The sequence below is a fragment of the Herminiimonas sp. Marseille-P9896 genome (genome assembly GCF_903993245.1).
Classification (GTDB): domain Bacteria; phylum Pseudomonadota; class Gammaproteobacteria; order Burkholderiales; family Burkholderiaceae_D; genus Oxalicibacterium; species Oxalicibacterium contaminans.
On the sequence record NZ_CAJEVT010000002.1, the window covers coordinates 402056 to 459726 of the forward strand.

Annotated in this window: 51 protein-coding genes (2 of these 51 running past the window's edge); 22 read left to right on the plus strand and 29 right to left on the minus strand. The window is 52.7% G+C overall.

All coding sequences use genetic code 11. The annotated features are described in order from the left end of the window. Nucleotides 1-294 carry the 3' portion of a response regulator transcription factor gene (locus H7U06_RS07390; protein WP_175626075.1) on the plus strand. It extends 336 nt beyond the left edge of the window, so the window shows 294 of its 630 coding nt (coding positions 337-630); its start codon lies off the left edge, out of view; its stop codon occupies nucleotides 292-294. A 312-nt stretch (nucleotides 295-606) separates the two neighbouring features. After that, complete coding sequence (locus tag H7U06_RS07395; RefSeq protein ID WP_175625521.1) at nucleotides 607-939, plus strand: helix-turn-helix transcriptional regulator; 333 nt, start codon at nucleotides 607-609, stop codon at nucleotides 937-939. A 73-nt stretch (nucleotides 940-1012) separates the two neighbouring features. Here H7U06_RS07395 and tal read toward each other — a convergent pair whose 3' ends face one another. The 4 genes from tal to pgi form a co-directional block, all read right to left on the minus strand. Further along, nucleotides 1013-1948, minus strand: a complete 936-nt coding sequence (gene tal, locus H7U06_RS07400) for a transaldolase (RefSeq protein ID WP_175625522.1) — start codon at nucleotides 1946-1948, stop codon at nucleotides 1013-1015. A gap of 91 nt (nucleotides 1949-2039) precedes the next feature. Continuing rightward, nucleotides 2040-2897, minus strand: a complete 858-nt coding sequence (locus H7U06_RS07405) for a MurR/RpiR family transcriptional regulator (protein ID WP_175625523.1) — start codon at nucleotides 2895-2897, stop codon at nucleotides 2040-2042. A 15-nt stretch (nucleotides 2898-2912) separates the two neighbouring features. After that, complete coding sequence (gene zwf, locus H7U06_RS07410; RefSeq protein WP_175625524.1) at nucleotides 2913-4382, minus strand: glucose-6-phosphate dehydrogenase; 1470 nt, start codon at nucleotides 4380-4382, stop codon at nucleotides 2913-2915. Nucleotides 4383-4430: 48 nt separating this feature from the next. Then, entirely contained in the window at nucleotides 4431-6071 is a 1641-nt protein-coding gene (gene pgi, locus H7U06_RS07415; RefSeq protein WP_175625525.1) for a glucose-6-phosphate isomerase, read from the minus strand. A gap of 328 nt (nucleotides 6072-6399) precedes the next feature. Between pgi and edd the strand changes: the two genes are divergently transcribed. The 4 genes from edd to rpiA all read left to right on the plus strand — a co-directional run bounded on the left by edd (nucleotide 6400) and on the right by rpiA (nucleotide 12008). Beyond that, nucleotides 6400-8328 (plus strand): phosphogluconate dehydratase, encoded by a 1929-nt coding sequence (gene edd, locus H7U06_RS07420; protein ID WP_175625526.1) that lies wholly within the window; start codon nucleotides 6400-6402, stop codon nucleotides 8326-8328. 2 nt (nucleotides 8329-8330) lie between these two features. Further along, nucleotides 8331-8951, plus strand: a complete 621-nt coding sequence (gene eda, locus H7U06_RS07425; RefSeq protein WP_175625527.1) for a bifunctional 4-hydroxy-2-oxoglutarate aldolase/2-dehydro-3-deoxy-phosphogluconate aldolase — start codon at nucleotides 8331-8333, stop codon at nucleotides 8949-8951. A gap of 492 nt (nucleotides 8952-9443) precedes the next feature. After that, nucleotides 9444-11198: a cation:proton antiporter gene (locus H7U06_RS07430; RefSeq protein WP_175625528.1), complete on the plus strand. Its 1755-nt coding sequence runs from the start codon at nucleotides 9444-9446 to the stop codon at nucleotides 11196-11198. A 138-nt stretch (nucleotides 11199-11336) separates the two neighbouring features. Next, nucleotides 11337-12008: a ribose-5-phosphate isomerase RpiA gene (rpiA, locus tag H7U06_RS07435; protein ID WP_175625529.1), complete on the plus strand. Its 672-nt coding sequence runs from the start codon at nucleotides 11337-11339 to the stop codon at nucleotides 12006-12008. Between the two features lie 38 nt (nucleotides 12009-12046). On the opposite strand, the gene H7U06_RS07440 is transcribed toward rpiA, so the two are convergent. The 4 genes from H7U06_RS07440 to H7U06_RS07455 all read right to left on the minus strand — a co-directional run bounded on the left by H7U06_RS07440 (nucleotide 12047) and on the right by H7U06_RS07455 (nucleotide 15827). Continuing rightward, entirely contained in the window at nucleotides 12047-14128 is a 2082-nt protein-coding gene (locus tag H7U06_RS07440) for a bifunctional diguanylate cyclase/phosphodiesterase (RefSeq protein ID WP_254873167.1), read from the minus strand. Between the two features lie 191 nt (nucleotides 14129-14319). Next, complete coding sequence (locus tag H7U06_RS07445; RefSeq protein WP_175625531.1) at nucleotides 14320-15186, minus strand: MBL fold metallo-hydrolase; 867 nt, start codon at nucleotides 15184-15186, stop codon at nucleotides 14320-14322. Nucleotides 15187-15269: 83 nt separating this feature from the next. Then, nucleotides 15270-15440: a hypothetical protein gene (locus H7U06_RS07450; protein WP_175625532.1), complete on the minus strand. Its 171-nt coding sequence runs from the start codon at nucleotides 15438-15440 to the stop codon at nucleotides 15270-15272. Between the two features lie 57 nt (nucleotides 15441-15497). Then, nucleotides 15498-15827 carry a putative quinol monooxygenase gene (locus H7U06_RS07455; RefSeq protein ID WP_175625533.1) on the minus strand — a complete coding sequence of 110 codons (330 nt, stop codon included), beginning with the start codon at nucleotides 15825-15827 and terminating at the stop codon, nucleotides 15498-15500. Between the two features lie 260 nt (nucleotides 15828-16087). Between H7U06_RS07455 and H7U06_RS07460 the strand changes: the two genes are divergently transcribed. From H7U06_RS07460 to H7U06_RS07470, 3 genes are all read left to right on the plus strand, one after another. Beyond that, the gene (locus H7U06_RS07460) at nucleotides 16088-17338 is read left to right on the plus strand and encodes an Hsp70 family protein (protein ID WP_175625534.1); all 1251 of its coding nucleotides are present in this window, start codon (nucleotides 16088-16090) and stop codon (nucleotides 17336-17338) included. A 299-nt stretch (nucleotides 17339-17637) separates the two neighbouring features. Beyond that, nucleotides 17638-19092, plus strand: coding sequence for a Ppx/GppA phosphatase family protein (locus H7U06_RS07465; RefSeq protein ID WP_175625535.1), 1455 nt, complete (start codon nucleotides 17638-17640; stop codon nucleotides 19090-19092). A gap of 80 nt (nucleotides 19093-19172) precedes the next feature. Further along, nucleotides 19173-19772: a DedA family protein gene (locus H7U06_RS07470; RefSeq protein ID WP_175625536.1), complete on the plus strand. Its 600-nt coding sequence runs from the start codon at nucleotides 19173-19175 to the stop codon at nucleotides 19770-19772. A 43-nt stretch (nucleotides 19773-19815) separates the two neighbouring features. Here H7U06_RS07470 and H7U06_RS07475 read toward each other — a convergent pair whose 3' ends face one another. Next, nucleotides 19816-20934: an ABC transporter substrate-binding protein gene (locus H7U06_RS07475; protein ID WP_175625537.1), complete on the minus strand. Its 1119-nt coding sequence runs from the start codon at nucleotides 20932-20934 to the stop codon at nucleotides 19816-19818. Nucleotides 20935-21126: 192 nt separating this feature from the next. Here H7U06_RS07475 and H7U06_RS16340 point away from each other — a divergent pair, with 192 nt between their 5' ends. From H7U06_RS16340 to H7U06_RS07495, 4 genes are all read left to right on the plus strand, one after another. Beyond that, nucleotides 21127-21804 carry a hypothetical protein gene (locus tag H7U06_RS16340; protein ID WP_303049235.1) on the plus strand — a complete coding sequence of 226 codons (678 nt, stop codon included), beginning with the start codon at nucleotides 21127-21129 and terminating at the stop codon, nucleotides 21802-21804. 212 nt (nucleotides 21805-22016) lie between these two features. Then, complete coding sequence (locus H7U06_RS07485) at nucleotides 22017-22784, plus strand: GNAT family N-acetyltransferase (protein WP_175625538.1); 768 nt, start codon at nucleotides 22017-22019, stop codon at nucleotides 22782-22784. Continuing rightward, nucleotides 22781-23641 (plus strand): UDP-2,3-diacylglucosamine diphosphatase, encoded by an 861-nt coding sequence (locus H7U06_RS07490; RefSeq protein ID WP_175625539.1) that lies wholly within the window; start codon nucleotides 22781-22783, stop codon nucleotides 23639-23641. The genes H7U06_RS07485 and H7U06_RS07490 overlap by 4 nt, the downstream gene beginning before the upstream one ends. Next, the gene (locus tag H7U06_RS07495) at nucleotides 23623-24672 is read left to right on the plus strand and encodes a glycosyltransferase family 1 protein (RefSeq protein ID WP_175625540.1); all 1050 of its coding nucleotides are present in this window, start codon (nucleotides 23623-23625) and stop codon (nucleotides 24670-24672) included. Before H7U06_RS07490 ends, H7U06_RS07495 begins: the two co-directional genes overlap by 19 nt. A 59-nt stretch (nucleotides 24673-24731) precedes the next feature. Here H7U06_RS07495 and H7U06_RS07500 read toward each other — a convergent pair whose 3' ends face one another. Further along, nucleotides 24732-25907 (minus strand): MFS transporter, encoded by a 1176-nt coding sequence (locus H7U06_RS07500; RefSeq protein ID WP_175625541.1) that lies wholly within the window; start codon nucleotides 25905-25907, stop codon nucleotides 24732-24734. A gap of 261 nt (nucleotides 25908-26168) precedes the next feature. Between H7U06_RS07500 and H7U06_RS07505 the strand changes: the two genes are divergently transcribed. Then, nucleotides 26169-26510: a zinc ribbon domain-containing protein YjdM gene (locus H7U06_RS07505; RefSeq protein ID WP_175625542.1), complete on the plus strand. Its 342-nt coding sequence runs from the start codon at nucleotides 26169-26171 to the stop codon at nucleotides 26508-26510. Between the two features lie 54 nt (nucleotides 26511-26564). After that, nucleotides 26565-26969 (plus strand): hypothetical protein, encoded by a 405-nt coding sequence (locus H7U06_RS07510; protein WP_175625543.1) that lies wholly within the window; start codon nucleotides 26565-26567, stop codon nucleotides 26967-26969. 9 nt (nucleotides 26970-26978) lie between these two features. On the opposite strand, the gene sixA is transcribed toward H7U06_RS07510, so the two are convergent. Both sixA and ppk1 read right to left on the minus strand, forming a co-directional pair. Further along, nucleotides 26979-27437, minus strand: a complete 459-nt coding sequence (sixA, locus tag H7U06_RS07515) for a phosphohistidine phosphatase SixA (protein WP_175625544.1) — start codon at nucleotides 27435-27437, stop codon at nucleotides 26979-26981. Between the two features lie 4 nt (nucleotides 27438-27441). Then, nucleotides 27442-29541, minus strand: coding sequence for a polyphosphate kinase 1 (gene ppk1, locus H7U06_RS07520; protein ID WP_175626077.1), 2100 nt, complete (start codon nucleotides 29539-29541; stop codon nucleotides 27442-27444). Nucleotides 29542-29719: 178 nt separating this feature from the next. On the opposite strand from ppk1, the gene pstS reads away from it, so the two are divergent. The 7 genes from pstS (at nucleotide 29720) to phoR (ending at nucleotide 36368) form a co-directional block, all read left to right on the plus strand. Continuing rightward, nucleotides 29720-30763: a phosphate ABC transporter substrate-binding protein PstS gene (pstS, locus tag H7U06_RS07525; protein WP_175625545.1), complete on the plus strand. Its 1044-nt coding sequence runs from the start codon at nucleotides 29720-29722 to the stop codon at nucleotides 30761-30763. A gap of 136 nt (nucleotides 30764-30899) precedes the next feature. Then, on the plus strand, nucleotides 30900-31892 hold the full coding sequence (gene pstC, locus H7U06_RS07530) for a phosphate ABC transporter permease subunit PstC (RefSeq protein ID WP_183082351.1): 993 nt from the start codon (nucleotides 30900-30902) through the stop codon (nucleotides 31890-31892). Beyond that, nucleotides 31889-32749, plus strand: coding sequence for a phosphate ABC transporter permease PstA (pstA, locus tag H7U06_RS07535; protein ID WP_175625547.1), 861 nt, complete (start codon nucleotides 31889-31891; stop codon nucleotides 32747-32749). The genes pstC and pstA overlap by 4 nt, the downstream gene beginning before the upstream one ends. 20 nt (nucleotides 32750-32769) lie before the next feature. Next, a complete protein-coding gene (gene pstB / locus H7U06_RS07540) occupies nucleotides 32770-33555 on the plus strand; it encodes a phosphate ABC transporter ATP-binding protein PstB (protein ID WP_175625548.1) in 786 nt (261 codons plus the stop codon). A gap of 70 nt (nucleotides 33556-33625) precedes the next feature. Beyond that, nucleotides 33626-34336 carry a phosphate signaling complex protein PhoU gene (gene phoU / locus H7U06_RS07545; RefSeq protein ID WP_175625549.1) on the plus strand — a complete coding sequence of 237 codons (711 nt, stop codon included), beginning with the start codon at nucleotides 33626-33628 and terminating at the stop codon, nucleotides 34334-34336. A 6-nt stretch (nucleotides 34337-34342) separates the two neighbouring features. Then, on the plus strand, nucleotides 34343-35032 hold the full coding sequence (gene phoB / locus H7U06_RS07550) for a phosphate regulon transcriptional regulator PhoB (protein ID WP_012080139.1): 690 nt from the start codon (nucleotides 34343-34345) through the stop codon (nucleotides 35030-35032). Nucleotides 35033-35048: 16 nt separating this feature from the next. Beyond that, entirely contained in the window at nucleotides 35049-36368 is a 1320-nt protein-coding gene (phoR, locus tag H7U06_RS07555; protein ID WP_175625550.1) for a phosphate regulon sensor histidine kinase PhoR, read from the plus strand. 189 nt (nucleotides 36369-36557) lie between these two features. Here phoR and H7U06_RS07560 read toward each other — a convergent pair whose 3' ends face one another. The 17 genes in view from H7U06_RS07560 to rfbG are tightly spaced (at most 60 nt apart) and all read right to left on the minus strand, a layout consistent with a single transcriptional unit that may run on beyond the window. Then, the gene (locus H7U06_RS07560) at nucleotides 36558-38498 is read right to left on the minus strand and encodes a nucleoside-diphosphate sugar epimerase/dehydratase (RefSeq protein WP_175625551.1); all 1941 of its coding nucleotides are present in this window, start codon (nucleotides 38496-38498) and stop codon (nucleotides 36558-36560) included. Nucleotides 38499-38558: 60 nt separating this feature from the next. After that, on the minus strand, nucleotides 38559-39734 hold the full coding sequence (locus H7U06_RS07565; RefSeq protein WP_175625552.1) for a DegT/DnrJ/EryC1/StrS aminotransferase family protein: 1176 nt from the start codon (nucleotides 39732-39734) through the stop codon (nucleotides 38559-38561). Between the two features lie 12 nt (nucleotides 39735-39746). Beyond that, on the minus strand, nucleotides 39747-40382 hold the full coding sequence (locus H7U06_RS07570) for an acetyltransferase (protein WP_175625553.1): 636 nt from the start codon (nucleotides 40380-40382) through the stop codon (nucleotides 39747-39749). Next, complete coding sequence (locus tag H7U06_RS07575) at nucleotides 40379-40972, minus strand: sugar transferase (protein ID WP_175625554.1); 594 nt, start codon at nucleotides 40970-40972, stop codon at nucleotides 40379-40381. Before H7U06_RS07575 ends, H7U06_RS07570 begins: the two co-directional genes overlap by 4 nt. Then, nucleotides 40969-42222: a glycosyltransferase family 4 protein gene (locus tag H7U06_RS07580; RefSeq protein ID WP_175625555.1), complete on the minus strand. Its 1254-nt coding sequence runs from the start codon at nucleotides 42220-42222 to the stop codon at nucleotides 40969-40971. The genes H7U06_RS07575 and H7U06_RS07580 overlap by 4 nt, the downstream gene beginning before the upstream one ends. Then, on the minus strand, nucleotides 42222-44033 hold the full coding sequence (locus H7U06_RS07585) for a glucosamine 6-phosphate synthetase (protein ID WP_175625556.1): 1812 nt from the start codon (nucleotides 44031-44033) through the stop codon (nucleotides 42222-42224). Before H7U06_RS07585 ends, H7U06_RS07580 begins: the two co-directional genes overlap by 1 nt. A gap of 25 nt (nucleotides 44034-44058) precedes the next feature. Continuing rightward, nucleotides 44059-45189, minus strand: coding sequence for a glycosyltransferase family 4 protein (locus H7U06_RS07590; RefSeq protein WP_175625557.1), 1131 nt, complete (start codon nucleotides 45187-45189; stop codon nucleotides 44059-44061). Nucleotides 45190-45198: 9 nt separating this feature from the next. Next, a complete protein-coding gene (locus tag H7U06_RS07595) occupies nucleotides 45199-46398 on the minus strand; it encodes a glycosyltransferase (RefSeq protein ID WP_175625558.1) in 1200 nt (399 codons plus the stop codon). After that, nucleotides 46385-48268, minus strand: coding sequence for an asparagine synthase (glutamine-hydrolyzing) (gene asnB / locus H7U06_RS07600; protein WP_175625559.1), 1884 nt, complete (start codon nucleotides 48266-48268; stop codon nucleotides 46385-46387). Before asnB (H7U06_RS07600) ends, H7U06_RS07595 begins: the two co-directional genes overlap by 14 nt. Nucleotides 48269-48283: 15 nt before the next feature. After that, entirely contained in the window at nucleotides 48284-49576 is a 1293-nt protein-coding gene (locus H7U06_RS07605; RefSeq protein ID WP_175625560.1) for a hypothetical protein, read from the minus strand. Between the two features lie 2 nt (nucleotides 49577-49578). Next, nucleotides 49579-51468, minus strand: coding sequence for an asparagine synthase (glutamine-hydrolyzing) (gene asnB / locus H7U06_RS07610; protein WP_175625561.1), 1890 nt, complete (start codon nucleotides 51466-51468; stop codon nucleotides 49579-49581). Nucleotides 51469-51470: 2 nt separating this feature from the next. Further along, nucleotides 51471-52817, minus strand: a complete 1347-nt coding sequence (locus H7U06_RS07615; RefSeq protein ID WP_175625562.1) for a hypothetical protein — start codon at nucleotides 52815-52817, stop codon at nucleotides 51471-51473. 42 nt (nucleotides 52818-52859) lie between these two features. Then, nucleotides 52860-54098: a glycosyltransferase gene (locus tag H7U06_RS07620; protein WP_175625563.1), complete on the minus strand. Its 1239-nt coding sequence runs from the start codon at nucleotides 54096-54098 to the stop codon at nucleotides 52860-52862. A 10-nt stretch (nucleotides 54099-54108) separates the two neighbouring features. Continuing rightward, entirely contained in the window at nucleotides 54109-55152 is a 1044-nt protein-coding gene (locus tag H7U06_RS07625) for a glycosyltransferase family 2 protein (protein ID WP_175625564.1), read from the minus strand. Beyond that, nucleotides 55139-56056 (minus strand): Gfo/Idh/MocA family oxidoreductase, encoded by a 918-nt coding sequence (locus tag H7U06_RS07630; RefSeq protein WP_175625565.1) that lies wholly within the window; start codon nucleotides 56054-56056, stop codon nucleotides 55139-55141. Before H7U06_RS07630 ends, H7U06_RS07625 begins: the two co-directional genes overlap by 14 nt. Before the next feature lie 58 nt (nucleotides 56057-56114). Beyond that, nucleotides 56115-57332, minus strand: a complete 1218-nt coding sequence (locus H7U06_RS07635) for a class I SAM-dependent methyltransferase (RefSeq protein ID WP_175625566.1) — start codon at nucleotides 57330-57332, stop codon at nucleotides 56115-56117. A gap of 5 nt (nucleotides 57333-57337) precedes the next feature. Beyond that, nucleotides 57338-57671, minus strand: the 3' end of a protein-coding gene (gene rfbG, locus H7U06_RS07640; protein WP_368492561.1) for a CDP-glucose 4,6-dehydratase. The gene runs 755 nt beyond the window's last position; 334 of the gene's 1089 nt are visible here — the last part of the coding sequence; the start codon falls outside the window, past its right edge; the stop codon is at nucleotides 57338-57340.

The window sequence follows — 57671 nt, forward strand, 5'->3', positions numbered from 1 at the left end:
CGCAAGGAGTTGTGTGATGCGATACGCGCACTGGCAGCAGGGCAGCGTTATTTTCCGCCGGAAATATCTGCCGAACTGATGGAGTATATGGGGCAGGATTGCCTCAGCCCGCGTGAAATCCAGGTGCTGAAGCTGATCGCACAAGGCTTGAGCAATAAGCAGATTGCGCAGGAACTGGTATTGACGGAGGATACGATCAAAGGCCATCTGCGCAGCATCATGGACAAGCTCGGTGCCAACAACCGTACGCATGCGGTGACCATAGGCATAGAGCGCGGCTTTATAGAGTTGTAGTCAGGCGCGTAAACCACACTTTAGTGTAGTTTTACTTCCCCCAGCCAGGGGCTGTTGCACACGGGCTTACGCACGCATCATTCTTGCTTGTGTATTTGAAGTGATGTTAACAGGAGCCAACTCGTGCATACCCTCCCACTGCGCCGCCCGCCGCATAGCTATCCCGCACGCAAACCTGGGCAGACAGCAGCATCTGCACTCAATATTATCGACATCTCTTTTCAGGAAGAGAGCAGTAAGCCAGAGCAGGCCGGAAAGAACGTCCTTGCTGCCTGGCAAATCCAGCGTCTGAATGCGTATATAGACGAGTGCATGGCGACGCGTATCCGCACCATGGATCTGGCCGCTGCACTGGAATTAAGCGTGAGTCACTTTTCACGCATCTTTAAGCAAAGCTTGGGCGTTTCGCCGCGTATCTATATTTTGCAACGACGTATTACGACGGCTTGCAGCAGCATGTTGCTGTCAGACCTGCATCTCACTGACATCGCTTACATGCATGGATTTTGCGACCAGTCGCATTTCACCCGGGTTTTCAATTCCGTTCATGGTGTTTCGCCGCAAGAGTGGCGCAGACTGAATAAACTCAGTCAGTCCGCAACGGATTACATACCGACGCTCGCATTGAATGCTGTAGCTGCGTAAGCAACGCAAAAGGGCAAGGTTGCCCTTGCCCTTTTGCTTGAAAATCAGCTGGTCCGAACGGAGCAGCGCCGATTTACTTTACTGATTCAATCAACTTGTCGAGTTTGACTGCATCGACGCAGAATGCACGTATGCCTTCTGCCAGTTTCTCGGTTGCCATTGCATTGTCATTCAACAGGCTGCGGAAGGTTTTTTCATCCAGCGTGAGTTTGACGATGTCTGCATTCTTCGCTTCTGCCGGTACCAGCTTGCGTGTCAGTGGGGCGTCGGTTTCAGCCAACTTCTGCAAGAGTTCCGGGCTGATGGTCAGCAAGTCGCAACCAGCCAGCTCGATGATTTGTGAGGTGTTACGGAAGCTGGCACCCATGACTTCGGTCGCGTAATCGAATTTGCGATAGTAGGTGTAGATGCGCTTGACCGATTGCACGCCCGGATCATCTGCGCCGGTGTAGTCGGTACCGGTCGATTTTTTGTACCAGTCGTAGATGCGGCCGACGAAAGGCGAGATCAGTTGCACGCGTGCATCGGCGCAGGCGATGGCTTGCGGCAGCGAGAACAGCAAGGTGAGGTTGCAGTGTATGCCTTCTTTTTCCAGCACCTGCGCAGCACGTATGCCTTCCCAGGTCGATGCGATCTTGATCAGGACGCGGTCACGCGAGATACCCGCTGCTTCGTACAGGCGGATCAGGGTGCGGCCTTTTTCAATCGAGCCTTCAGTGTCGAAAGACAGGCGCGCATCGGTTTCGGTGGAAACACGACCAGGAATGACTTTCAGGATTTCCTGGCCGAAGGCGACCAGCAAGTGATCGACGATTTCATTGGTGCTTTTGCCCGCGTGGTCGCGCGCGACCTTTTCCATGATGGGGCGGTACTCATCCTTCTGTACAGCCTTCAGGATCAGCGAAGGATTGGTCGTTGCATCTTGTGGTGCAAAAGCCTTGATCGACTGGAAGTCGCCTGTGTCGGCAACTATGGTGGTGTATTGCTTCAGTTGTTCGAGTTGGTTCATGGCACGCTTACGTTGGCTGTATGGGAAGGTATAGACAAGCTTATTGTACGCAATGTTTCGCCATTTTTGCTGCCAGCTGAGCAGGCAAATCTTATGGCGCTTGCAGGAAGGAGTCGAATTGCAGGTCGAATTTCTGCAAGGCCTTTTGCGCATGGAGCATTTTTTTACGACGCTCGGGACTGAGGCGCAGCGCCAGGCCGACCGCCAGGATGTCGATGACGACCAGATGCGCGAGGCGGGCCGAGATCGGCGTGTATGGGTCGGTATGGAAGTGCAGGTCGATAGGAATCAGTACTGTCGCCAGTTCGGCCAGCGGTGTGCCGCTGGGTGCCAGCACGACGATAGCCGCGCCTGAGCTGCGCGCCAGTTGCACGCTGCGCAGCAGCGATACGCTGTTGCCGCGCTGCGAGATGGCGACCACGACGTCACCTTTCTTCAGCAGGGATGCAGCGATGCTGTGTATATGCGGATCCGAGTAGGCGACGGTCGGTACGCCGGAGCGGAAGAATTTATGCTGGGCATCGGCAGCGATGATGCCGGACGTACCCTGGCCGTAAAATTCTATCGTGTTGGCACGTCCCAGTACCTGCAAAGCCTGTTCTATCGCATTCGCATCCAGGCTGTTACGCAGGTCGAGCAGGGTGTTGATCGAGCGGTTGCAGACTTTGTCGACCAGGTCGGCCGCCATATCGTCCAGCACTGGCGATGCACCATCACCAGTAGACAACGCCAGGCCTTGTGCCAGTTTGAGTTTGAAGGCTTGCCAGCCATCGAAGCCGATGGCGCGGCAAAAGCGCACCACAGTCGGCTCCGAGACGTCGGCTTTTTTTGCCAGTGCAGTGATGTTTTCTGCGATTGCCAGTTCAGGCTGTTCCAGTACGGCCAGTGCGACTTTCTTTTCCGATTTGGAAAGCGAGTCGTATTGCGTGCGTATGGAATCGAGCAGCATGCCGGTGTATTCCGCTTATTCCGGCAGGGCTTCTTCGCGCCATTGCAGGCCATCGCGCCCGATCAGCGAGCTGGATGCGGCCGGACCCCAGGTACCGGATGCGTACGGCAAAGGTTCATTGCCTTCCTGTTCCCAGTAACGCAGTACCGGTTCTACCCACTCCCATGCCGCTTCGAGTTCATCGCTGCGCATAAACAGTGTCAGCTGGCCGCGCAGGACGTCCAGCAGCAGGCGTTCATAGGCATCCATGCGGGGTGCCTTGAAGGTTTCTGCAAAGTCGAGTTCCAGTTCGACCGGTTTCAGGCGCATGCCATCGCCCGGTGTTTTCGCCATCAGGTTAAGTTGCAGGCCATCGTCCGGTTGCAGGCGGATGACCAGGCAGTTCGGCTGGAAGCTGCTGGTCGATTGCGCAAAGATCGAATGCGGGATCGATTTGAAACGCACCACGATTTCTGCCAATTGGTCAGCCATGCGTTTGCCGGTACGCAGGTAGAAGGGCACGCCAGCCCAGCGCCAGGTATCGATCTCTGCTTTGACGGCGACGAAGGTTTCGGTATTGGACTCCGGGTCGGCAGTTTTTTCCTGGCGATACGCCGGTACCGCGACGCCATTGACGTGACCGGCGCGGTATTGGCCGCGCACGACATTCTTGGCCAGGGTGTTTTGTGTGAAAGGTTTCAGCGAGCGCAATACTTTCAGCTTTTCATCGCGCACAGCATCCGGTGTCACCGACAGTGGTGGCTCCATCGCCACGATACACAGCAGTTGCAGCAAATGGTTTTGCATCATATCGCGCAGCGCACCGGAGGTTTCGTAGTAACCCATGCGGTTGCCGACACCGATTTCTTCTGCAATCGTGATCTGTACGTCGGAAATCCATTCACGACGCCACAACGGTTCAAACAGCACATTGCCAAAACGCAGTGCCAGCAGATTTTGCACCGCCTCTTTGCCGAGGTAGTGATCGATACGGTAGATCTGCGATTCCTTGAATACCTGGCTGACTTCCTGATTGATCTGTTTCGCGCTGGCGAGATCACGACCCAGCGGCTTTTCCAGCACGACGCGGGTTTGTTCTGTTGCGAGGCCGCGTGCCGACAGGTTGTGGCAAATGCTGGCAAACAGGGTAGGCGGCGTCGCCAGATAAAACACGCGGGTCACGCTGCTGCTGTCGCGCAAGGCGTCATTCAGCGGCTGATAGGTGTTGGCATCGCTGGCGTCCAGCGCGACGTATTTGATACGGGCGCAAAACTTGTCCCACACAGCCTGGCTGAAGGTCTTTTCGTTGATGTGTGATTTGGCGTTCTCATTCACGGTCTCGATGAACTCGGCTGTGCTGCGCTCGTTGCGCCCGACGCAGATGATCTGGGCCGTGGCAGGCAAATCCCCGGCGCGGTCACGTGCATACAGCGCAGGAATCAGTTTGCGCATCGACAGGTCGCCGCCGCCGCCAAACAAGACAAGATCAAAATCGGTAAGAGCCATGATGAAGGGTTTTAATGTAAGTAAGTGTTCGTCAGAACGTTATTGTTTTTAGAGTGCAGCCTTGGCACGTGCGATCAGGCCATTGGTCGAGCTGTCATGTTGCTCTGGTTTGGCTTTATCGCTGAGTTCGGCTGCGATGTTTTTTGCTAGTATCTTGCCCAACTCTACGCCCCATTGATCGAAACTGTTAATGCCCCAGATCGCGCCTTGTACAAACACCTTGTGTTCATACAGTGCAATCAATGCGCCCAGTGCGTGCGGATTCAGGGTTTCCATCAGGATGGTATTGCTCGGGCGATTGCCAGGGAAGATGCGATGCGGCAATAGTTTTAGAATTTCAGCTTCCGGCAAACCTTGCGCCTGCATATCGGCACGTACCTCGTCGGCGTTTTTGCCGCGCATGAAGGCTTCGGATTGTGCGAAGCAATTTGCCAGCAACTGCACCTGGTGCTGTTGCATGGAATGGGTAGGCTTCAGCGCAGCAATGAAATCGACTGCCATGACGTCCGTACCCTGATGCAATAACTGGAAGTAGGCGTGCTGGCCGTTGGTGCCGACGTCGCCCCAGATGATAGGGCAGGTCGTGGTGCTGGTTTTGGAGCCATCGACTTGCACGCTCTTGCCGTTGCTTTCCATTTCCAGCTGCTGCAGATAGCCGGGGAACAGGCGCAAGTCCTGATGGTAAGGCGCAATCGAAATCGAGCTGCTGCCGAGGATGTTACGGTTCCAGATACCGATCAGCGCGAGGATGACAGGCAGGTTTTCTTGCAGTGGTGCTTGCTGGAAGTGCTGATCCATCGCATGCGCGCCAGCGAGGAATTCCCTGAAGCATTCCGGTCCGATCGACAGCATCAGTGCCAGACCGATGGCCGACCATACCGAGTAGCGACCGCCAACCCAATCCCAGAACGGGAACATATTCTCCGGCGCTATGCCGAAAGCCTGTACCGCATCGAGATGGGTAGAGACGGCGACGAAGTGTTTGCTTAAATCGCTTTCCTTCGCGTGGCGCAGGAACCATGCGCGTGCCGACTGTGCATTCATCATGGTTTCGGCAGTATTAAAACCTTTGGAAGCAATGATGAACAGGGTCGTGGCAGGGTTGATGCGGGTAAGCAAGGCGTCGAGATCGTGACCATCCACGTTCGAGACAAAGTGTGTGTTCAGGCGTGGATGGGCAAAGGAGCGCAGTGCCTGGCAAGTCATCTTCGGACCGAGGTAGGAGCCGCCTATGCCGATATTGACGACATCTGTAATCTCACGGTCGTCGTAACCGCGCCATGCGCCAGAGCGGACGCGTTCGCTGAAAACGCCCATGCGATCCAGCACGGCGTGTACCTCGGGCACAACGTCTTGCTGTCCCAGTACTAGCTTCTCATTGCGCGGCTTGCGCAGGGCAGTGTGCAGGACGGCGCGGTGTTCGGTACGATTGACTTCCTGGCCGACAAACATGGCATCGCGCTGTGCTTCGACTTGCGTTTCGCGCGCCAATGCGTACAGCAATGTCATGGTTTTGTCATCGACTATATTTTTTGAATAGTCGAGGAACAGGCCAGCGCCTTCGGCGGATAATTTGCTGAAACGGGCAGGATCTTGCGCAAATAAATGACGAACCTGTCGGTCTTTGTTTTCTGTATGGTGCTGTTGCAGCGCCTGGAAGGCGGCAGTAGCGGTAAGGGTCGTGCGCATGGGCGTTATATGCGATCTATGGTTGGTTTTCACTATACATCAATTTATGGTAATTTCACTACAAATAAATTTGCGTGCGGCAATGCAAAGCATTAAATTTGCTACGCTCCTGATTTGTAGTGAGCCTGTAACGGATACCTGCTAGCAAGGAAAGTTCAATCCAATCTCATAATTCCCCGGTTTGCTGCGGGATCACGCAGGAATGAATTTCTGACGCGTAATGTAGTCATAGCGTAGTCATGACTTTTCATGCCCGGGTAAAAAATGACGATAGGTAGCTGTAAATTATTGTAGTAAAATTTCAAAACTGTTTTTCTAGGGATTTAATATGTCGCTCCATCCTGTTGTGACTGCCGTAACCGCACGGATCGTAGAGCGTAGCCGACCGTATCGCGCTGCTTACCTTCAACGTTTGGAAAATACGCGTCAAAAGGGTGTGCAACGCAGTACGTTGTCCTGTACCAATCTGGCGCATGGTTTTGCCGCTTCTCCCGCCAACGACAAGCTGATACTGAAGCAGCAGGTCGCCCCCTCTATCGCCATCGTCTCTGCCTATAACGACATGCTGTCGGCGCATCAGCCTTTCGAGCGTTTCCCGCACATCATCAAGGATGCGGTGCGCAAAGCCGGTGGTGTGGCGCAATTCGCCGGTGGCGTACCTGCCATGTGCGATGGTATTACGCAAGGGCAACCAGGCATGGAGTTGTCGCTGTTCTCGCGCGACACGATCGCCATGTCTACTGCCATCGCCTTGTCCCACAATATGTTCGACGCCGCCGTTTATCTGGGCGTGTGCGACAAAATCGTGCCGGGCTTGGTCATCGGCGCTTTGCATTTCGGTCATTTGCCTGCGGTCTTTGTCCCGGCCGGGCCTATGACCAGCGGCATGTCGAATCCGGAAAAAGCCAAAATACGCCAGCTCTACGCGCAAGGCAAAATCGGTCGCGACGAATTGCTGGAAGCAGAAGGCAAGTCCTACCACGACGCCGGTACCTGTACTTTCTACGGCACCGCGAACAGTAATCAAATGTTGATGGAAGTCATGGGCCTGCACCTGCCGGGCGCCGCTTTTATTACACCCAACACGCCTTTGCGCGACGCATTGACGGCCCACGCCGCCCAGCGTGCAGTCGAAATCAGTGCGCAAGGGCAGACCTATACGCCTATCGGCCGCCTGGTCGATGAAAAAACCATCGTCAACGCAGTCATGGCATTGCTGGCTACCGGTGGTTCAACCAATCACACCTTGCACCTGGTGGCGATGGCGAAAGCGGCCGGTATCGTGATCGACTGGGATGACTTCGATGCCTTGTCGGCAGTTGCGCCATTGGTGGCGCGTATATATCCAAACGGCGACGCCGACGTGAATCACTTCCATGCCGCAGGCGGCACCGGTTTCGTGATCCGTGAATTGCTGGATGCCGGTCTCTTGCATGACGACGTCATGACCATCCTTGGACGCGGCTTGCGCGCGCATGCTACCGAGCCTTTCCTGCAAGGTGAGCAAGTAGTCTGGAAACCGGCGGCAGCTGTCAGCGGCAATACCGATGTATTGCGCACGGCTGCTGAACCTTTCTCTGGCGACGGCGGTATGAAGCTGATGTCCGGTAACCTGGGGCGTGCGGTCATCAAGGTGTCGGCGGTCAAGGTACAGCATCGGATAGTCACTGCGCCAGCCATCGTATTCGAATCGCAGGAAGCCTTCATGCATGCGTATCAGGCAGGTGAATTGAATCGTGACTTCATCGCCGTGCTGCGTCATCAGGGGCCACGTGCGAACGGTATGCCGGAATTACATGCGTTGACACCGGCGCTGGGCAGCTTGCAGGATGCAGGACGTCATGTTGCCTTGGTGACGGATGGCCGCATGTCCGGCGCATCGGGCAAAGTGCCAGCGGCCATCCACGTTTCGCCGGAAGTATTGGCAGGTGGTCCTTTGGGTCGTGTGCGTACCGGTGACATGATAGAACTCAACGCCGAAACCGGTGTGTTGCAAGCGCTGGTGCCGGAAGCTGAATGGGCGGTACGTGGCATCGAGCCTGCAGACCTGTCGCAAAATGAAATCGGCATGGGACGCGAATTGTTTGCGATGTTCCGCCATTCGGTGAGTGCGGCAGAAGAGGGTGCAACCACCTTCGGCCTGCCGCCACCCCTGCTGGAAGCAGACGAAGACAAAACGACCAACACACTGGCAGTGCCGGACGACGAGCCGTTTGTCGATGAAGATAATCTGATAGAGCGACCTATAGGAAACTGAATATGAATATGCTGGAAATCATGCGTACCTCGCCGGTGATCCCGGTGATAGCGATTGACGACCTGGCGCATGCAGTTCCGCTGGCGCGTGCGTTGGTGGCTGGCGGCATACGCGTGCTGGAAGTGACCTTGCGTACGCAGCACGGCTTGAGCGCGATACGTGCGATTGCAGAGCAGGTGCCGGAAGCGATACTCGGTGTCGGTACGCTGACACGCTCGGAAGACTTTGCCGCCGCACGTGATGCCGGGGCGATCTTTGGTGTATCGCCTGGTTTGACGAAGGAATTGATACAGGGTTCGCTGGCGAGTGGTTTGCCTTTGTTGCCAGGTGTGATGACACCGTCGGAAGTGATGGCAGCGCGGGAAGCCGGTTTTCATCAGTTGAAACTATTCCCGGCAGTACCTGCGGGTGGCGTGGGCATGCTGAATGCGATTGCCGGGCCGTTGCCGGATGTGCTGTTCTGTCCTACCGGCGGGATTTCGCAGGAGACTGCGGCGCAGTTCCTGGCATGCAAGAACGTGGCTTGTGTGGGTGGGTCATGGTTGACGCCTAAGGATGCACTGGCGGCTGGTGATTGGGATCGAGTTACTGCTTTGGCCAAGGCTGCTGCTGGGTTGAAGTGATATTCCTGTTTTGATTTAGAAAAGCCGCTTTTAGCGGCTTTTTTTATTTCTGCGTTGTTATAACTGACTCGCGTAATCCATAGAGGCTTTGCTTGTGAGTCCACTGTGACGATGCCGTTTGTGCGGGACAGAAAATGGAAAAAGAAGTGGGTGTGTCTGAGCGCAGCGAGTTTCGCCCACTTCCCATTTTTTGTCCCGCACAAACGGGGACCCCGCAGGGGCAGCGGCGCCGTGGTCGCCTTTCTTTGCTTACTTTCTTTGGCGAAGCAAAGAAAGTGAGTGGCCGCCGGGCCACCCCCGGCAACGTACTCAGCTACGGAGAGCGGCCCACATCAGCAACCTCAGAACGGAACCCTGTTCACCTTAACAACTGTCACCATAAAGTCACTATCCGACATAGACACAGGCCAGATCTGTGTGTACGCTTAAACCAGCCACATCGCGTCACGCATCAGTCCGCACTCCAGTAGAAACAAACCGAAAGTTGAATCTATGCATGGAGCTGAATTTATTCAGGATCTGGCGGTGATTATGTTGATCGCCGGTATCGTCACGATCATTTTCCATTACTTCAGGCAGCCAGTCGTACTCGGCTATATCCTGGCCGGTGTCATTATCGGCCCGCACACCCCACCATTTGAACTGATACAGGATGACCGCACGATTAAGATCGTGGCGGAGTTGGGTGTGGTGTTCCTGATGTTTTCATTGGGGCTGGAGTTCAACCTGAAGAAGCTCAGCCGCGTCGGCGTGACCGCATTCATCGCTGCGTTCGGAGAGATCGTCCTGATGACCTGGATCGGGTATGAGATAGGACGTTACTTCGGTTGGAAAGCGATGGATGCATTGTTTCTCGGTGCGATGCTGGCCATTTCTTCCACCACCATCATCATCAAGGCGCTGGATGAGCTGGGGCTGAAGCATGAGCGATTCGCCCAACTGATTTTCGGCATCCTGATCGTTGAGGATGTACTCGCGATAGGCATGATTGCGCTCTTGTCCGGCATTGCGATGAATGGTTCTGTCGATGCCGGTGATGTGTTCGTGACGGTCGGCAAGCTGTCCCTGTTCATGATCGTGACACTGGTGCTCGGTTTGTTGCTGGTGCCACGCATATTGGCCTATGTCGCCAGGTTCAAAAGCAATGAGGTATTCCTGATTACAGTGCTGGGTCTGTGCTTTGGCTTTTGCCTGCTGGTGTTGCAGATGGAGTACAGCATTGCACTAGGTGCGTTCATGATAGGTGCGATCATGGCCGAGGCGCGGCAGTTGCATTTGATCGAACGATTGATCGCACCGATACGCGATATGTTTAGCGCCTTGTTTTTTGTTGGTGTCGGTTTGTTGTTCAATCCGACGGTGCTGGTGACGTATGCGTGGCCGATCGCAGTGATTACAGTGGCGGTGGGGCTGGGCAAGGTGTTTGCCTGCGGCTTGGGGACGTTTATTGCCGGCAACGATGGGCGAACATCGATGCGGGTCGGTATGGGCTTGTCGCAGATAGGCGAGTTTTCTTTCATCATTGCTTCGCTCGGCCTGACACTGCAGGTCACCAGCGATTTCCTGTACCCGATCGTGGTGGCGGTTTCAGCTGTCACTACCTTGCTGACACCATATCTGATCAAGTGGGCTGATCCGGTTTCCTTGCGTGCGGCAGCGGCCATGCCGGACGGTATCAGCCGTCTCGCCAATCGCTATACGGATTGGTTGCAGCATAAGCAGCCGGAAGGTGATCGCGCCGCTTTGTTCAAGATCATTGTGCGTATCGTGGCGCAGGTGATCGTGAATTGCGCGATGACGGCGGCGGTTTTCCTGGCGGGGATTTATGTGTTTGGCGTGATAGAGAAGCATCTGGCGGGGTCTGCTGCCGATGAACATACGCAAAAGGCCATCGTGTTTGCCGGCGCACTCGCGTTGTCGCTACCGTTCCTGATTGCTACATATCGTAAGCTGAATGCGCTGAGCCAGCTACTGGCCGAAATCTTGATTGGTGACGGCGGACACTTTGTACATGGATTGCGCCGTCTGATTTCCGAGGTGATTCCGTTGTTGTCTATCGTCGGCATTTTGCTGCTGATCGGTTTGTTGAGTGCGCGTATCCTGCCGCCGACGAATATGCTGCTGTTCTTGCTGCTGGCCGCAGCGATAGTCACGGCGTTGTTATGGAAGACTTTCGTGCGCTGGCATACGCGCCTGCAAATCGCTTTGTTCGAGACGCTGGAGCACCCGGACGAAGAGAAAAATTAGCAGGCTGATAAGTGCTTAAGCCTGTCGCTACAGAGCGGCGTCAGGCAATTTTTGCCGCAATTTTCCTGCATTTGGGGCTGATGCAGCGGGGCTTCCGGTAAAATAGCAGCCTTCTTCAGACTTTTTCCTGCATAGCTCATGACTCAAGACGAAATGAAACAAGCGGTGGCGCGTGCTGCCATCGATTACGTAGTGGCGGGTGAAATCATAGGCGTCGGTACCGGTTCCACTGCCAATTTCTTCATTGATGAATTGGGCAAGATCAAGGACCGCATCAAGGGTGCGGTAGCGTCGTCCGAAGCGACCGCTGAGCGCTTGCGCAGCCATGGCATTACCGTATTTGACCTGAATGATATCGATACGATGTCGGTGTATATCGACGGCGCGGATGAAATCACGGCGCAAGGTGCGATGATCAAAGGTGGCGGTGCCGCGTTGACACGTGAAAAGATCGTGGCTTCGGTCGCCAAGCAATTTGTTTGTATCGCGGATGGCTCCAAGCTGGTCGAGAAGCTGGGTGCCTTCCCTCTGCCGGTAGAAGTGATCCCGATGGCTCAGGCCGTAGTGGCACGCAAGCTGGCAGCACTCGGTGGCGAGCCACGGTTGCGCGTGAAAGACGGCAAACCGGTGGTTACCGATAACGGTTGTTACATCGTTGACGTACTCGGTTTGCAGATCGAGGATCCAGCTGCGCTGGAAGCGCAGATCAACGATATCGTTGGTGTTGTGACGGTAGGCTTGTTTGCGCGTCGTGGTGCGAATATCGGTTTGCTCGGTACTGCCGATGGCGTCAAGCGCCTGAATTTCTAAACGTCTTCATCTCTCTGCCAGCAGTAGCCTGCAACAGGCTACTGCGTCAGTAAATCGACAAAGTTTTTATTCGGTATCGGTTTGCTCATCAGGTAACCCTGGCCTTCATCGCAACCGTTTTCCAGCAGAAAGCGGAATTGCTCTGCGCTTTCTATTCCTTCAGCCAGTACCGTCAAATTCAGGTTTCTTCCGAGTGAAATAATCGCCTTCACGATCGCCGCGCTGTCCTGGTCGGTGGCGATATCGCGCACGAAGGATTGGTCTATCTTCAGCGTATCGACCGGAAAGCGTTTCAGGTAGCTCAGGCTGGAGTAACCAGTGCCGAAATCATCCAGCGAAATCTTGACGCCGAGTGCGCGCAAGCGGGTCAGTAGCGCAAATGATTTTTCCACGTCGGTGGTCATTACGCTTTCGGTGATTTCCAGTTCCAGGTATTGCGCCTGCAGGCCTGTTTCATCCAGTATCCGTTCCACGACCTCAACGATATCGCCACGTGCCAGTTGGCGCGGTGACAGGTTGACTGAAATCGGAATAGCCGGGTAACCGGCTTCCTGCCATGCACGGTTCTGTCGGCAGGCGGTGCGAAGGACCCATTCACCGAGCGGAATGATGAGGCCGGTTTCTTCTGCCAGTGGGATGAAGCTGGCGGGTGAAACCATGCCCGAGTGTGCGCTATTCCAGCGTACCAGTGCTTCGGCACCCATGATCTTATGACTGGCGAGGCAGACCTTGGGCTGGTAATGCAGGACAAAGTCCTCGTTGCTAATCGCCTGGCGCAAACGATTCAGCAATTCGAGACGATCGGTGACTGAGGTGTTCATTTCAGCCGAGAAATACTGGAAGTTGTTGCGTCCCAGTTCCTTTGCCTTGTACATCGCGGAGTCGGCGTTTTTCAGCAAGGTTTCGGCATCACGACCGTCATCCGGGCACAGCGTCACGCCTATGCTGCAGGTGATCTGGAATTCCAGGTCATTGGCTTTCCACGGTTGCGAGACTTCATGCAGTACGCGCTGCATGGTGTGGGTGATTGCTTCTTCATTCGGCTGGTCGGTCAGCAGCAGTACGAATTCATCGCCGCCCTGGCGCGCTACGGTGTCGCTTTCGCGCAGGCAGGAGGTGAGGCGCTGCGCGGTGATTTTGAGCAGCTCGTCACCGACCTGATGACCCAGACTGTCATTGATGAACTTGAATTGATCCAGGTCGAGGAAGGCGATTGCGGTCAGGTTGCCGTAGCGTTCCGAATGCAGGACCGCCTGCTGCATACGGTCGTACAGCAGGGTACGGTTGGGCAGTCCTGTCAGCGCATCGTGGGTCGCCTGGAACTGGATTTCCGCTTCGTGCAGTTTGCGCTCGGTGATGGCTTCTACCGTGCCTTCAAAGAACAGCAGCGTGCCGTCGCTGTTGTAGACCGAACGGGCGTTCTCGGAAATCCAGATGATCTCGCCGTTACGACGATGCACACGCGATTCAAAATTGGTGACGACGCCATGCTTGCTCATCAGGCGCTTGAATTCAAGGCGACGCTGCGGATCGACATAGACCTGGTGATCAATGTCGCGCAGCGTGGAGATCAGTTGCTGCGGGCTGTCGTAGCCATACATGCGGGCCAGGGCAGGGTTGACGGCGAGATAACCGTCGTTCGGGGTCGACTGGTATATCCCTTCTATCGCGTTTTCAAAGATGCTGCGATAGCGACGCTCCGCTTCACGCAAGGCTTCATCGGCCTGCTTGCGCTCGGTCACGTCCTGGATAAAGCCTTCGAGTATGTCCCAGGTGTCATGCGAAATATTGGTGCCGCGCTCCCATACGTGGCGGATGCTGCCATCGGCACGCACGATACGGTATTCGATGTCGAAGCGGCGATTGTTTTGCACTGCTTCCTGTATCGTGTCGCGCACATGTTGGCGGTCATCAGGATGGGTGATTTGTTCGTAGGAGATGCGGCTGTTGAAGAGCAGGTCTTCTTCGGTATATCCGGTCAGTGCGAAGCAGCCTTCGCTGACGAATTCCATGGTCCAGTGGGCGTCGAGTCGGCAGCGATAGACCATGCCTTCCAGGTTGGCCAACAAGGTGCTGAGCAAACGGGCCTGCAGTGTCGGGTCGGCGGGATGGGATGGCATGGAGAGCAACATGTTGGTACACAGTATCTAAAATCACAAATGCTTGCGCTTCCGATATCTGGTCGCGGCAGCGTATTGCTCAGGCAAATGCCTACATTTCCATGTAGCAATATCGATGCCATCAAAAGCGACGCATGTCAGCACTGAAATGGTGCAGTATAAATGGTGCGACATGCTACCTCAGAATACGCTTATCCCGGCAGCGTGTTGAGCGGAATTTTGAGGTAGCGAATACCGTTGTTGTCGGCTGGCGGCAGATTGCCAGCACGGATGTTGACCTGGATGGCAGGCAGGATCAGGGTCGGCATACCCAGAGTTTTGTCGCGCACGGTACGCATGGCGACAAATTCATCTGCACTGATGCCGGTGCGGATGTGAATGTTCTTGGTGCGTTGCTGGGCGACCGTCGTTTCCCAGGCCGGTGCACGTCCATTCGGCGGATAGTCGTGACACATAAACAAGCGTGTCTGATCCGGAAAGCCCAGGATCTTTTGCACCGAGCGGTACATGCTATGGGCATCGCCGCCCGGAAAGTCGCAGCGCGCGGTCCCGGCGTCCGGCATGAACAGGGTGTCGCCGACAAAAATCGCGTCACCGATGTGATAAGCCATATCTGCGGGCGTATGGCCGGGCACGTACAAGGCCTGGGCCTGCAGCTTGCCGATATGGAAAACCTCGTCTTCGTCAAACAAATAGTCGAATTGCGAGCCATCGAATTTGAATGAATCTTCAAGATTGAAGATTTCGTCAAACACGCGCTGGACCTTGGTAACCATGCGGCCGATGGCGATGCGCCCACCGAGGTGCTGCTTCAGGTAAGGGGCGGCGGACAGGTGGTCGGCGTGGACGTGGGTTTCCAGTATCCACTCCACATGCAGACCCTGCGCTTGCACGAATTGGATGATTTTGTCAGCCGAGGTGGTGCTGGTATGGCCGGATTTGGGATCGTAATCGAGGACGGAGTCGATGATGGCGCAATCGACTGCACCTGCTTCATGAATGACGTAACTGACGGTACCGGTTTCTGTGTCGAAGAAGGCTTGTACGACAGGCGACATGGGCGGTTCCTCGCAAGGGATGGCTAACGATGAAGACAGGGGGGCAGACAGGAAAACGGGTGCGCGTGGCACCCGTTACTTGATTAGCGTGGCTTGTCGGAAAATTCGCGCGCCATGCGGTCTTGCCGGTCATAGAAGTCCAGCGTCCCGATGTCACCGTGGTTGCGCTGCCTGGATGGCACCAGGTGCTCGATGTCGGCGATGAACTCGTCATCGATTTCCATATCCTCTTCGCTACCCCAACTCGTATTCATAAATCCTCCGTAAGCCGGTATTTTACGACGCAGCGACGCAAACGGCTAGTTCGCTGCTTAGCCTAATGAATCCGGCACTTCGCCGCTGCCCGGGAGCTTGGCTGCCAATACCGTGAGCTTTTCTATAACGGGTGGTTTGGCCAGAAACTGGGAGGCAACTTCACCGAGGGCGGCGGCAATGGCGCCATCGATATGGGCTTTTCGGCCGCTTTCGTTTTCGAAGGCATCGAAGATGAGGAAGGTGTTGTCATTCAGCTTGACGGCGAACCAGGCTATCGTGGCAGGCTCACCAAGCGCGTACGGCAGTTGCGCGCGCAGGAATTCTTCCAGTTCTTTTTCCTTGCCGGGTTTAGCTTCCAGGCGGACTTGCAGGCCGAGGTTAACCATGATGTGTCTCCTTTATCGATAGCGATTGGGTACCCATGTGGTGCTGACAACAGTTGCTGACAACTGGTTCATTGCAGGTAATGAAAGAACGGCAATTAATTGTAATCCTCATTTAGCCAGCGTGAATATGACTGTGCATATAGAAGAATACTGATAAGTGTATGACAACATCGGCAGATGCGGGACGGGCGAGAAAATAAACACTTGCTGCGGTCTATGACTTATCATCGTGACCCATTTCATTTTCACAGGTTTTTTCCATGGCAAACGCATGCGGCGTCGATTTTGGGACGTCGAATTCGACCGTCGGCTGGAGCCGTCCCGGCCAGTCGGCACTATTGCAACTGGAAGATGGCAAGGTCACCTTGCCGTCCGTTGTTTTCTTTAACGCAGACGAAGAGCAGGTCTATTACGGCCGCGCTGCGCTGGCAAATTACCTGCAAGGTTACGAAGGCCGCCTGATGCGCTCGCTCAAGAGCCTGCTCGGTACCAGCCTGATCGACGACCAGACCGAGGTGATGGGCAAGGCTCTGCCTTTCCGCGCCTTGCTGACGCAATTCATCGCCGAACTGAAGGACCGGGCTGAGAAAGCGGCCGGCCGTGAGTTCACCAGCGTGGTCATGGGGCGTCCGGTCTACTTTGTCGACGGCAATGAAGAAGCCGATATCCTGGCGGAAGATACCTTGTATGAAATCGCGCAGTCTGTCGGTTTCAAGGATATCGATTTTCAGTACGAGCCTATCGCTGCCGCGTTCGACTACGAGTCACAGATAGATAAGGAAGAGCTGGTACTAATTGCCGATATTGGTGGTGGTACTTCCGACTTCTCGCTGGTACGGTTGTCACCGGAACGGGCCAAAAAGGATGACCGTCGCGACGATATCCTGGCGACCGGCGGTGTGCATATCGGCGGTACCGATTTCGATAAATACCTGAGCCTGACCAGCATCATGCCTTTGCTCGGTCTGGGTAGTCGCCTGAACAACGATACCGAAGTGCCGTCCAGCTACTACTTCAACCTGGCGACCTGGCACACGATTAACCTGGCCTACTCACAAAAGACCTGGTTGCAGATCAAGGATATCTATCGCGATGCGCGCGACAAGCCCAAGCTCGATAGCCTGCTGCACCTGATAGAAAACCGTTCCGGCCACTGGCTGGCGCTGAAAGCCGAGGAGGGCAAGATAGCCTTGTCGTCGCAGATGGAAACCGAATTGGTGCTGGATCGTATTGCGCCGAGCACGACACTGACTTTGCGCCGCGATGAGTTTGATGAGTCCATCGACAAGATGGTTACGACAGTTGAAAGCACGGTCGCCAATTTGCTGAAAGATGCAGGTATAGCCGCTGCGGATGTCGATACCGTCGTGTTCACTGGTGGCTCCAGCGGTGTCCATCTGTTGCGTGAAAAGATCAGCTCCCTGCTGCCGGATGCACGACGGGTAGAGGGCGATCTGTTTGGTAGTATTGGTGCCGGACTGGCGCTGGATGCGGTGCGAAAATTCGGCTGATGCGACACATGAGCCACACGCGATAAAAAGATTTGCGGGTGCCGCCAAATCTTCATTGGCGATTCGTATTTGAAAATGGTATAAATGATTTGCGCATCTATGATGCGCAATTTTTTTATACGTGCAGCACCGCTACGAAGTAAGGCCAGTCTTACTCTTGAGAATTGTCATCACGCGGTAATAATGCGGGCTTATTGTCACGAACTTTTCGCGCGGCATTGCAAGCATGGTGTAAGTCGTTCGATATATAAAATACAGACGTGGTACAGATAAAGCAGGGGCGTGATTGAGAGGATGGAATGTTTGCAGCGGTAGATCTCGGTTCGAATAGTTTTCGCCTTCATATAGGGCGCCATGATGGCGACACCATGCGCATCATCAAGAGCGCGCGCGATCCGATACGCCTGGGCGCTGGCCTGGACAGCAAGGGCAACCTGACTGCGAAAGCGATGGAAAGTGCAATTGAATCGTTGGCACGCTTCAATTCCATTCTGAGTACTTTTCCGCTGAGCGCAGTGCGCGTGGTGGCGACCAATACGATACGTATCGCCAGGAATTCAGCCGTCTTCCTGCCAGCAGCAGAAGCGGCGATCGGTTACCCGATAGAAATCATCTCCGGTGAAGAGGAGGGGCGTCTGATTTACATGGGTGTGGCCAGCACACTCTCGCAGAATGAGCGTCGCCTGGTACTGGATATCGGTGGCGGTTCGACCGAGGTCATCCTCGGTAAAGGGCCAAAAATCGAGCAGGTGGAATCCTTCAGTGTAGGCACCGTGCCGCAAAGCCTGAATTTCTTCCCGAACGGCGTCATTACCGCCGAGGCGTTTGATGCTGCCGTGCTGTCGGCACGCTCGCGCTTCGAAGATGCGGTGCCGCTATATAAGCCAGAGTTGTGGAGCAATGCCTACGGTTCATCCGGCACCATGCGTGCGATTGCCGATGCGATTAGCAAGAATGGCCTGGGTGATGGCCAGATGTCGCTCAAGAGCCTGGAAGGATTGCGCAAGCGCCTGATTCAGTTCGGTCACGCGGGCAACATCGACCTGGTCGGCATGAAAGCGGATCGCGCCGCCAGCATTACCAGTGGCCTCGCGATCCTGGTCGCCTTGATGCAAGAGTTCAGCATTAAGGTCGTGACGCCGATAGAAGCCGGTTTGCGCATGGGCGTGCTGTGGGACTTGCATTTGCGCGCCACCAAGCGTGACCGGCGTGAGCAGTCGGCACGTGAATTCCTGCAGCGCTTCAAAGTGGATGAGAAGCGCGCCGAGAAGGCTGCACAGATTGCCAGTGCTTTCCTCGGTTTGCTTAAGCCGAGCGACGATACCTATACCAAACTCCTGTTCTGGAGCGGCCTGTTGCATGAGGTCGGCTTGGTCGTGTCACATAGCGGTTATCACAAGCATGCCGCCTATATGGTGGAAAACGCTGACTTGCCGGGCTTTACCACGCGTGAGCAACGCGTGATGAGCAATCTGGTGCTGGCGCAAAAAGGAAATTTGCGCAAAGTGGCGGATCAACTGAGTGACAGTGATTTTGCGAAGGCAGTAGTCGCATTGCGACTGGCGCTGATGTTCATGCATGCCCGCATAGACGTGGCGCCGGACGATATACGCTTGCGCATGAAAAAAGGCATAGAACTGGAAATCCGCAAGCAATGGGTAACCCAGCATCCGACCGTTGCCTACTGGATAGATAAAGAAAAAGAATGCTGGAGTGAAGTCGGCATCGACTTCTACGTCAAGCTGACTAACTAAGGTAATTTGCCGTCAGTGCTTGTCCACGCAAGCCTGACGGTTTAGCATGACCCGTTTTTGATCATCTACAGGAGACGGGTTTGTTCCATAGTATTGTCGATATCGTGTCGCAAGGTGGCTACCTTGGCATTTTCTTGCTGATGCTGGCCGAGAATGTTTTTCCTCCTATCCCGTCTGAACTCATCATGCCGCTGGCAGGTTTTGTCGCTGCACGTGGTGAACTGAATATTTTCCTGGTGATATTGGCCGGTACGGCCGGATCAGTGGTCGGTGCCTTGCCGTGGTACTACGCTGGTGCCTTGTTCGGCAAGGACAGGCTGAAGCGGCTGGCGGCCAGGCATGGACGCTGGCTGACAGTGTCGCCGGGAGATATCGATAAGGCGTCGGACTGGTTTGAGCGGCACGATGCTGCGACGGTCTTCTTTGGTCGCCTGGTTCCGGCGATACGGACGCTGATTTCGGTGCCTGCCGGTGGCGTGAAAATGCCTATGCTGCCGTTTTTAATGTATTCGACTATCGGTTCACTGATCTGGACTTGCTTGCTGGCCCTGACCGGCTATCTGCTGCAATCGCAGTATGAAGTGGTGCAGCACTATGTCGATCCGGTCTCGAAAGCCGTCGTGTACACGGTGATCGCGATCTACGTTTATCGTTTTATCCGCTTCAAGCCGCACAACTGAGTTCGAAAGCTGATTGCAGCTGCTAACTGCAATCAGCCATCCATCAAAACACCAGGCCGTTCTTTTTGAATAGCGCTATATCCAGATAGCCGGACAAGTGTTTGCTGTTCGGCGATCCTGTGACAGACAGGCCGCCCAGGTCGATATTCACATCCTGATTCATCAAATCCTGCAGTGCAGCCTGATTGCTGCGCTTGCTTCTTTGGATCGCCCTGACCAGGGTCTTGGCGACGGTAAATCCTTCCAGCGTCAGCGATGACGGCGGCTCGTCGCGGTACTTCTTCATCATATTCAAATGTTCAAGCTGGATCGAGGATCGGCCTGTGTTGGGGTTCGGCACTACCTGGGAAAAGACCGTCCACTCAACGGCACGTGCGCCAGCCAGTTCGCGCAGGGTTTCCAGGTTGATCAATGAGGTTCCGGCGACAAAGGTTTGTGCTGCGGTGCGGCGGAACTCCTTCAGGAAAAGGGCGGTGCTGATGGTGTCGGCAATCACGATGACGAAGCCCGGTTTGCTGCTGGCCAGTTGCGTAGCCTCTTGCGCGTTGAGTTTTTCATTAGTACCCAGCTTGGCAGAGCCATTCAACTTCACCCTGCGTCCGCGCAATTCCGAGGACAAGTTGCGGAAGGCCTGCTGCGCCCACGGCGTGTCCTGGTAAGCAATACCAACATCTGTCATCCCCAGCTGGCTGAAGTGCGACAGGATGTGGCGGACTTCCTGCAGATAGCTGGGGCGCCAGAACAGCACACGGCTGCTATTGAGTTCCACCGTATCGACCAAGGGGGCAAACAGCACCAGGCTGCTGCGTTTGAAGGCGGGTGCGTTCAGCACCGCTTGCGCCGTGCCGTCGCCCACACCACCCAGCAGGAAGTCGATCTGATCACGTTCTATCAGCTCGGTAACCGCTTTCGCCGCCACTGCCGGTAATGCCTGATCATCGCGCACGATGTAGCGGATGCGCTTGCCATTGACCCCGCCAGCGGCATTCAGCGCATCGAAATAGGTTTTGATCCCGGCCACATAGTCGCGACCTACCGATGCGTTCTGGCTGGACAGGTCGATCGCCTGTCCGACCACGATGGTGTTGGGTTCTTCTGCGGCAGCGGAACTGGCGAGCAGGAGGGAGGTGGAAGCAATTGCGAAAAACCGGAGCAGGTTCATGTGTGAAATGGAGTGAGCGTATTTGACCGCAATTCTGGTTTTGAATTGTGACGGCATGATGAATTTGCGCCTGTTGCAGCGCAAGCTTTACGCGCTCTCGGCCCCGCTGTTACAGTGTTTATACGGTATTTTCTTGCAAAAAAAGAATAAACTATATATATTATTTATACTATTAATTACAAGGAGAAGCGTGTGTCGAACGAAACAGAAGTCAAGGTGGAAGTGAAGCCAGAAGCGTCTGTAGCTGCACCAGCGCCTGCAAAAAAATCAGCACCAGCGAAAAAAGCGCCTGCGGCTAAAAAGGCTCCAGCCGCCAAGAAAGCGCCAGCAAAGAAAGCTGCTGCTAAAAAAGCAGTAGCAAGCAAAGCACCAGCAGCAAAAAAGGCAGTGGCTAAAAAAGCTGCAGCCAAGCCTGCGGCCAAAGCACCGGCGAAGAAAGTGACAGCCAAGCCAGCAGCGACCAAGTCGCCTGCAAAGAAAGCTGTAAGCAAGCCTGCAGCCAAACCAGCGGCTAAGCCAGCAACTAAGCCAGCAGCAAGCAAGCGCGTCACCAAGGCCGTCAAGCCAGCCGTGAAACCTGCGGTCAAGCCAGTAGCTAAACCAGTAAGCAAGCCAGCTTCGAAGCCAGTGGCCGAAGTAAAAGGCAAAAAAGCCAAGCTGGTACGCGATAGCTTCACCATGCCGGAAATCGAATATCAGGTTTTGAGCGAAGTGAAAAAAGCCTTCCTGAAAGCCGGTGTTGCGGTCAAGAAAAGCGAATTGCTGCGTGCTGGCGTTGCGCTGATCAAAGACATGGACATGAAGAAGCTCAACAGTGTGATCGCAGCCTTGTCGCCGCTGAAAGCTGGGCGTCCGAAAAAATCCAAGTAATCATGCAGATTTCCTGCCCTGCGCAGGGAGTTGCAGGCCTGTTGTTTCAGGGCAAACAAAACCGGTGCCATGCGCCGGTTTTTTTATGTCCCGCACTCTCAGGGATTGGAATGTCTGAGAGTGTTGTCGTGTCATGAAACTGACATGCTCCTGTCATTTTGCTGAAGTAATCAACAGTTACGCTTCGTTCGTCACAATACAAAGGACGACACATGCGATTACTGAATGCTTCTGCCGATACCAATCTTGCTTCTCCCAAGCTGACGCTGAGCCTTGCCAGCACGCAAAAGGAAGTACGTGAAGTACAGCGTTTGCGTTACAAAGTTTTTATCGAGTCTATGGGACTGTCTTCACTGAAGAACGAAGAGAGACTCGATAAAGACGAATTTGATGCGTACTGCGATCACCTGATCGTACGCGATTCGGCAACACTGAAAGTGGTCGGCACTTACCGCGTCATGAGCCCGCAAGCTGCGCGCAAGATGGGTCAGTTTTACTCCGAGCAGGAATTCGACCTGAGCCGCCTGAATAATCTGCGCAACCGCATCGCGGAAGCAGGACGTGCCTGCATCCATCCGGACTACCGCAGTGGCGGCGTCATCATGCTGCTGTGGGCTGGTCTGGCTGCCTACATGAAGAAAGAAAAATGTGAATACCTGATCGGTTGCGCCAGTGTCAGCCTGGCTGATGGCGGCCACAATGCTGCTGCGCTGTATCACTCGCTGGCAGAAAACAGCCTGGCACCAGCCGAGTATCGCGTCACACCACATTTGCCTTTCCCTATCGCCGAACGCGAACCTGGTCATGTGGCGGTGGTACCACCGTTGATCAAGGGTTACCTGCGCAGCGGTGCCTGGGTCTGCGGCAACCCGGCCTGGGATCCTGATTTCCACAGTGCAGATCTGTTCATGATGTTGCCGCTGGCCAAGCTCGATGCCCGCTACGCACGTCACTACCTGAAAGAGGCGCAACCAGCATGAAGCCACGCGACCAATTTTTGACGACTGATTTTATCGGTGCGGAAGTTGGCGCGAAGCGCGAGCCTATCCGCTTTCGTACAATCTGGATTTCAGACCTGCACCTGGGAACCACTGGTTGCCAGGCGCAACGCCTGCTGGAATTCCTGCGCAAAACGGAATCGGACACCCTCTACCTGGTTGGTGACATCATCGACGGCTGGCAACTGAAACGCCGCTGGTACTGGGAACAAGCGCATAACGACGTAGTACAGACGGTGCTGAAAAAGGCCAAGAAGGGTACCGAAGTGATCTTCGTGCCCGGTAATCACGACGAAGCGGTACGCCAATTCATAGACCTGGATTTTGGTGGCATACGCATCCGTGATGAACTCATACACACGACAGCGCAGGGTAAACGCATGCTGGTGCTGCATGGTGACCGCTTTGATGGCGTGATCGCCTGTGCAAAATGGCTGGCCTATGTGGGCGACAACCTCTACACCGTCATCCTCAAATTCAATCAATGGTTCAACAGCTGGCGCGCCCGTGCCGGTTTGCCGTACTGGTCGCTGTCGCAATACCTGAAGCTGAAAGTGAAGAATGCCGTCAGCTACATCTCTTCATTTGAAAATGCGCTGGCCGCTGAAGCCAAGCGTCGCGGACTGGACGGCGTGATCTGCGGTCACATCCATAAACCTGAGATCCGCGACATCGACGGTATTACTTATTGTAATGATGGTGACTGGGTCGAAAGCCTGTCCGCTTTGGTGGAAGACGCATCCGGTGCCTTGCGTCTGGTGACCTGGCAGGAAATCGTCAAGTCGCACAAGGCAGCAAAACATGAAAAAGGTGAAGAATTATGCGTATCGCCATCGTAACCGATGCCTGGGAGCCGCAAGTCAATGGTGTGGTCAACACGCTGAAAGCGACGCGCAAGCAATTGCGCGCCAACGGTCATGCCGTGTTGATGGTGACGCCGGAACACATGCGCAGCTATTCCTGCCCGACCTATCCGGAGATACGCCTGGCCTACAAGCCATATGCCAAGGTTGCTGCAGCACTTGAAGACTTCGATCCGGATTGCATACACATCGCTACCGAAGGCCCTATGGGGCTGGCGGCGCGCCGTTTCTGCATCAACCGTGGCCTCGACTTCACTACTGCCTATCACACCCGTTTCCCTGAATACCTGCGCGCACGTTTCCACCTGCCGCTGGCGCTTACCTATCGCTGGTTGAAGTGGTTCCACAAACCAGCCAAGGCCGTCATGGTGCCGACGCCGCGCATGCAGGATGCGCTGGAAAAAAGCGGCTTTAAAAATGTCGTGCAATGGAGCCGTGGTGTGGATACCGATTACTTCCGCCCGGGCCAGCGCGAAGAAGTAACGCAAGAGCGACCGCTGTATCTCTACGTCGGTCGTGTTGCGGTGGAAAAAAATATAGAAGCTTTCCTGCAAATGGATTTGCCGGGCGCGAAGTGGGTGATAGGCGATGGCCCTATGCGCGAAGAGTTGGAGAAGAAGTACCCCGAGGTTCACTTCCTCGGCGCCAAGCCGCATGATGCATTGCCGGCTTACTACAGCTGCGCTGACGTCTTCGTATTCCCCAGCCGTACCGACACTTTCGGCCTGGTGCTGATCGAAGCGATGGCCTGCGGTGTGCCGGTCGCGGCTTATCCGGTGGAAGGTCCGATCGACGTGGTGGCACAGGGTAAATCCGGCGTGCTGCATGAAGACCTGATGCGCGCCTGCTTTGATGCGCTGAACCTGAAGCGTTCAGTGGTGCGCGAGCATGCGCTGTGCTACTCGTGGAGTGCAGCAACCCAGCAATTCCTCACGCATTTGCATCCGGTACGCAAGACCGATCACATCCCTATGGTGCGTCGCGCATCACCCAAGCCTAGCGCATGATGTTGAGGTGCGAGTACTCCGCTGCATAGCGCAGTACTCGTCCTTGTTCATACCTCAGTTCAAGTCTTTTCCCTGCCTGTCAGTATCGCGGTACCTATACCCATGGTTGCGGCGATGCCGCCGACCAGGAACACCGACGCATAACCATAGTGATCGGCAAACAGACCCGCTACTGGCCCGGTCAAGCCATAGGCGATGTCCTGGAAGGCGGCGAAACCACCGACTGCGGTGCCGCGTAATTGCGGTGGGACGCGCTTGACCACTTCCATTCCCATCGACGGGAAGATCATCGAACAGCCGATGCCGGTCAGCAATGCGCCGAGTAAGGCCCAGGCTGGTTCGCTGGCGCTCCACAGCAGGAATTGACCGGTCGCTTCGATCGCCAGTGAAACGATGGCGACACGGCTGCCGCCTATCTTGTCAGGTAGGTGGCCGCAGAATAAACGCATGCCGACAAAGCCGCTGCCAAACAAGGTCAGGCCCAGGCTGCCATAGGCCCAGCCCTGATTGATGAAGTGCAGCGTAATGAAAGCACCGAGTGCGGCAAAGCCGACGCCTTGCAGGCCCACAGTCAGGCCGGGACGCCAGATGCGGCCGAGGATGCGCCAGAACGATTCGCGGACGCCGCTTTGCAATGCGCCTTCCGGCATGTTCTTGATCATGGCGAGGCCGAGCAAAGGCAGGGCGGCGCAGACCAGCATCAGGCCGCTAAAGCCAAAGTGCTGGAAGATAGCCAGACCCAAGGGACTACCGACTGCAAATGCGCCGTAGATGGCCATGCCGGACAAGGCAATGACGCGACCGGCGCGTGCAGGTCCCATCTGCTCTATGCTCCAGCCCAGCATGCCGACCAGCGCCAGGCTTTCACCCCAGCCGAGCAGCAGGCGACCGACGATCAGCAAGCCATAGCTGAATGGAATAGGGAAGAGCGGCCAGGCCGAGACCCAGCACACCAGGCTGGCGATGGTGTAAATCACCAGGCCGCGCCGCATGCTGTGTTTGCCGCCTATGCGGTCGGTCAGGGTGCCGGCCTGGCTGCGGGTCAGGATGGTGGCGAGGAAGGTGATACCGACGGCGAGACCGGCGAGTACGTTGCCGTAGTGCAGCTGCTGCGTGACATAGACCGGTAGTACCGGCAAGGACATGGCAACAGCGAGATAGGAAAGAAAGAGGGCGAGCGTCTTCCAGATCAGATGACGATACGCAGTATCAAAACGCGGGGATGCTTCAGACATGTAACAGACTCCGTATAACACCATGGTCCCGGGAGCCCGCTGCAGCACATACGTCAGCGCACTCCCGCCATGATCCATGGCAGGTTGCGCGTTGATTGACGTAAACGCTTACGGCGTGCGCAGCTACGTGCGACAGCGCAAGCAGAATAACATGAAAAATTAGGCGGATGAAAGTTCGCTGTTGCGGCAAAGTGCAGCTACTGGAAGGGCAGGTTGTATACTGGCGACTTTCCAGTGACGCTTTATCTGTAAGGACACCCTATGAGCAATTTGCCTGCATGCCCGCTATGCCATTCCGAGTTCACCTACGAGGACGGCAGCCTGTATATTTGCCCTGAGTGCGCGCATGAATGGTCGACCCAGGCGGCAGTTGAAGCCACCGAGCAGGCCAAGGTATATCGTGATGCAGTCGGGACGGTGTTGCAGGATGGTGATACCGTGACCATCATCAAGGATTTGAAGTTGAAAGGTTCGGGCGGTGTGCTTAAAGTAGGAACTAAGGTTAAAAACATCCGCCTGGTTGATAGCGACCACGATATCGATTGCAAGATCGATGGCTTTGGCGCGATGAGCCTGAAGTCGGAGTTCGTCAAGAAAGTGTAAGCGGTCGTTAGCCCCCGGTATGTGCTGACACCGATATCGTCATGGAGTGATGCCATGCAGTCGCCGCCGTTTGTAATGCGTGAAGAATGCCCGCAAGGCCTGTGCACTTGCGAGCGTGATGCGTTGCTGGGCAATCCTGCGGGCGACCTGCGTATCTTGCGTTTAACCAAGATGGAAGAAAAAAAGCTGATCGCACGGATAGAGGCGATCAGCAGTTATGCCGACCTCAAGCATATGGAAGAACGCATGTATGCGCAGCTGGGGATCGCGCTGCAAATCAGTCCGGGCCTGAATGAGGTGCGTACTGTACGTGGTTTGAACATCGTGCTGGAAGAACAGCCGGGCTTGTGTCGCAAAACGAAGCAAACGATACCCGCCGCCATCCGCAAGTGTCTGGAACGGAATCCCGAAATTACCTATGCCATCCTTGATAAAGACGGTTTGTTCGGTCTGGAGTGAGGATGGTGCTTATTTGGTCAGCAGGTCCGGCGCCATGACTGCGCGCACGTAATTGCCAGAGATATCACCGCGCTCGCGCTGCACTATCCACCAGACATTACCTTTGCGGATAGTCCAGTCTTGCGGGCTGCCGGTGACCAGCGTGGCGGCCAGTTGACCCAGCGTCGGCTGATGGCCGATGACCAGTACTGGTTCGCGGCTATCCGGCCAGTTGGTGGCGGCCAGGATTTTTTCCACCGTGGATTCGGGGCTTAAATCGTCAACGATCTTGAACTTGCGCCCCAGGGCCTCTGCGGTCTGCACCGTACGGGTGGCGGGGCTGACCAGGATCTTGCAGCTATTGGGCAGGTTATGGTCCAGCCACTCAGCCATCTTCCAAGCCTGCTTGTGACCTTTTGCGGTCAATGCACGGCCTTCATCGGGTTCACCCATTTCCGCTTCTGCATGCCGCCACAAGATCAGTTCCATTTTGTTACTCCACAGGGTTGCCTAATACCTGCATCAGATGTTGTTGTGCGCTGAATGCGCCGGATTTTCCCCGAGGCTTACGTTTTTGATAGACGCCGTTGGAATCTAGTTCCCATGAATTCAAATTGTCTTTGAGGTAGGGGTCCAGACCTTCTGCAATCACACGTTTTTTTAACGCCGGATCGAGTATTGGGAAGGCGACTTCGATACGGCGGAACAGATTGCGGTTCATCCAGTCCGCGCTGGACAGATAGACATCGTGCGCCAGGTCGTTACGGAAGTAATAAATGCGGCTGTGCTCGAGGAAGCGACCGACGATGGAGCGGACGCGGATGTTATCCGACAAGCCCGGCACACCAGGGCGCAGCGCGCAGGCACCACGCACGATGAGATCGATTTTTACGCCATCGGCCGACGCTGCATACAAGGCGCGGATGACGGATTCATCCAGCAAAGCATTCATTTTGGCGATGATGCGGCCAGGGCGTCCTAGGCGCGCGATCTTCGCTTCGTTGCGGATGGCGCGTATGAACTCCTTTTGCAGGGCGAAAGGCGCCAGCCACAGATGATCCAGTTTCTTTGGCTTGGTCAGGCTGGTGAGGTGGATAAAGACTTCATTCACTTCGGTAGCGATGGCCGGATTCGCGGTCAACAGGCCGAAATCGGTATAGAACTTGGTGGTGCTCGGATGGTAGTTACCGGTACCCATGTGTGCGTAGTAGCGTAGTGCGCCAGCTTCGCGGCGGATGACCAGCGCCAGTTTGGCGTGGGTTTTGAGGCCCACCACGCCGTACACGACTTGTGCACCGGCGCGTTCCAGGCGATCGGCCCAGTTGATATTCGCTTCTTCGTCAAAACGCGCCATCAGTTCAACCACGACCGTCACTTCCTTGCCGCGTTGTGCCGCCAGGATCAGCGACTCCATCAGGTCGGAGTTCATGCCGGTACGGTAAATAGTCTGCTTGATGGCGACCACGTCCGGGTCCTGCGCCGCGCTGCGGATGAATTCGAGCACTGGCTGGAAAGACTGGAACGGGTGGTGCAGCAGCACATCGTGCTTGCCTACAACTGCAAACAAGTCGGCATTTGCCAGCTTGGGCGGATACATAGGCGAATAGGGCGGGAAACGCAGTTCCGGCTTGGTGACATGGTCTATCAGCTCGGACAGGCGCACCATGTTCACCGGGCCATCGACCGCATACAGGCGGTTTTTATCGATGGAGAACTGTTCCAGCAGGAATTGTGACAGGTGTGGTGGGCAGTTTTTTGCCACTTCCAGACGCACAGCGACACCAAAATTGCGGCTTTGCAGCTCGCCTTGCAAGGCCTGACGCAGGTTTTTCACCTCTTCTTCATCTACCCACAGGTCGCTGTTGCGTGTGACACGGAACTGCGAGTAGGCCAGTACTTCACGTCCGCTGAACAGGTCGTTGATATGGGCATGGATGATGGAAGACAACAGGCAGAAAGAGACACCGTTCTTGGATAATTCCGGCGGCAGCTGTATGACACGCGGCAAAACACGTGGCGCTTTGAGGATGGCAATCGCGGTACCGCGGCCAAAAGCGTCCTTGCCGGACAGTTCAACGATGAAATTCAGACTCTTATTAACAACTTGTGGGAACGGATGGGCCGGATCGAGGCCGATAGGCGTCAGCAAAGGGCGCACTTCACGGTCGAAATAAGCCTTTACCCAGGCACGTTGTGCGTCATTACGGTCCTGGTCACGTAATAAATGGATGCCTTCCTGCGCCAGTTGCGGCAGCACGCTCTCATTTAAGACACGGTATTGGCGTTCGACGATCTGATGACATTCGGCGCCGGCTACCGCCAGTGCGGCCGACAGGGCAGGTGGTTCGATGAACTCGCCTTCCATGTGATTATTGGCCAGCAGACTGGCGATCCTGACTTCAAACAGCTCATCCAGGTTATTACTGACGATACACAAATATTTCAAGCGTTCCAGCAGCGGGACGTCCGGATTCTCGGCCTGCGCCAGTACCCGGCGGTTAAAGGCCAATTGTGACAATTCACGGTTTAAATAGATGGCGCTTTGCGGTAATACTGGGGCGGAAACGGCTTCTGCTACGGCTTTCTTGTGCATTTTCTTGACTTTGGCCATTGGTGACCTCGCAGAGTGTAGTGACCCATTATGACAACTTAATGACAAGCTTTTTTGTCCAAAATCAAGTTTATGACATGATTTTTCCGAAGTCATAAAGCTGTCATAATTGTTCGCTAGAGTTCGCACTGTCTTATTTAGTTAACCCTAAGGAGCAGTTATGCGATTGAATCAATTTGTTAAAACCGCCATGGTAGCTGCAGTCGCAGCAGTGGCGTTCTCTTCCGCAGTAGCAGCTGATATTACAGGTGCTGGCGCGACCTTCCCTTACCCTATTTATTCCAAATGGGCAGAATCCTATAAAGCAGCAACCGGCACTGGCTTGAACTATCAATCCATCGGCTCCGGCGGCGGCATTAAACAAATCAAGGCAAAAACCGTTGATTTCGGCGCATCCGACATGCCGCTGAAAGAAGAAGAGCTGGAAGCTGAAGGCTTGCTGCAATTCCCGGCGATCATGGGCGGCGTTGTGCCTATCGTCAACCTGGACGGCATCACCCCAGGCCAATTGAAAATGACGCCAGAAGTACTGGCTAACATCTACCTCGGCAAAATCACCAAATGGAACGATGCACGTATCACTGCATTGAACCCAGGTGCCAAACTGACAGATTCCGACATCACCGTTGTGCACCGTTCGGACGGCTCGGGCACCACTTTCCTGTGGACCGACTTCCTGTCGAAAACCAATGCTGACTTCAAAGAAGGCGTGGGCGCAGGTACAGCAGTTAAATGGCCAGCAGGCGTGGGCGGCAAAGGTAACGAAGGCGTTGCAGCTAACGTTCAGCGTATCAAAGGTTCGATCGGCTACGTAGAATACGCGTACGCTAAAAAGAACAAAATGTCGCACACACAGTTGAAAAACCGTGACGGTCAATTCGTACAACCTGACGACGAAACATTCAAAGCAGCTGCAGCTGGTGCTGATTGGGCAAAAACCCCAGGTATGGGCGTGATCCTGACCAACCAGGCTGGTAAAGCTAGCTGGCCTATCACTGGCGCATCTTTCATCCTCTTGCACAAATCGCAAGCATCGGCTGAACGCGCTAAAGAAGTGTTGAAATTCTTTGACTGGTCCTACAAAAACGGCGGCACAATGGCTTCCGACCTGGACTATGTTGCAATGCCTGCACCAGTTGTGAAATTGGTTCAGGACGCATGGAAAGCAAATGTCAAAGATGCTTCCGGCAAGGCTATTTGGTAAGAGCTGATTTAATCGCAGATTCAGTCGCTATTTAACCAAGGGCTGTCTCGGTACACATCGCAAGATGCGCTGAGGCAGCCCTGCTTAAAACCAAATAATTATGAGCGCAAGTCTTAATAGTATTCCTGCCCACGCAATGACTATCGATAAAGAAAATAGTGAAAGCGGCATTTTCAGCAAAGCGCTGATGGCCACCATGCGCAAGCAGCGTCTGCAGGATTTTTTATTTCATAAAGTAACGTTCATCTTCGCGCTGAGCGTTTTGTTCGTTTTGCTGGGCATCATTGCATCCCTGATGATAGGGGCATGGCCAGCGTTAAAAGAATTCGGTCTGCCATTCGTGACCAGCGTTGAGTGGGATCCAGTCAACGATCAATATGGCGCAGCAATTGCCATCGTCGGCACTTTAGCTACATCTCTCATCGCCCTGGCGATCGCTTTCCCGATCAGCTTCGGCATCGCATTGTTCCTCACAGAAATTTGCCCTGCCTGGTTGAAACGACCACTGGGCACCGCAGTTGAGTTGCTGGCAGGTGTGCCAAGTATCATCTACGGTATGTGGGGTTTGTTTGTATTTGCTCCATTGTTCTCGGATTACATCCAGCCGGCACTGGCTGCGACTCTGGGCCAGCTGCCGGTCATCGGCAATCTGTTCAAGGGTCCGATGATGGGTATCGGTATCCTGGCTGCGGGCATCATCCTGGCAGTAATGATCATCCCGTTCATCGCTTCCGTGATGCGCGACGTCTTTGAAATCGTGCCGCCAGTCCTGAAAGAATCAGCCTACGCACTGGGTTGCACCAAGTGGGAGGTGGTACGCAAAGTCGTATTGCCATACACCCGTATCGGTGTAGTCGGTGGTGTGATGCTGGGACTGGGGCGTGCACTGGGTGAAACCATGGCGATTACCTTCGTCATTGGTAATGCGCATAAATTGTCGTGGTCACTGTTTGCGGCTGGCAACAGTATCGCTTCGACATTGGCAAATGAATTCGCTGAAGCGGAATCGGTGTTGCACGTATCGTCACTGTTTGCCCTCGGCCTGATCCTGTTCGTGATTACTTTCCTCGTCCTGTCGGCCGCGAAGCTGATGTTGATGGGCATGTCCCGCAAGGAGGGCGCTAAATGAAAACCGAAACCATGAATCCGGTTTATCGGAAACGCTTGTTTATCCATCGCGTCGGTATTGCGCTGTCCTTCCTGGCGATGTTGCTAGGCTTGTTCTTCCTGATGTGGATCCTGTTCACGCTGGTGATCAAAGGCGTAGGCGCGATCAACCTGGCGATCTTCACGCAAACCACGCCTGCGCCTGGTAGCGAAGGTGGCGGTCTGATGAATGCCATCGTCGGCAGCTTGCTGATGGTCGGTGCGGCTGTCTTTATCAGCACACCTATCGGCATCCTGGCAGGTATCTACCTGGCGGAGTATGGTGAAGTCAGCTGGTTTGCCAAAATCACGCGCTTCGTGACTGACATCATGCTGTCTGCACCTTCGATCGTGATTGGCTTGTTTATCTATGCAGTCTACGTGGCAAACGTGAAGCACTTCTCCGGCTGGGCCGGTAGCTTTGCGATCTCGCTGATTGCAATCCCGGTCGTAGTGCGTACTACCGACAATATGCTGAACCTGGTACCGACCAGCCTGCGTGAAGCAGCTTTCGCACTCGGTGCACCGCGCTGGCGTGTTGCCACCTTTGTGCGTCTGCGAGCAGTCAAGGCGGGTGTCATTACCGGCGTCCTGCTGGCGGTAGCGCGTATCTCGGGCGAAACAGCACCATTGTTATTTACTGCGTTGAACAACCAGTTCTACAGCGCCAACATGAATGCGCCTATGGCTAACTTGCCAGTGGTGATCTATCAGTTTGCGATGAGTCCTTACGATAACTGGCGTTCGCTGGCATGGGGAGGTGCATTGCTGATTACCTTCAGCGTACTGGCACTGAATATCCTGTCGCGTTCTTTGTTCAATCAAAAAATCCATAACTGAATTTAATCCAAGCGAACGCTATGACTACTCAAACGTCTGTGGACATGACCAATAAAAAGACCCTCGAAATTGCCAACCTGAATTTCTACTACGGCTCCTTCCAGGGCCTGAAGAATATCAACCTCGATATTCACGATAAAAAGGTAACGGCATTCATCGGCCCATCGGGCTGCGGTAAATCGACCTTGCTGCGTACTTTCAACCGCATGTATGACCTGTACCCAGGTCAACGTGCGGAAGGCAAGATCATGTACCACGGCAAAAACATCCTGGAACCAGGTCAGGACGTGAACATGCTGCGTGCCAAGGTCGGCATGGTGTTCCAGAAGCCGACCCCGTTCCCGATGTCGGTCTACGACAACATCGCTTTCGGTGTGCGTCTGTATGAAAACCTGCCTAAAGGCGAAATGGACGAGCGCGTTGAATGGGCGCTGAACAAGGCAGCACTGTGGACCGAAGTCAAAGACAAGCTCAACAAGAGCGGCCTGAGCCTGTCGGGTGGTCAGCAACAACGTCTGTGTATCGCCCGCGGTGTCGCGGTGAAACCTGACGTCTTGCTGCTGGATGAGCCTACCTCGGCACTGGATCCTATCTCTACGGCAAAAATCGAAGAGCTGATCAGCGAACTGAAAGGTGACTACACCATCGCCATTGTGACGCACAACATGCAACAAGCGGCACGCTGCTCGGACTACACAGCTTATATGTACCTCGGTGAATTGGTCGAATTCGGTGAAACCGATCAGATCTTCATGAACCCGAACAAGAAAGATACACAGGACTACATCACTGGTCGTTTCGGTTGATTGAACAAGAATAAGAACGTGCAGCGTGCTGCACACAGCCATTTAACTGAATTTATTTAGGAGAAACCTGATGTCAGGCGAACACTCTTCCAAGCAATACGACATGGATCTGGAAACCATCCGTTCCAAAGTATTGTTGATGGGCGGCCTCGTAGAAAGCCAGTTCCACGATGCAGTGGCATGTTTTAGAAGCGGTAACATCGGCCAGGCCGAAACCGTTATCAAGTCGGATGAAAACGTCAATACCCTAGAAGTATCGCTGGACGATGCTTGCAGCCACCTGATCGTCAAACGTCAACCAGCCGCGAACGACCTGCGTACCGTCATGGCAACCATCAAGGTCATCACCGACCTCGAGCGCATCGGCGACGAAGCGACCAAAATCGCACGTGCTGCCAAAAACATTACCGAACGTGGCGTCACCACCATCAATCACTACGAAACCATCCGTGTGATGGCAACCAGCGCCAGCAACATGCTGCACGATGCACTGGACGCATTTGCGCGCCTGGACGGCAAGCAAGCGATCAAACTGATTGCCCAGGATGAAGCGGTGGACCACGAATTCCGCTCCATCATGCGTACTCTCATCACCTTCATGATGGAAGATCCACGCACTATCTCGACCGCACTGGATACCCTGTGGGTAGCGAAGGCGATCGAACGTATCGGTGACCATGCAAAAAATATTGCGGAATACGTGATCTACATTGTCGAAGGCAAGGATATTCGCCATACTGATTACGCTGCTACGCAATTGGACGAGCGCACCACTAACTAAGCGATTATGGCTGCTGAAAAACCTACCATTCTGATTGTTGAAGACGAACCGCCAATTATCGAGCTGGTGACATTCACCCTCAAAGGGGCGGGCTGGAATGTTGCTGCGGTACAGAACGCAGGCGATGCCTGGGACTTTATCCAGCAACGCCTGCCGCAGCTGATCCTGCTCGACTGGATGCTGCCTGATCAGAGCGGTTTGCGCCTGTTATCGCGCATCCGCGCTGATCGCCAGTTCAATGAGCTGCCTATCATCATGCTGACTGCAAAAAGCATGGAAGAAGACAAAATCGCCGGCCTCGACAATGGCGCTGACGATTACGTCACCAAGCCGTTCTCGCCACGTGAACTGACGGCACGTATCAATGCGCTTCTGCGTCGCAAGACGCCTGAGCATTCGCAGACCCTGATGACCGCCGGGAATATTAGCCTGGACCCGGTCAGCTGCAGCGTCAGCATGAACGATGAAAAAATCGACATTGGCCATGCCGAATTCAAACTGTTGAAATTCTTCCTCGCGCATCCGGACCGCGTATTTTCGCGCAGCCAGTTGCTGGACAAGGTATGGGGCGATCACGTCGTGATCGAGGAGCGCACGGTGGACGTACACGTGCTGCGTTTGCGTAAAGCCCTGAAAGACGCGGAACACTTGATCAAAACGGTGCGTAGTGTAGGCTATATGCTTTCTACGAAATAAGCCGACCAACCTGTCTATGAATCCTCAGTTGTTGTTCTGGGTACCCGCAAGCCTGCGACTATCCATCATCTTGATATTTGCAGGTGTTGTCGGATATTTCTTCGGCTGGTCTATAGGCTTGGCTACCGCATTGGTGCTGATGATCGCCCTGATCGTCGTACAACTCAATTATCTATACCTGCTCAGCGCCTGGCTCGATCATCCTGATAGCGAAAAGCTGCCGGATGGCTGGGGTGCATGGACCGACATCTTTTCGCGCTTGTACCGCCTGCGTCGTGATGACGAGCGTAACCGCGCCGAGCTGACTGAATGGCTGGCGCGCTTTCGCCAGGCGATGAGTCTCTTGCCGGATGGCGTCGTCATCATGGATGACGTGCTCTTCCTCGAATGGTGCAATCCGGCCGCGGAAAAACACCTGGGCCTGAACAATGGCCGTGACAAGGGCATGCGCGTCACCAACTTGATCCGTAATCCCGACTTCATCGACTACATCATCCTGGGACGTTACGAGCAGCCATTGACCCTGAGCTTGAAAGACCGCAAGCTCATCGTGCAAATCATCCCGTTTGAAAACCGCCGCCAAATCCTGGTCACGCATGATGCGACCGAATCCGACCGTATCGAAATGATGCGTAGGGACTTCATCGCCAACGCATCACATGAGCTGCGCACGCCGTTGACAGTCATCAACGGCTTCCTGGAAATCGCACAGGGTCAGCCGAATCTGGATCCGGACGTACGGATGTCGCACCTGAACCTGATGATAGAGCAGGGCAAGCGCATGCAAAACCTGGTCGAAGACATGCTGACGCTGACGCGCCTGGAATCTATCGACTACCCATTGCGCCCCGAACACGTCAACATCGGCAACCTGTTGCGCCAAATCCTGCAGGAAGCGGAAGCCTTGTCCGGTGGGCGTCATACCATCTCATTGACGGTCGAAGGTCCAGACATCCAGGGCAGCACCGATGAACTGCGCAGCGCCTTTGGCAACCTGGTATCGAATGCGGTGCGCTACACGCCGGAAGGCGGCCGTATCGACATCAAATGGCAGGATCTTGGCCATGGGCCACAATTCTCGGTCAAGGACAGCGGCATAGGGATACGTGCCGAGCATATCGTCCGCCTGACCGAGCGCTTCTACCGCGTCGACAAGAGCCGCTCCCGTGAAACCCAGGGTACGGGGCTAGGCCTGGCTATTGTTAAGCACGTGCTGCTCAGACATGGGGCGGTGCTGGCGATAGAATCGCAGCCGGAGATGGGGAGTACCTTTATTGTCAAATTTGACAATAGCGTGGTCGACAACGACGCACTGGGTTTGCTTAAAAACCATTGAGATTGCTAGATAGGCAACTTTTGTTGCCTATCCGGTGCTGTTCAGGGATGGGGCGGTGCTGGCGATAGAATCGCAGCCAGAGGATGGGGTAAAGATTGATGCTCAGAATACGGATGGCGTTGATTTCTGAGTAAAGGGGGCTGATGCCCCACTCGCGGAAGAAAGTGGGGGAGCAGCTCTGTATTGCGCTTATTTAGGTAAGCCGAGAGCAGTTGCTTCCGCCTCTTGTTCCATATACACCCAGTCAACGATTTCTTCGTTTGGAATATAGCCAGAGACGAGTTGCTCCATCATTCTTCGGATAATGTTGACGTCGTTGAGGTTAAGGGAAATTGTCAGAGCCTGGAGTTTGCTATCCAATTCAGGCCACGGCAAAAAATCCTCATTGGCTTTCATAATCCTTGGATGTGATGTCGTTTGTGGATTGTTTCCTATTAGGAGCTCTTCATAGAGTTTCTCACCTGGACGCAAGCCAGTGATTTGTATCTCAATATCACCATCCTCGTTCTGCTCATCTTTGACACTCAGGCCGGATAGCTCAATCATCCTTCTAGCCAGGTCTATGATTTTTACTGACTGCCCCATGTCTAATACAAATACGTCACCACCCTTGGCCATTGCGCCAGCCTGTATGACAAGTTGAGCCGCTTCAGGAATTGTCATGAAGTAACGGGTGACATCAACATGGGTGAGGGTAACCGGGCCACCATCGCGAATCTGCTGTCGAAACTTCGGAACGACTGAACCGGAAGAGCCCAGTACATTGCCGAAGCGCACCATGGAGAATTTGGTTTCCGGATGATCTTCTGCCAATGCTTGTAAGACCATCTCTGCAAGGCGTTTACTGGCGCCCATGATGTTGGTCGGACGTACAGCTTTGTCTGTGCTAATCAGTACAAAATCGGTGGCACCGTTCTCCGCAGCAGCAAGTGCTGTGCGCAAAGTGCCCAGCACGTTATTTTTTATTCCCTCCGAAGGATTATGTTCGACCAGTGGAACATGCTTGTATGCCGCGGCGTGATAGACGGTATTAGGGTGCCAAGTGGACATGATCTCACGCATACGCTCTTGATCTTGCACTGAGGCCATCAGCGGGACGAGCACTTTCTGCTGGTCGTCCAGTTTCTTTTCCAATTCCTGATGAATTGCATACAACGCGAATTCACTGTGCTCAATCAATAAAAGCTTTGCTGGTCCAATGGCAAGAATCTGGCGGCACAGCTCACTACCGATCGATCCACCTGCGCCTGTTACCAGGACAACTTTGTTGATGATATTTTTTGTGAGAAGAATATGGTTCGGAGCAACGGGTTCACGCCCAAGAATGTCATCAATACCAAGTTCTCGCAAATCTGAAATACTGATCTTCCCCTGAGCTAACTCGGTAAGACTTGGCAGGGTACGGACGGATACATGTGCATCGCGGATCTGACTGAGTATTTCATTGCGGCGCTTGCGACCAATGCTTGGTATTGCGAGCAGTACCGTAACGATGTTCAACGAAGAAATGAGACTCGACAAATCTACCGGATTGTAGATAGGCAGGCCGTTGAGCACGTGGCCATGCAAGCGATCATCATCATCCATAAAACCGATGACTTGCATCTCCTGAATATTTGCCATCGCAGTGGCTAGCTGCCGTCCCGCTCCGCCTGCACCATAAATAAGTGCTTTGGGACGCGACGCTTGCTTGAGTATGCTTTTGTACTGATCACCGAGCCATAATCGCGCCAATGCGCGGGATGCACCTACGAATAGCAGCAGCAGGATGGGTTGAATAATTCCCAGAGTGCGAGGGACATCGGTGATTCCTATGGCTGTAAAAATAGATGCGTATAGCAAGCCATAGATAGTTACCGCACGTGCCACGGCCAGTAACGCTGGCCAACCGCTATACCTAAAAATGGCACGATATAAACCGGAAACGATAAAAATAGGAAGTGCTATGGCTATCGATGCTATTACCGCAATAAGAGCATTACCGGACAAAGGTACCGGCTCTCCCAATCGCAAATAGTAGGCAAGCCACACCGTGAGCACACACAGACCCAGGTCTACCAATAAGGCCACAACGCGTTTAGCCGAGCGTGGCAGGGCCAGTATGGGAATAGCAAATAGAGGTTTATTCATTGTCTAACCTCGAAACATATTTCGTTTTATAGATTGATCGTCTGTGTTTGGAAATCATGATTAACTACCAGCAGCGCTTAATACATCATGAATGACATCACATGTTTTGCTTATCTCTTCTGCAGTCAGGGTCGGGTGAACAAGAAACATCAGACTGGTTTCACCTAGTTTCTTTGCAGTGGGAAGGCGTGGCTGCGGTATAAACGTACTTCCTTCAAATGCCTTTTCCAGATAGACCTCTGAGCATGAACCTTGATAGCAAGGAACACCTCGCTGATTGATTTCGGCAACTATGCGATCCCGACTCCAGCCCAGAGCTAGCTTTTCTGGTACCACTTGTACATAGCATTTGTAATGCGCGTGTGTATCTGATGATGGATAAGTGGGAACATGTAGTGCTTCGAATTTGCGACATGCCTGCAGAATGGCTGCTGCATGTTCGGTGCGCTGCATGGTCCATGCCTGCATCCGGCGCAATTGAATGCGCCCGATGACCGCTTGCATCTCCAGCATGCGCCAATTGGTACCGAAGCTTTCATGCACCCAGCGGAAGCCCGGAGGATGTTCCTTTTCATAAACCGCGTGGAAGCTTTTTCCGTGATCCTTAAAGGCCCACATCGTACGCCATAGCGCCTCATCGTTAGTCGTCACCATGCCGCCTTCGCCGCCGGTCGTCATGATTTTGTCCTGACAAAAACTCCAGGCACTTACGTGTCCGATACTGCCGACCCGCCGTCCTTTGTAAAGAGCGCCGTGTGCTTGAGCGCAATCTTCAATCACCTTGAAACCATGTTGGTTCGCCAATGCCATGATTGGATCCATGTCACATGGCCAGCCGGCAAGATGAACGCAAATAACCCCTTTGGTACGAGGCGTGATGAAATTCTTGATTGTGTCAGCAGAGAGGTTGCCACTTTCTGCGTCAACATCGGCAAAAACGGGAATCGCTCCTGCATTGACTACGCATGATGCGCTTGCGATAAATGTGCGGGGTGTGACAATAACTTCGTCACCGGCACCGATACCCAGTCCCTTAAGGGCAAGATCTAATGCGACAGTGCCATTCGCAAGTGCAATGGCATATTCTGTCGTACACCAGCTTGCGAACTCTTGCTCAAATTCGCGACATTCATTTCCGGTCCAATAATTGACGCGATTGGAAAGTAGTACGCGCTGAACCGCTTGAGCCTCTTCTTCCGTAAAGGACGGCCAAGGCGAAAAAGGAGTATTGAGCATCGGAGTTTCTTTTTATGAATTGGATTTGCCGTGTATTGGCCGGGCTGGATTGCCAACAACTGTGCAGGAATCAGGGATAGGTGCGATTACCACAGCACCGGCACCTACCATCACATCAGCGCCTATAGTTATCCCTTGCTTTACTGTTGCGCCAACTCCAACCCAGCTTTGATGACCGACAGAGACGTTACCGGATAGATGTGTGCCTGGACATATGTGTACGGCATCTGCAAGTTCGCAGTCATGATCAACTGTCGCGCCGGTATTAATGATCCCGGCTTGCCCAATTACTGCATCGATGTTGATGCATGCGCCTGCGAGTACGACGCTGCCGCTCCCAATCGATGCATACTGACTGACGGTTGCGGACGGATGAATGATTGTTGCAAGGGGAGCATTGAGTGAAGCGAGCTCTAGATACTTTTGCCAACGTATTTTGCAGTTGCCGATTGAGACTATGACGCCATCAAAACTCTTCATCTTTTCAAGCAGGGTAGCGGTGTTTCCTTCAACCGGCCATCTGCCATTTTGTTTGACCGATGGCCACGCATCGTCAAAAAAAATGATCAATTCCCATCCGCTGTCCAGGGCGGCCTCTGCCACAACTTTTCCATGGCCGCTGGCGCCCAGCAAGGCAAGTCGCTTCATTTCTTGTCTCCATCGAATTTGGAAGTGGTTGCTTCTCCTGCTGCATTGATGCCATCTCGCACCAATACCTTTTTCACTGTAAGTATCAAAATACGTATGTCGAGCCAGAACGATTGATGGTCTACATACCAGACATCTAATCGAAACTTGTCACTCCAACTGACCGCGTTACGTCCGTTAATTTGTGCCCATCCCGTAATGCCCGGACGCATTTCGTGGCGCCGCGCTTGTTCTGCTGAATACAGCGGTAAATATTCCATGAGTAATGGACGAGGCCCGACTAGGCTCATTTCACCTTTCAGAACATTCCATAACTCTGGTAGCTCATCCAAACTGCTTGCACGCAGAAAACGTCCGAAACTCGTGAGGCGCTCACTATCTGAAAGTAACTCGCCTTTTTCGTCCCGGGCGTCGGTCATGGTGCGAAATTTCACCATCGTGAAAGGTTCACCATGCAGGCCAGGGCGAATTTGACGAAACAGCGCGGGAGCACCCAGTTTGAAGTGAACCAGGCCATACAATACAAGCAATATGGGACTTAGCGCGAGCAGTAAGCCCGCTGATACCAGGATGTCAAACAGGCGTTTCATTCCTGTGGTCGCTTCGCTGGTTGATCAAACAATATATCCAGATAGTTTTCCGCTAATTTTTCGTAGCTACGATTTGCCAGTATCCATTCGCGGCCGCGGCTTCCTATGGCGACGCGTTGTGCCTGATCCATGTCCGCATATTTAAGGATTTCCCGGCGTAATGCAGCAAGATCACCAGCAGGAACGTAGGTGCCGCATTCTGCTTCATTAATCATCGAAGGATAGCCTGTGTAGGAAGCAACGATGGGTTTGCCTGCCAGCATGTAATCAATGACCTTGTTCAAGGATTGCCCGTATTGCCATACTTTTGATACATGCACCGAAAAATACAATAAATCGCAGCGTGCGAGTACTGACTGAACCAGTTGTTTGGGTACGCGCGGCGCGAAAGTCAGATTTGATAAATGCGCATACTTGTCCTGGTAATACGCGCGCAGATCTCCTTCGCCAACCACGAGAAAATGGATGCGCGGATCGTCTTTCATCGACTCTGCGCAATCAAGCATGGTGTCTAGCGCATTGGTGATGCCGATAGTTCCGGCGTGCGTGACAATGAATTTATCTTTTGGAATGTGCTTTTCGACGTAATCTGCAGGCAGTTCATCACGGGCGGTCAAGGTCGCTTCGTCGACTCCCATTGGAATACAGTAAGTTTTCTTATCCTTGCCCAGAACGCGGGCAACGTGCTCTCCAAGGTTGGGCATGGTGCCGACGATGGCATCTGCATATCGGTAGCCTAGCTTTTCAATAGCGCCCAGACCGATTACCAATGGATTCCAGCGACTAAATCCGCCTTCTTCGGTAATTGTCAGGGGCCAGATGTCTCGGATTTCGAAAATCAGACGACATTTATAGCGTGCTCGTAAAAGGAAGCCGTTAAGAATCGTGAGTAGTGACAAGCTCGAGACGATGATGACATCCGGGCGGGGCAGTGACTCTTTCGGCAGGCACCACAGTCGCCATTCGAAATCCAGCCAACTCAGGATCCGTTTGAGCGATTTGGCGACGGCGTACTTCATGGTCCGTACCCAAAGCAACTGCATACCATCGACGTGCTGTAAAAGATGCGGCTGTTCGAGTTTCGGTACTTCTGCAAGCTGATTGGAGTCAGACGTGATGATCACACTGCGATAGCCCATGCGCGCAAGTTCGCGCATGATGAGGTAGCCGCGTGCGCCTGAACTGCCTTTCGACGGTGGCGATACGTATTTAGATATGTACCAAACACAACGATTGCTTTGTACAGACATCAATACATCCGTGGAATATTATTAACTACGGAAATGACTTCCTTAAAGTCCATGCCCACTGCATCCAGATACCATTTAATGTTGGGATATCTCGTGCGATTCTCATCATCCACCAATGCCAGGGCTTCTTCCCGAGATAAATCACCCTCGCGGATCTGGTTGCTGCGGAAGGTGTCGTGTTCTGTAAAGCCTGCAACGGTGTAGTAGATGTAATTGTAGAATGCGGCAGTTCCATCACCAATGCGCCATGTCGTGTTGGTGTCGGGGGCTCTTTCCCAATCATACTCAGCCAGGGTGTCATCGATCTGACGCTCATCCCAACGCCAATAGTCGAAAATATGGAAGTAGTCGGTTTTCTCTGCAAAACTGCGGTAATACTCTCCAGATAGCGTGTCCCATAAGGATGAATTGAAATACCCGGGACTGGCTAACATGGCCTTGACGCGCAGATACTGATAGCGCAGTTGTTTGAGCGCGCCATGTGAATAAACGCGTTTTTCCTCGAAATCTGGAGGGACCCCTAAAAATCCCGATTTGAAATGGGTGACTTCGAGCGGATTCACGCCCCAGAGGTTCAGGCTAACCCCGGTTTGTTTTTTGACTGTCTCGATATGCCGGAAAAAATGCTTATCTCCGGCAGTAAGAATACTGATCATTCCAAGATGAGGTGATTTGAGCCACGCCGCCAGATTTTTTTTAATATTTCTGCGTTTTTGATCGATATCGTCCGCGACAATAATGTTTTCGACACCAAGTTCGGCACTCATTCTGCTGATATTGCGTCGCCCCAGATCCGTTACCATCCCCCAATCATAGGTATAGGTAATCGGTTTCATTTGCAGTTCTTTGACAATCAGGTGCAAACCATAACAACTGTCGCGTCCACCGGAAAACGGCACGATACAATCGTTGCCATTTTTGCGTCGATATGACTCCACCAACTCGAACAATTCTTCTTTCGGTCTTGGCTTATTCCGCGGTTTGTAATGTTTGCAGTAATTGCATACGCCATCAGCATCAAAGCTGATATAAGGCATGGTTTCTGGGAGTATGCATTTTGTGCAGCGACGTAAATTGTGTCGACGATAGACGAGCAGCTTTTCTTCTTCCCCGGATAAGGAAAGGCCAGGAATCAGGTTGGTCGTGCGCTCTCTGCGATCACTGATTGTGATGTCTGTTGCAGAGGATGGAATGTCTATAAATACGGCTTCACGAACCTGTTCGATATTCTCGCAACCGATCACTGTTAACGGATAGCGCTCAGACGCAAAGTAAATAGCGTGATTCTTGGTGCCCGTATAAAGACTGCCATTGTTCGAAAAGAGACAAAGCTTGCCCAATCTTGGAACTGATAATGCGCATGCGACGACGCCTCGACACAGATCGAGAATACTTGCCGGTAGCGTTTCCAATGATTTGCCCGCATCCAGATGTGCAGATGCAATGGCGGCAATTGCCTCGGTATCAATTTGCAGCTCGCGTTCTTTACCGATCTGAGGCCAGATAGCCTCATCGTTTACGACGATGCCGTTATGAAGTACACAAATTCCTTCGCGGATTACAGGTTGGTTGTCGCCCAAACCATTTGTGATAAGTCTGCTGTGGCCCATCACGACATGATTTGAAAATGGGCGTACTTCATTCAGCAGTCTGGTAATTGGGTAGTCCGCCCGATACGCGCTATATGCATCTTTGCCGTATACAAGCAAGCCACTGGAATCACGGCCGCGTTGTTGAGAATGTCTGACCAGGATATCGAGTTCGCTTTCGAGTACCGGTACCGGTGAGACGATGCCAAAGATTCCGCACATTTGAGTTGCCTGTTAGTTAGGTGATTTAGTGAACATGAGTAGATACCACATATCGATAGAAATCGAGCAGTTGTGTTTCCTCATTGAGCCAGTTATAGCGGGATAAAACGGCACGTCGGCCGTTTTCGCCCATTTGTTTTGCTTCTGCAGGATGCGTCAGTAAATAGTCGATGGCGGAAGCAATTTCCGTGGGATTTTCAGGGTCTACGCATAGCCCACAAGAATTTTCATCGACGATACCTCGCCATAATGCAAAATTTGAAGCGATGACAGGAATCCCTGCCGACATGTATTCAAACATTTTGACAGGTAGCGCGTCCAGATAATTGGGGATGGGCAATAAAGTCACCAGGCCGGCGCGCGACCGTTCATAAATTTGACTGACACCGAGTCTGTTTTGAACTCCGTATTCATTAACTCGTTCCCAGCCAGCGATCGATTGCACCTCATTCCTGAGGTCGGCTTCAGAGAAACCACCCGCGAGATTTAATCGGGCATCGCTTTTTACGGACGACATGGCGGTGACAATTTGTCGAATGCCACGAACGCCGGACAAGCCGCCGACGTAACAGACCTCATCGGGTTTGGCATCCCAATTTTCACTAGGTGAAAATTCTATGAGGATTGGATAGTTGCAGACTTCCACGGTATCCGGATTGATCGCTCTGAACTTTGCTCCAATAAACGGGGTTGCAGCCACAACACCTGTGAGTCTTTTGCAGGCAAAACGCTCTACGGCGGTATAGCACTTGGCAGCGATTTTCAAAACAAGGGGTGTCAGATACGGTTTATTCAAAAGCTGTAGTGATACATCTTCGTGCGCATCGAAGATTACAGCTTTGCCTTTCATCGACAGCACTAGGCCAACCCACAGCAGCTCGGGGTCATGCAAGTGATAAATATCGGCATCCAAAGCCAAAGCCTGCTTAAGAACCCGTCGGGTAGCTCCTGCCACGCGTGCGAGGCGGCCCCCTCGTTTACCGACGTCATGAATGGTGACTCCACCTTGCTGCTCGGCACCAAGATTGTCGGCTACCACGAGATGAACTTCATATCCGGCTACGGCCAGACTCTTGCATTCCTTGTGGAAAATGCGCACATCATCTCTGGGATGTGCTGAGGTGAGATGTGCAATTCTGATAGTGGAGGGCGGCATGGTTCGTTGTTACCCAATCAGAGATAGATAGGCCTGCTGCAACCGTGCGCTTTGGCTTTGCCAGCCTAATGCGTGCAAGTCTTGAGGCAGGGGCACGGATTTTCCTGCTTCGATGCGATCGATTGCGGCGACGATAGAATTGATATCGACTTCACAGCATTCGCCCAATCCATACTGATGCACGGTATGGGCTATATCCGGAAAATCCGATGCCAACACGGGAATGCCCGCAAATGCATACTCAAAGAGCTTGTTCGGCAGGCAATAGTAGTCGCTTAAGGAGACGTTCTCGATAATGCACAAACCGTAATCTGCGCTCCTCGACAAGGCGACGACTTCTTCATGCGGTACCGGCGGATGCAGGTGTATGTTGCCGAAAGTGCGTGCTGCAGACTGAATCTCATTCTCAAGCGAGCCATAGCCCACGAATACGAGATGCGAAGCCACATTCTCTCTCGAGAATGCTGCCAGCATTTTTTCGATGCCACGACCGTTCACTAATAAGCCCAGATATAGAAAAACTTTTGCGTTTTGGGGAATGCCAAATTTTTCGTGAAAATAGCGCGGCTTGCCTGAACCTTTTTCTTGCTCCACAGCTGCTGCAAACAGTGGCGAATTCAGGATTAAAGAGCTTGGTTTCGGGCCAAGATGCTGTTCATACCATGCAATGATCGAGGGGCTGACTGTCACGAGATGGTCGATGGAAGACCAGGCAACTTGTTCTGCCCATAAGGTCAGTCTGGCAATTGCGCGTGACTGCCCATTTTTGTTCGACTCCAATTCATGGGCATCATAGATCAGCCGGGCCTTGAAACAGTGTTTGAGCAGAACACCGACCAGAAGTGCTGGTGTGTCGTGGCAGTGGATAACATGAGGTCGTACTTTCAACCCCCGCAAAAACAGGCGCACCATCATTTCAATAGCAACAATCAGATGCCTGATCGGACCGGGCAGGAAACGCAATTTGCGTGTCGCCAGCGCCAATGATGTGATTTTTGCTCGCGGCGACACATTTGTGTCTTTGGCTCCCAGGCGCAGACGTATCCCGATGCCATGCAACTCAAAGTGAGGGACTTCTGCCAATGCCAGGATTTCCTTCAGGATACGATTATCTGAAGGTATGTCGGTATGCGTCAGGTGCAAGATCCTGACCGGAGGGACAGACTCTTTTTCCGCTTTCAGGTTTGAAGATTCTTTAGTCGGCAACACAGGCTTTCCATCTGTAAAAATTGATCCAACGCCAGACTTGCCAGGAGAAGGCTCGCCGACCGGCGATGACATCATCGAACTGTGCCAACAGCATATCGCTGCGTACAAACGGGATCTGCATGTCCTCGCTCAACCAGGCCCGGGCTTGTCCGGCTATGGAAAGAATCCATTCTTTTTCAGGTGGTTCGAAGCCGATTTTATCTTTCCGGAACAACACTTCGTCAGGGACAATGCCCTTCATCGCTGCGCGAAACAGATGCTTGGTTTCACCCGATGGCGAAACAAGAAAGCGCTCGGGCATTGAAAGCATGAGTTCAACCTGATCCAATGTCAGGAAGGGAACCCGGCTCTCTACAGAGAAGCGCATTGAGTTTCGGTCGCCATGACGTAACAAGGCAGGCAGGCCGTGACGGGTCAGCATGTTAGACATCTGAGCTACCACGCGTCGACCAGAGGCCTCGTGGCCCGAACGGTAACGTTCTATTCTGCCGACAATTCCCATATCTTTGGCGACATCGCTGCGTATCCAGTCAGGTACCTGGTTCATTCCTGCCAGCGCACGCATCATCTCATGCGACAGACCGGTACTTAGTTCTGCGAGAGCGGCGCGTAAGCCTGTCTTCACGCTGCGACCGGGCCACTTGGCCCAATTGGCAAGAAACGTTGCGGCCTCACCGAAATGCCCGCGATCAAGCAAGCTACGGATCCGTTCTCCGGGGAAACCGGTATAGCCGCCATGCGCTTCGTCTGCCCCCTGGCCATCCAGAGTGACGGTCACGCCATTCTCTTTGGCCAACTGGTAGACGCGATATTGCGCGTAAATACTCATGCTGCCAAACGGCTCGCCTTGAGCACGAATCAAAGTATCGATGTCACGTACCAGCTCATCCGCTGTGATGCTAACTTTATGTGCCTTTGCACCGACATGTTGGTTAACAATATCTATCCACTTTTCTTCGTTTACCCGACTGTCTGCCGCGATGAAGCTGAAAGTATTGATCGGCAAGTCTGGCTCTAAATAGCGCATCGCACAAACGACAGCAGATGAATCGACGCCACCGGAAAGGGCTGCGCCAATCGCAACATCACTGCGTAAATGCAAACGTATGCTGTCGAGAAAGCGCTCTCTGACAAGTTCGACCGCTTGTCCGAAATTCAAGTCTGTCCGTTCGGCGACACTAGGTATCCACCATTTACGGGGCTCGGTGTGTTTTCCCGTAGTCAAGTCGACCTGGAGCAAATGTCCAGCTTGTAGTTGCGCTATGCCTTCAATAAAGCTTTCAGCTCGACTGTCATATTCTCCATGTACAAGATAGTCGTATGAACGCTGCCAGTTCACCGTCAATTTCCCTCGCTTTAGCGATTTGATTGCAGGGATTTCAGACGCAAAAACAAACGTCTCTTGCTCCTGGGTGTAAAAAAATGGCTTGATTCCAAAGGCGTCGCGAACGCAGGTCAGCGTAAGGGCTGCTTTATCAAGAACGACAAAAGCAAACATGCCGACGAGTTTTTGCAAACATTCAGCACCCCATTGACGCCATGCGACTAGTAATACCTCCGTGTCAGAGTCGGAAGAAAATGTATGCCCCAAAGCCTTTAGCTCCGAGCGCAGCTCAAGATAGTTATATATCTCGCCATTGAAGATGATTGAATAGCGGCCATCCGGGGTGTCCATCGGTTGATGCCCGGCCGAGCTCAAATCGATGATCGAGAGTCGTGTATGTCCGAGCACCACCTGCGATGGGCCACATTCGAATCGTTCTATTCCGCTGTCATTCGGGCCCCGAAAACGCAGGGCTTCGAGCGCCTTGTCAAATTGAGAGGCTGAAGGTGATGCTCCTCGCCACACTCCACCAAGTATTCCGCACATATGTCTAATCGCTACTCAACGAAAAATCCGTGCCGCCGACCTGAGTGCACTATGCAGCACAGGATAGGGAGCAACAGCATTGGCCACCCTTACACGGAATTGTTGGCTGCGCCAGCGGGATTTATATTTGGCGGGCATCTCCGTCATATAACGGGTAATGTTGCTGCGGGCACGTTCACGATTAGGTGAGAGATTCTTGCGGGTAGCCAAATCTCCGATCAATTCCAGCGTCATTCTGGCTTTGTTACGATAGCGCAGGGCGTCGACACTCAAGATGGTTTCCCTGCAGCGCTTGATCATCTTGATTACCTCATTGGTATCAGACATGGCGGCACGCACTTCTTCGAAGTTGCTTGCGTCCTGGCGTATCGGAATATAGTGCTCTCCCGGTTTGATGATGTCGCTGTAGTCACCATCTACAAGTATTTGCGCGCTATCCAGGAGGGCTGCTTCAAGGACGCGTGGAGAGATCGCAGTAAAACTGTATAGCCCTTCCTGTCCGGCAAAACATGCGGCTTCGACTGTTTCGAATGTTGCATCTGGATTGGCCGCAAGATAAGCCCGGACGTGACGTTGGATTTCACCGGTAGGATCCAGAAGGCTGCTGCCACTATTCGCACCCAGCGTAAACTTGGAGTTATCGATGAACTTCAGCCATGCGTCTCCGAACAACGTCCCTTTATCTCCCAGTTCGATATCGACATGCAATCCTGTATTTGTCGCAAGTCGTGCGACATCCCTACCGATCGTCCATTTTGTCTGTCCGACTCTGCCAAAGTAAGGGGGCAATTTTTTTGCCCTGTAGCCAATATCAATGGTTCTTGTCTGAAAAGGTTGTGTTGGTCTATCGATCAAGCTCTCATCAATGTAACCGGTATAACCGAGACGAATGTTGCCATGCTTGTGATAGCGTGGGTATAGGACGTCCCAACCAGATGCGATGACGGAGAACACCACGTCGATATTCCACTCGCACATCCAGTCGTCCAGCAAAACATTGCAATCGTACTCATCTTGCGGGAAAGCAATCTTGACGGCACCTGATTCGCGAACAAAAGCATATGCATCTTTCCGTGCCTGCAGAAAATCAAGCGAGGCCCAACGGGCAGTCAGGAAAGTGACATCCAGCACAATTGCGTCGAAATCCTGTTCTGTTACGTACTCCGGCAGTGGGAGCGTAGCATCGTGATAGAGGTAGTCGTGCTCCGGGAAATTTCTCTGCAGCGCAAACACGTGATGCCCTAAAAACGCCGGCGCAAAGGCAGGGTCTCCAAGGCTATGTAGAACAAGAATGCTTAAGCGATCCATACTTAGTCGATGAATTGTTGGTGCCAAAGCTCCAGGCTCAGCAAGGCCCAGAGATTTCGGCCGTAAATACTCTGCGAATCAAGCAAGGCATCCACAGACATACCGGGTGCCAGGTAAGGACGTGATTTGGCCCGATCCGACCCCAGGATGTCACCAATCAGGTCGCGCGCCTTACCGCCGCGCTTGAGCCATAGGTTGATTGGAACAGGAAAGCCCATTTTGTCTTTTCTGTTCGTGATCTCCTGTGGCAGTCGATTGGAAAATACTGTCTTGAGAAGGCGTTTCAATTCACCGTTTTTAAACTTGATATCCGCGGGGATAGTGGCGGCGAATTCGACAAGAGGGTGATCCAGGAAGGGGACGCGAGCTTCCACGCCATGTGCCATGCTCATTCGGTCTTCCACCTGAAGCAATGCTGGCAATAGTGTCTTGAAATCGAAATGTGTCATTGAATCAAAATATGATTCCTTGCCCACATTTTCACCCCAGAAGATGCTCTTGAATTCAGCCATGGTTGCGCGCTGATCCATAGCCTCGCTATTCAATATACCGCCAAAGGTATTCGCACGATTGACCAAACGCCAATAACGATCGTCGCGTTCTCCAAATACTCCGTTGGCCCAGAATTCCCTTAGCATTGGCTTGTATTGCCTCAAGGTTTCGAGATTGGGAATAATTGATTCGTACGTTACGAGATAATTGCCGCTATGCAGGGTGCCTTCGATAGCTCCCTTGATGCACTGCTCAAAATAAGCCACAAGGTAGCGCGCATAGCCACCGAATATCTCATCGCCACCCTGACCGCCGATGACAACTTTCACGTTTTCACCAACCAGCTTTGACACCATGTACTGTGGGAACGCCCCCGGGCCTGCGGTGGGTTGATCAAGGTGCCAGATTACCTTGGCAATGTGATCGACAAAGTCTTGCTCTCCGATATCGGCGACATGCAACTGCATATTCTGCTCATTCGCCAGTGCAGCAGCATAACGAGACTCATCAAAATCTGCACCTTCACTGAAACGTCCATTAAATGCCTGGAAGCGTTCATCAGGACGTGTATCCCGCGCTAGAGAGGCAAGCAGGCTGGAATCTACGCCGCCGCTGACGTAACTACCAACTTCAACATCGGCACGAAGATGCATGCGTACAGAGTCATCCAGCAATTCGCGCAAACGTTCCGAGAACCAACGCTCGGTATGTTCATAGTCTATGTTGTAATGGACTTCCCAGTAACGTGTTTGGCGTGGCTCTTGCCCCGGGCTTATTGTGGCGTAATGAGCTGCGGGTAATTGCGATACGCCGTCTACCAGGGTCTTCTCACCGAGACAAAATTGAAAAGTAAAGTAATCGGACAGTGCCTTGCCATTGACCGTACGTTGGTCCAGGAAGGGTAGCAGAGCCTTCAACTCAGAGCCAAAGTACAACCCGTTTTTTGTATTCGCCCAGTAAAGAGGTTTAATGCCGAACCGATCTCTCGCGAGAAACAGTTTCTGTTCGAGCGTATCCCAAATGGCAATTGCAAACATACCGCGTAACCGTCCGAGGCAGGCCGCTCCCCAGCGCTGATAGGCACGCAAGACCACTTCCGTATCCGACCGTGTTCGGAACTCACCACCGAGTTCTTCCCTCAGCTCGATGTAGTTATAGACCTCGCCGTTGAAGATAATTGTGTAACGCCCATCTTCACTCGTCATGGGCTGCGTACCAGACTCGATATCAATAATCGCCAGTCGTACATGCCCTAAACCTGCCAAGCCGTCGCGGCTTACCCACGTACCTGAACCATCGGGGCCACGATGTCTGATCCTGTCCATACCTTCATGGAGCGACCTTTTCGCCGCCTCAATATTGAGCGGTGCATTTGTTACAAAACCGAAGATTCCACACATAATTATTGCCCTCCAGATACAAGAACCCGTCTTAAACGTCGCATCATGGGGCGAAGTGATAGACGGATGGGCTCAGGGATATGCGACCACATCAAACTTACCGGAAGACAAAACTTCAATACGCCTGCGTCCAATTCGATGCGAGGTAACAGACTAGGTTTGACTAATTGCGCTCTTATTGGAGATAAGGTGATTGGCAAAGGAGAAGCTTCGATCGCGACTGGCTGCAATTTTGCCATGTGGTGTTGCCTTTCATTTGTAGACAAGTTTCGATGCGACTGTTCTAGTTCACGGTCAACCATGGCGACAAATGCCGGATAGCTGAACTTTCCAGAACCAATTACATGTTGATAAGCCCTTTGCGCCATGCCATCGACGTAATCCTTGTCTTGGAGCTTTCTGAAAACTTCATCCAGATTGCTGCCGTCTTTTTTCAGCGAAATGAAGTGTTCGTCGGGCCGTATGACCCCGGAGTAATTACCTTCAAACAGAACCAGGATTGTCCGGGCAGCGATCGCTTCAAAAACCCTCGGGGATATCTGGTTCATAAGGCCAGTAAGCTCAAGCGGCTTGACGACTTGCTCATAGACTTCGACATCAGATGCATTTGGATGCTCTTCCTTGAAGGCTTCCAGTTTGGCTTGCAAGCATCCGTCCCAATCGAAAACATTGCTTCCGCTTTCGGAACCCAGCATTGCGCGACACGATCCGACGAAGTCATTCCAGGCCGGTCCGTATATGCGCGACTCTTCTGACCATGCGATATCGTTGGAGATGCCCAGCCGTTCACAATACTCTCGAACCACTTTCCCGATAGCGACCTTTTCTGCGCCGAGCGCTCCGTATCTGGCTGGCAGGGGGCGGCCCCGATAGCCAATCATGAGATTCCGTTGCGAAGGCGGAAGTATCGTCGCATCCTGAGAAAGGGCAGGGGGAGTGTAGCCGGTAAGATTGCTGACGAAGCGGGTGTTCGGGAATTCCGTTGATGGATAAATTTTGGGAATCCCGTCTTCTGGCACCACAGTAAAAACCAGATGAAAACCGATCAACTTGATCCAGTGCCAGGCGCGATATGTGTTGTCATACTCATCCTGGATAAATAGAAACTTTAGTCCTTGAAAGTCCTGCAGGGCTTGGCTGACAGCTGGAGATATTTCATCGTAAGGCAGGCGAACCGAGTAATGAACACAAACTGCATCGAATCGTGTCATATCCACGGTCATCGTGCATTGCGAATCCGCATGCATAAAAAATGCTCGATTCCGGGAATAAGCACTTAGCATTGCAAGATGATCAAATACCGTATTGGTATAGGTTTGCGACGAGTTGTAAAGATAGAGAATATTCATGCAGTTGTGTTCAGATACTTTCACTATCGTAGAAAGAGATGATCAAGCTACCCCCCCTTCATCCCTTGTTTTTTCTGATGTGCTGTTTTGAAGGTGCTGAACAGCAGCTGCCAATGATTGCACCATAGTTTGTCGAGAGGTAATCTGAGTTGGTTCTTCAGGGGGCGTGATGCGAATTAATCTTGTTAAACGCTTCAGTATACGAATGAGGTATCCTGGCTTAGGCGCACTCTGTTGAGGTTCGCTGTGAGAGACCGTCTGATTGGTTTTTTTTAAATAGTTTGAGAAAAGCTTGTATTGATTTTCACGCTCTTCAAGGTCAGACCATACTCTTCCCTCGAAATAAAGATCCGCAGATATTGAGGAGAGCCAGTTTCTTTGGTTGAATAGACCAATCTTTCCATACATGGGCAGGAACTTCTTATAGTCATAAGCAACCATGTTGTGCTGAGACGAATAAAGCCCAGGAACTGGTAAATTGGCAATGATAGATTCACCATCTGAAAATGATTGGAAATAACGTAGTGCCGATTGGGAATCAGTTGCTGTAAGGGAGCCTAGAGATTTGTCTCTTGGTAAGGAAATAAAGAGGACTCCATATGTATTTAACATGACGCAGGCTTTGGCCATCGATAAGGCTTGTATCATTGCGCTATAGTCGTGAGTTGCGCCGCCAAATAGTGTTCCGGATTTTTCAAGAATTCGGTTAATAAGGTTCCGACTATAGCAACCGAAAACGATTTTCCCCAAAGCATAGTCATAGGTTTGTTGCTGATTGCGAGGGGTTTTGCCACTGGCTTTGAATTCTAGAGCTTTTATCGCATCAAATATTAGCGGGCGGCCTTTTAGAAAACAAACTTCCTCAGTCAGCAGGCCTGAACCAGATGGACTATGTATATCATCAACGGCGAATGGGGCATAGGCCCAATTCACGATCTCGGCATTAGTCGCTTGGATGGCAGCTTCTACCTTGGAAAGCGTCGACGGCAAGATAATCATCTTGTCTGTGAGATAGCTTATATATTCCCCAGATGCCTTATCGAGGGCAAATTCAAAATGCCAAGGTAAAGGCAAAACTTTTGGAGGACGGATAATACGAAAATTGGGCATACCTACATAATCTTGTAGGATCTCCAAATTCTGTTGATGCAATTCATCCGAAGTAGAGTTGTCTGAGACGATGACTTCGAAGTGTGAATGCTCAATTTGCATGGCATAACGCACGACTACTGCAAGCAGATGCGGCCTGTCTTGTGTTGGAATGATTATTGAAAACTTCATATCAAGATATTCAGACTTGAATTAATTTGCGCCAATGTCGATATGTATGGAGCATCTTCAATGGCAATGATAGAAATATTTTGCGTGTAACCCACATGTAACGGCCCGAGCGTTTATCTAAACTCATCGCATTAATATGTTCTAAATATGCCTGCACCGTTTCTTCGGAATAGTTTTCCCTTAACAGATCCGCTAATGTGGGAGAAACGTAGCTGGCGGCGTGTGTTTGAAATGCGTATATCAATCGTCTGCTAGCTCGGAGTTTGATGTTGAATGGCAGTGGCTTCAGCCATATGTTGACGATATTGCTTGACAGTCGGTCAAAGACGCTTTCAGGGTAATAGTGAGGCCACTGTGCAAAGCCTCTTGATGTCTTTCGGCTCCAGTTGTTAGTTGTCTGGCCGAATCGCGTTTGAATAACGACTATGCGGGAAGTTTTGATCAATTTTTGCTGAGCGCAACGGCTAGCAAAGAAGCCCATCGGGTAGTAATTCCAGAGACGATAGGCGTCATCTTGTGAAAGCTCTTTAAAATATTTGTGGACGTTGCTCCTCAGTGCCTCACGTCGTACGAATATCCCACCACAACCGGAGAACGAGATGGTGTCTAAATAAACTTGTATTTCGTCATCGATTATCGCCTCATCGAAATGAACGACCGTGTTTTGTTTTCCGACGACGATACTTCCCATAAGCGCATTGCAATCAGGGTGTTCCGCAAAAGCGTCAAGAATATAGTCGAGATGATCTAATTGGAAAGTGTCTTCATCTGAAAGCCAAGTGACGATATCGCCTGTGGCAGCTTGGGACGCCAGTAAGAAATTGAGCGTTCCCTGATTCTCCGGAGCCACTAAGAGTTTGAATCGTGGGTCTTCGATTTGCTGAAGCACAGAAACAGTATCGTCTTCGGAGCAGTTGTCGCGAACGATAATTTCAATGTCCTGTCTCGTACAGCGAAGTAGGTTGTTTACACAATCAGTTACTGCTGGTTGCCTATTCCGAGTACATATGATGAAGGAAATTTTTGGACTGATAGTACTCTTAGTTGGCTTCATTTTCTTCTAATTCCGCACGCTTCCATAAATCATTGGTTGCCTGGTACAAACCGATATATTCATCGTCGTCATGAGCGAACGAATGAATCAGGCGTTCTAAGACCGGGACTCGGCCATCTTGCCCTTGCGATGTTCTTGAAACCGCAAAGGGAGAATTTTCACGATGGATCAAACTCATACCTCCGTCGGGTTCAAGGGTTTCGACATGGAATATGCTTTGATCTGCATTCGTGGAAACGTAAACTTCACACGGGGGAAGGGTCCTGCCGGTAAAACACGCAGACCAACTCTCAGGTTGATCCGGAGTCTCTCCTTCAAGACGACTGAAGATTACCTCGCGATATCCTAAGGAGGCCAAAGTAGCAATCACATGAATACCGTAGAACCGTAGTGCTCCCCCACCAGCCGAATGATATCGTTTCCAAGTCTCCTTATCGCGAAAAAAATGATCTGCTTTGAATGACCAAATAATGCGAAGACTGAAAGCAGGTGATTGAAGTTTTTTCTTTAGTTCCTTGTACCAATCAGTGTATAGAAAACTATAACCTACCCTGAAACGTTTTGATTTTGTGATTATCGTCTCAGTTAGGGCGCTCGAGTCATCAGGGCGAGGTAGTATGGGTTTTTCGATGATGAGTTTTTTAATCCCTTTGACCGAAAGCGCTTGCTCTACAAGCTTCCCTTGGGCGAGAGGCGGGATTGCGATTATTGCGGCGGAGGCTAAACTAAACGCCTCCGCGATAGAAGGCCGCCACTCTATGCTCTCTTTATACTGCTCAAGCTCAGGCCGCGATTCAATAGTTTGACGATATTGTTCGGCAAGAACAACCTTGTTCCGAGAAACATTGATGACTGCAGGTAAATAGCCGTACAAACCAAATCCAGCGCCGACGATTGTAAACATCTATGATTTCCCGGCGTGGATTTGCTGCGCTCGAGTTTTTGCAGTCGGTAGGCAGGTATTAGATGATATGAACAATCTGTCCCTCGTAACCGTGGCCGCGCAGATACGCTTCGATCTCTGTTGGAATGTGCCATGCAAAGTTAAGTAGTACTTTGGTTTGGCCGAGTCGAGCAAAAAGTTCATCGTCAGACCGGATCGGGATACGAGTACCAGGCAGATAGTGGCCGATTTTGAGAGAGCCAGGTTTTTCGTAAACGCACTCGACCTCTTCATCCGAGAGATCGAGCAAGGCAACCAGAATTGCAGCTCGACCCGGGAACGCTTTCGCAAGAAGTTTTCCGTGTGCTTTTACCAAAGCTTGAATTTCTGCTTTCTTTGTCTGTTTCCAGGATGCGATAAACGAACGCATCTCGGCGAATTGGCCAAAGTAGCCCGCTTCACGTTCCAAAGTTGTCTTGATTAGGGAAACTGCTTCTGGCGTAGCGGTGCCGGATTTGCCGATGATGACGCGTACATTGCCGCCGTAACGCTGAGGAAACTCTACCGCGGTTACTTCCCGGCCCAGCGTTTTGGCGATGTGCACGAAAGAGTGCAGGCTGTAGGTTCTCGGATGCTCATGATAGAAAGTATCGAACTGATTGCGCTCCAGCACGGCACCCAGATAGTGGTTCTCGACTACGAGAATCGTGTCCTCGTTCATCAGCACGCTCAAAGCTTTAAGCAAGGCCGGCAAATCTTCAATATGTGCGAAAACATTAGTGAAGGTGATGATGTCGACGCGAGGATGCGTTTGAAGAATCTTCCGAGCAGTCGCTTCAGAGAAAAAATCATTGATGATCAGATGCCCGCGGCCTTCTGCATCAGAGTAGGCACCGGTAGGTTCGACGCCGATTGTATTAGCTCCCTTTGCGGAGAATCTGTCCAGAAGACTACCGTCGTTGCAGCCCACGTCCAATACGGTAAGTCCGTTCAGAGAGCCAAGTTTGGCTTCAACCGAATCAGCGAGTGCTGCCATGCCAGACAGCACGTCAGCGGTGAAGCGTGAACGGTAGTGGTAGGTTTGCGGAAACAGTTGTACTTTGGGCACCTGGTATTTTTGATGGGCCGTATCGCATTGCCTGCAATACAGGATGTCGATGGGGAAAGTTTCGCACTCGGCGGGATTGCCGACTGGGATTAAGTCGTCGCACATCGGATGCTTACCGAGATCCAGTACCGGAGTGAGGTCGTTCGATCCACATACCTCGCATTTTTTGATTTCGAAACAAGCGCTCATGAGTGTTAAGTTCCTTGGGTTAATGACTGAAATGCATCTATCTGGGCCAATGAAACGGCCTGCATGTTTTGGCCGGAAAGCAGACTGTTTTGCCAGTCAGCAATCAGCTGTAATGTGTCGTTGATCGAGGTCCTGGGGCGCCAGGCTAGTCGTGCAGAGGCTTTCGAGCAATCCAGCTTGAGCAGCATGGCTTCGTGCAATACCGGATCTGAACTGACGTGATATCGAATCCCGCCGTCAAGATATGTCGACAAACGTTGTATCAGGGCTTCCACGGGAATAGCGTCACTTTCGCTGGGACCGAAGTTCCATGCTTCCGCATATTGGGCACCATTCTCA

What these genes read in the sequence shown, in the direction of transcription:
- H7U06_RS07395 (WP_175625521.1), top strand. Translation starts at nt 607, where the DNA reads ATGGCGACGCGTATCCGCACCATGGATCTGGCCGCTGCACTGGAATTA.
- tal (WP_175625522.1), bottom strand. Translation starts at nt 1,948, where the DNA reads ATGAACCAACTCGAACAACTGAAGCAATACACCACCATAGTTGCCGAC.
- H7U06_RS07405 (WP_175625523.1), bottom strand. Translation starts at nt 2,897, where the DNA reads ATGCTGCTCGATTCCATACGCACGCAATACGACTCGCTTTCCAAATCG.
- zwf (WP_175625524.1), bottom strand. Translation starts at nt 4,382, where the DNA reads ATGGCTCTTACCGATTTTGATCTTGTCTTGTTTGGCGGCGGCGGCGAC.
- pgi (WP_175625525.1), bottom strand. Translation starts at nt 6,071, where the DNA reads ATGCGCACGACCCTTACCGCTACTGCCGCCTTCCAGGCGCTGCAACAG.
- edd (WP_175625526.1), top strand. Translation starts at nt 6,400, where the DNA reads ATGTCGCTCCATCCTGTTGTGACTGCCGTAACCGCACGGATCGTAGAG.
- eda (WP_175625527.1), top strand. Translation starts at nt 8,331, where the DNA reads ATGAATATGCTGGAAATCATGCGTACCTCGCCGGTGATCCCGGTGATA.
- H7U06_RS07430 (WP_175625528.1), top strand. Translation starts at nt 9,444, where the DNA reads ATGCATGGAGCTGAATTTATTCAGGATCTGGCGGTGATTATGTTGATC.
- rpiA (WP_175625529.1), top strand. Translation starts at nt 11,337, where the DNA reads ATGACTCAAGACGAAATGAAACAAGCGGTGGCGCGTGCTGCCATCGAT.
- H7U06_RS07440 (WP_254873167.1), bottom strand. Translation starts at nt 14,128, where the DNA reads ATGCCATCCCATCCCGCCGACCCGACACTGCAGGCCCGTTTGCTCAGC.
- H7U06_RS07445 (WP_175625531.1), bottom strand. Translation starts at nt 15,186, where the DNA reads ATGTCGCCTGTCGTACAAGCCTTCTTCGACACAGAAACCGGTACCGTC.
- H7U06_RS07450 (WP_175625532.1), bottom strand. Translation starts at nt 15,440, where the DNA reads ATGAATACGAGTTGGGGTAGCGAAGAGGATATGGAAATCGATGACGAG.
- H7U06_RS07455 (WP_175625533.1), bottom strand. Translation starts at nt 15,827, where the DNA reads ATGGTTAACCTCGGCCTGCAAGTCCGCCTGGAAGCTAAACCCGGCAAG.
- H7U06_RS07460 (WP_175625534.1), top strand. Translation starts at nt 16,088, where the DNA reads ATGGCAAACGCATGCGGCGTCGATTTTGGGACGTCGAATTCGACCGTC.
- H7U06_RS07465 (WP_175625535.1), top strand. Translation starts at nt 17,638, where the DNA reads ATGTTTGCAGCGGTAGATCTCGGTTCGAATAGTTTTCGCCTTCATATA.
- H7U06_RS07475 (WP_175625537.1), bottom strand. Translation starts at nt 20,934, where the DNA reads ATGAACCTGCTCCGGTTTTTCGCAATTGCTTCCACCTCCCTCCTGCTC.
- H7U06_RS07485 (WP_175625538.1), top strand. Translation starts at nt 22,017, where the DNA reads ATGCGATTACTGAATGCTTCTGCCGATACCAATCTTGCTTCTCCCAAG.
- H7U06_RS07490 (WP_175625539.1), top strand. Translation starts at nt 22,781, where the DNA reads ATGAAGCCACGCGACCAATTTTTGACGACTGATTTTATCGGTGCGGAA.
- H7U06_RS07495 (WP_175625540.1), top strand. Translation starts at nt 23,623, where the DNA reads ATGCGTATCGCCATCGTAACCGATGCCTGGGAGCCGCAAGTCAATGGT.
- H7U06_RS07500 (WP_175625541.1), bottom strand. Translation starts at nt 25,907, where the DNA reads ATGTCTGAAGCATCCCCGCGTTTTGATACTGCGTATCGTCATCTGATC.
- H7U06_RS07505 (WP_175625542.1), top strand. Translation starts at nt 26,169, where the DNA reads ATGAGCAATTTGCCTGCATGCCCGCTATGCCATTCCGAGTTCACCTAC.
- H7U06_RS07510 (WP_175625543.1), top strand. Translation starts at nt 26,565, where the DNA reads ATGCAGTCGCCGCCGTTTGTAATGCGTGAAGAATGCCCGCAAGGCCTG.
- sixA (WP_175625544.1), bottom strand. Translation starts at nt 27,437, where the DNA reads ATGGAACTGATCTTGTGGCGGCATGCAGAAGCGGAAATGGGTGAACCC.
- ppk1 (WP_175626077.1), bottom strand. Translation starts at nt 29,541, where the DNA reads ATGCACAAGAAAGCCGTAGCAGAAGCCGTTTCCGCCCCAGTATTACCG.
- pstS (WP_175625545.1), top strand. Translation starts at nt 29,720, where the DNA reads ATGCGATTGAATCAATTTGTTAAAACCGCCATGGTAGCTGCAGTCGCA.
- pstC (WP_183082351.1), top strand. Translation starts at nt 30,900, where the DNA reads ATGACTATCGATAAAGAAAATAGTGAAAGCGGCATTTTCAGCAAAGCG.
- pstA (WP_175625547.1), top strand. Translation starts at nt 31,889, where the DNA reads ATGAAAACCGAAACCATGAATCCGGTTTATCGGAAACGCTTGTTTATC.
- pstB (WP_175625548.1), top strand. Translation starts at nt 32,770, where the DNA reads ATGACTACTCAAACGTCTGTGGACATGACCAATAAAAAGACCCTCGAA.
- phoU (WP_175625549.1), top strand. Translation starts at nt 33,626, where the DNA reads ATGTCAGGCGAACACTCTTCCAAGCAATACGACATGGATCTGGAAACC.
- phoB (WP_012080139.1), top strand. Translation starts at nt 34,343, where the DNA reads ATGGCTGCTGAAAAACCTACCATTCTGATTGTTGAAGACGAACCGCCA.
- phoR (WP_175625550.1), top strand. Translation starts at nt 35,049, where the DNA reads ATGAATCCTCAGTTGTTGTTCTGGGTACCCGCAAGCCTGCGACTATCC.
- H7U06_RS07560 (WP_175625551.1), bottom strand. Translation starts at nt 38,498, where the DNA reads ATGAATAAACCTCTATTTGCTATTCCCATACTGGCCCTGCCACGCTCG.
- H7U06_RS07565 (WP_175625552.1), bottom strand. Translation starts at nt 39,734, where the DNA reads ATGCTCAATACTCCTTTTTCGCCTTGGCCGTCCTTTACGGAAGAAGAG.
- H7U06_RS07570 (WP_175625553.1), bottom strand. Translation starts at nt 40,382, where the DNA reads ATGAAGCGACTTGCCTTGCTGGGCGCCAGCGGCCATGGAAAAGTTGTG.
- H7U06_RS07575 (WP_175625554.1), bottom strand. Translation starts at nt 40,972, where the DNA reads ATGAAACGCCTGTTTGACATCCTGGTATCAGCGGGCTTACTGCTCGCG.
- H7U06_RS07580 (WP_175625555.1), bottom strand. Translation starts at nt 42,222, where the DNA reads ATGTCTGTACAAAGCAATCGTTGTGTTTGGTACATATCTAAATACGTA.
- H7U06_RS07585 (WP_175625556.1), bottom strand. Translation starts at nt 44,033, where the DNA reads ATGTGCGGAATCTTTGGCATCGTCTCACCGGTACCGGTACTCGAAAGC.
- H7U06_RS07590 (WP_175625557.1), bottom strand. Translation starts at nt 45,189, where the DNA reads ATGCCGCCCTCCACTATCAGAATTGCACATCTCACCTCAGCACATCCC.
- asnB (WP_175625559.1), bottom strand. Translation starts at nt 48,268, where the DNA reads ATGTGCGGAATACTTGGTGGAGTGTGGCGAGGAGCATCACCTTCAGCC.
- H7U06_RS07605 (WP_175625560.1), bottom strand. Translation starts at nt 49,576, where the DNA reads ATGGATCGCTTAAGCATTCTTGTTCTACATAGCCTTGGAGACCCTGCC.
- asnB (WP_175625561.1), bottom strand. Translation starts at nt 51,468, where the DNA reads ATGTGTGGAATCTTCGGTTTTGTAACAAATGCACCGCTCAATATTGAG.
- H7U06_RS07615 (WP_175625562.1), bottom strand. Translation starts at nt 52,817, where the DNA reads ATGAATATTCTCTATCTTTACAACTCGTCGCAAACCTATACCAATACG.
- H7U06_RS07620 (WP_175625563.1), bottom strand. Translation starts at nt 54,098, where the DNA reads ATGAAGTTTTCAATAATCATTCCAACACAAGACAGGCCGCATCTGCTT.
- H7U06_RS07625 (WP_175625564.1), bottom strand. Translation starts at nt 55,152, where the DNA reads ATGAAGCCAACTAAGAGTACTATCAGTCCAAAAATTTCCTTCATCATA.
- H7U06_RS07630 (WP_175625565.1), bottom strand. Translation starts at nt 56,056, where the DNA reads ATGTTTACAATCGTCGGCGCTGGATTTGGTTTGTACGGCTATTTACCT.
- H7U06_RS07635 (WP_175625566.1), bottom strand. Translation starts at nt 57,332, where the DNA reads ATGAGCGCTTGTTTCGAAATCAAAAAATGCGAGGTATGTGGATCGAAC.